This is a genomic window from Acidobacteriota bacterium (assembly GCA_028875725.1).
Classification (GTDB): Bacteria; Acidobacteriota; Thermoanaerobaculia; order Multivoradales; family Multivoraceae; genus Multivorans.
The window spans coordinates 1091669-1149339 of the sequence record JAPPCR010000006.1; the positions used below are offsets into that span (position 1 = coordinate 1091669).

Genomic DNA, 57671 nt, shown 5'->3' on the forward strand with positions numbered 1-57671 from the left:
GGAGATCGACTACTCCTACGTCAAGGGCTGCTCGAACGGCGGTCGTGCGGCGATGCTGGAGGCGACCCGCTTCCCGGCCGACTACGACGGCGTCCTGGCCGGGGCCCCGGCCTTCCGTTTCCAGGAGTTCGTGCCCTGGATGATCGGCGGGGCGCGTCTGCAGGCGAAGCATCCGCTGACCGCGGAGTCGTTCCAGTTGCTCGGCAAGGCCTCCCGCGAGGCGTGCGACGCGCTGGACGGAGTCGAGGACGGCGTGATCGACGATCCGATGAAGTGCGCCGCGGACGTCTTCGATCTGAACGCCCTGCAATGCCCGCCGGACTCGACGGAGAACTGCCTCACCGCCGGCCAGCTCCAGACCGCCCGCTACATGTACGGGGACGTCGTCGACGCGGACGGCAACGTCCTTTCGCCGGGGGTGCCGCCCGGCGCCGAGGGCGCGGGCGACTGGGCCGCCTGGATGCTGCCGACCGCCCGGCGCGGGGCTCCGGACCAGTCCCTGATCGACGGCATGGACGTGCTGCTCGAGGCCCTGATGCGCTTCGAGCCGGACTTCGACGTCGATGCGTTCGACCCGGTCGCCGACCGTGATCTGCTCGCAGCCGCCACCGCGCCCCTCGACGTGCTCACCGCGGACCTCTCTGCGTTCCGGGAACGCGGCGGCAAGCTGCTGATGTACCAGGGCTGGAACGACTACCCGCTGCGCCCGCAGCGCGCGATCGACTACCTGCACGCGGTGGAGAAGGAGAACGGCGGCGCGGAAGCGGCGGCGGATTTCTACCGTATGTTCATGGTCCCCGGCATGATCCACTGCGCCCGCGGTCCCGGCGCCTGGGTCGCCGACTACGTCGACCCGCTGGTGGCATGGACGGAGAAGGGCGTCGCCCCCGACCGCATCGAGGCGAGCCGCCCCGGGCCGGAGCCGGAGTTCACGCGGCCGCTCTGCGCGTATCCGAAGGCGGCGAAGTACAACGGCGAAGGCGACGTGAACGACGCGGCGAACTGGAGTTGCAGGTAGTCGGCGTCATCCGGCGGACTGAGGAGAGGAGTTCGACATGGAAACGCGACAGAGGACCATCTACGCATCGGCGGTCGCACCGGCCCTCGGGCTTGCCCTTGCCATGGCGGGTTGCGCTCCCGCCCCGGACGCGGCTGAAGAAACGCCCGCGCCGCCCAACGTGATCATCGTCCTGGCCGACGATCTCGGTTACGGCGACATCGGCGCCAACGGCTCGACCGTCATCTCGACGCCGCACATCGACGAGCTGGCGGCGAACGGGGTGCGGCTGACCGACGGCTACGTTTCGGCGGCGGTCTGCAGCCCCATGCGGGCGGGGCTCTTCGCCGGCCGCTACCAGAACCGGTTCGGCTACGAGTACAACCCGACCGCGAACTACGAGCGGAACGCCGATGCGGAGCTCGGACTGCCCGAGGACGAGACGACGCTCGGCGACATGATGCAGGAGGCCGGCTACGTCACCGGTCTGGTCGGGAAATGGCATCTCGGTTTCCGCGAGCAGTACCACCCGCTGAGGCGCGGTTTCGACGAGTTCTTCGGCCATCTGGGCGGCGGCACGAGCTACGTCGATCCCAGCGATCCGGATGCCCATCGCTGGCCGAACACCCAGCCCGCCGCGACCGAGCAGGACGCGACCGCGTGGACGCCGGTCGTCGGCGACCGCGGCGACGGCCCGCGTGCGATCCTGGACGGCTACGAGCTCGTGGAAGTCGACGAGTACCTGACCGACGTGTTCGCGGACCGCGCCGTCAGCTTCATCGAGCGCCACGCGGACGAACCGTTCTTCCTGATGCTGGCGCCGAACGCGCCTCACACGCCGATTCAGGCCACGAGCAAGTACGTTGACCGCTACGCGCACATCGAGGAACCAGGGGCCCGGATCTATGCGGCCATGGTGTCGTCGGTCGACGACATGGTGGGCCGCGTCACCGCGACGCTGCGCGAGCACGGGCTGGAGGAGAACACGCTCGTCGTCTTCATCTCCGACAACGGCTGCATCAACTACATGCCGGCGGTCATCTGCACGAACTCGCCGCTCTCCGGCGGCAAGCGCTATCACCTGGACGGCGGCATCCGGGTGCCGTACCTCGTCAAGTGGCCGGCGGGCCTGCCCCGAGGCGACGTCTACAGCCGGCCGGCGAGCGTCCTCGACCTGTACGCGACGATGGCCGCGGCAGCCGGGTCGGACGCGGGTACCGAGGACAGCGTGAACCTCCTGCCGTACCTGCGCGGCGAGATCGAGGAGCCGCCCCACGAGTACCTCTTCTGGCGGTCCCTGCCGAACGCAGCCGTTCGCTCGGGCAAGTGGAAGCTGTGGCGGGTCGACCTGACAGACCGGGACCCGGCTTCCGTGCTCGGTCTCGGCGGTCGCCTGCTGCCGGAGGAGGACTATCCGCCGGTGTCGGCGCACGGCCAGGTCACCGTGCTGCACGACCTCGAGGCGGACGTCGGCGAGCGGGTGAACGTGGCCGACCAGCACCCAGAGGTCGTCGAACGCCTCGAAGCGGCGCTCGCGGCCTGGGAGGCGGAACTGTCCGAACCGATGTGGGTCAGCAAGCGGTCGACGCTCGCCGAACTGCACGGCCAGGCGATCCAGCTCTATTTCTGAGGCTGCGTGGCGCCTTCCGGCCTAGACCGAAACGATGTCGTCCAGGCCGAGTCCAAGGGCATCAGCAAGCCGGCGAAGCGTGTGCACGGAGCCGGTTCGTCGACCTGCTTCGATGTCAACGATCTGGACACGGCTGGTGTTCGCGGCGCGAGCCAGAGCGGCCTGCGAGAGACCGCGGTACTCCCGCCAGACCCGCAGGGGCGACTCGCCGTCGATCAGGCGGCCGACCACCGTCTCGGGGACGAACTCCTCGGTTCCTGCATCGACTCTCGCTTCCACGGCCAGCCCGGCCTGAATGTCGGCCAAGTCCTCCTCGACGCCGCACAGGCGCTGATACTCGGCCTTCGGAATCGTCACGGTCTCGGTCATGGTCACTCCCTGTAGACACTGCCACGGCTGGCGATGTGAAGGATCTCAAGGCGATCACCGTCACGCATGATCGCCCGCCAATCGCCCACGCGGAGCCGGAGTAGTCCACCGGAGCCCCGAAGCCGGGAGACGTTGTTCTCCTGGGAAGCGGGACTCTCGACGAAAGCCCGGATCTTGCGGCGGATGCGGATGGCGTGGTTGCGGGGCATGCGAGTAAGGGTCCTCACGGCGCTCCGGCTGTAGACGACCTCCTTCACCGGGGGAATGTAGCGATAAGCGACAGTGTCGTCAAGAGCGACAGGGTCGTCTGTATCATCCGCGCCATCCCCAATCAGCTCTGCCAAGAGGACAGACCATGCACGACATCGCCATTCGCAACGGCCGCATCATCGACGGCACCGGCGCCCCGGAGTTCCAGGGCGACATCGCCATCGACGGCGCCGTGATCACCAGCGTCAACGGAGGCGTGGGCAAGGCGCGCCGCGAGATCGACGCCGAAGGCAAGCTGGTCGTCCCGGGCTGGATCGACATCCACACCCACTTCGACGCCCAGGTGTCCTGGGACCCCTACCTGACGCCTTCCTGCTGGAACGGCGTGACGACGATCGTCATGGGCAACTGCGGCGTCGGCTTCGCGCCGGTCAAGCCGAAGGATCGCGACTGGTTGCTCGACCTGATGGACGCGGTCGAGGACATCCCGGCGATCGCCATGTCGGCCGGCATGGAGTGGAAGTGGGAGACCTTCCCCGAGTACCTCGACGCGATCGACGACAAGCCGCGGATCATGGACGTGATCACGCAGGTTCCCCATTGCGCGCTCCGCACCTACGTGATGGGGGAGCGCGGCGCCGAGGACGTCCAGCCGACGGAGGACGAACTGGCCGAGATGGAGCGTCTCGTGCGGGAGAGCATCCGGGCGGGCGCCTTCGGTGTCTCCTCGAACCGGCTCCTGGCGCACCGCACGAAGGAGGGAGAGATGGTCCCGGGGACGTTCGCTCGCTATCCGGAGCTCGAGGCGATCGCGAACGGCATGAGCGAGGCCGGCGGCGGCGTGTTCCAGTTCGTCGGGCCGTTCGAGCGCGAGTGGTTGCTCGGCCTCGGCCGCAAGGACGGGATCACGGTGACCTATCTCTCAGGCGAAGCGGCGCAGGAAGGGTTGACCGCACTCGAGGCGCGTCGCTACAAGGGGATCCGGGTGTTTCCGCAGATCCGGGGCCGCGGCACGACGGTTCTGATGAACCTGGAGGGGTCGCTTCACCCGTACGTCCTGAACTACGCCTACCGCGAACTGGTCGGCCACCTGCCGATGCCGGAGCGGCTCGAGCGGATGCGCGATCCGGAGGTGCGGGCGAAGATCCTCGCCAGCGACTGGGACATGACGAACGACGCCCGGCGCAACAGTCCCGAGGACGTGGATCACCCGTTCCTGGTCGACGCGACGCCGGGCAGCCTGCTGCCGGGACTGCTGGAGCTCATGCACTCGCAGCCGGAGGCGGTCTACGTGCTTGGGGATCCTCCGAACTACGAGCCGGACCAGGAGGCGAGCGTAGCGACCTACGCGAAGCGGCACGGCCTCACCGGTCCCGAGGCGTTCTACGATCTTCTGACGGAAGGCGATGGCAGCACGCTGCTGCTCTTCTACCTGGACGGCTATTCGAAGCGGAACTTCGACTACATGGCGGGTCTGATGCGTCATCCGCTGACCTGCAACGGGTTGAGCGACGCCGGGGCCCATGTCGGCGCCGTCAGCGACGCGCACATGCCGACCTGGAACCTGTCGTTCTGGGGCCGCGACCGCAGCCGTGGCGACCGGATCGAGCTGGAGACGATCGTTCACAAGCAGACCGGCGCCAACGCCGCGCTCTACGGTCTGCCCGACCGTGGCGTCCTGGAGCCGGGAAAGCGCGCCGACATCAGCGTGATCGACTTCGACCGCCTGTCGTCCGAGGCCCCGTACCTCGTCTACGACCTGCCCGAGAACGCGAAGCGCTACATGCAGCGCCCGCAGGGCTACGACGCCACGATCTGCGCAGGCGAAGTCGTCCTGGAGTACGACGAAGTCACCGGCGCCCTGCCGGGGCGGCTCGTCCGCAGCCGGCCGGCGACGGCATAGCTGCGTCGGTGACACCCGCCAGCGACGTGGTCCGGAGGGGAGGGTCCCAGCGGCCGCTCGCGCTCTCTGGGTTCCGGGGAAGTCAGCGCTCGCTTCGGTCGGCTGCGTTTCGCGGCGGCGTTGGTTGACGGGAGGTCGGTGGGCGTCACTTGCCTCCAGCCCGCTGGGACCCTCCCCTCCGGACCACGCCGCTGGCTGGACGTCGTCGTTGGTTTCGGAACGCGGTTTCGGTGTCGGTGCGCCGGCCGTCTGGCCGGCCCTTACGGCTTCTGCGTGTACCTCTCGCCAGCCTCGACGGCGACAGGCAGGCGATTCCGCGGCGTAGCTAACGGACAGGTGGCGAACTCGGTGAAGACACAGGGTGGGTTGTAGGCCCTGTTGAAGTCGAGGACCGTCGTGCCGTCGGGGCCGGGCAGGGCGGCGGCCAGGTAGCGGCCGGCGGGGTAGGTCGTGTCGCCGGTTGTTGCATCGGCGAAGACGATCATGAACTCGTCGTTGGATCGATAGGCCTCCAGCGACAGTGACTGTCCCCCGGCCTCGAACTCGAGGGTGCCGGGGACGGTCGGCTCCCAGCCGAGGCCTTCGACCACGGTTGGCACCCGGATGGTTCGAGGTTCCGGGTAGGGCTCGAAACGGGCCTCGAGGCGCCAGCTCGGGTCGGCGGCGTAGGACTCGATGCCGGCGAAGGCGCTAATGGCCGGATGGTCGTAGTCCCGCAGCCGCACTCCGAGCCGATCCATCCGCCGGATCACGGTCCAGGCCAGGGAGCCGGATGTGAGAAGGGTGGCCTCCTTCTCCTGATCGTCGGCGAGGAGAAGCTCCGTGACGGGAGATCTGCCGTGCAGGATCTCGGTTCCCGTTGCAGCCCTGAAGGTCACCGTGCCGTTCCCGACCAGGAACTCGCCGAGCTTCGGCGGCGCCGAGCCTTCGGGCGTTACGAGGTCGTTGTCGGCTGAGGCGCCGAAGCTGTTGGGACCCTCTTCGAGCCAGTAGAGGCCCGCCAGGTTCAGCCAGCCGTCGGGGCCCTTGAGGGTCGCCACGCGCTGGCTGCGCCACTCCGTCAGCAGGTGCTCGTAGCTGCTCTGCGCCGAAACGTGGGTAGTGGCGGTCAGGGCGAGGATCGCTGCGATGGCGGAAGCTGATCGGACGATTCGATGCGGCTTCACGATCCACTCTCCGGTGAGCATCCTATGGCCAAGCCGGGGCGCGGGGCTTCCACCAACGCTGTTACACTGACGCGCGTCACGTCGCAGCAAGTTTGATCTTCAGCCCGGGAGTTGGAGATGCGTCAGCCACCACTGAGCCTCAGACGTCGCCAGCGGGCGATCCGGGTGGCCTCCGTGTGTGTGTGCTGGCTCCTGGTTGCCGTTGGTTCCGCCGCGGCCGGGCCGCCCGCGACGCCGGCGGCTGCCCCGGCCTACGATGCCGATGCGCCGCACCGCGTCCTCATCTCGCGCCACTGCCTGGGCTGTCACAACAACCGGCTCAAGACGGCTGGGCTCGAACTCGACGCCCTGGTCGAACAGCACGAGACCCTCGACCGTACGACCTGGGAGAAGGTGGCCCGCAAGCTGCGCGCGCGGCAGATGCCGCCGCCGGGCCGCCGTCGTCCGGATGAGAGCGCGTACCGGGAGGCGCTGTCCTCGCTCGAGGGCGAACTGGACCGGATCGCGGTGGAACAGCCCGACCCGGGCCGCACGGAGACCTTTCGCCGGCTGAACCGTACCGAGTACCACAACGCGGTGCGGGACCTGCTCGCGCTGGAGGTCGATGTCGCGTCACTGTTGCCGACGGACTCGGCGAGCTTCGGGTTCGACAACGTGACGGTCGGTGACCTCTCGCCGACGCTGCTGGAGCGCTACGTCGGCGCCGCGGAGAAGATCAGCCGGCTGGCGGTCGGCCGCTCGTATGCCGAACCGGTCGGCATCACGTTCCGCACGGAGCCCGATCAGACCCAGGAGAAACACGTCGAAGGCCTGCCGGTCGGCACCCGGGGAGGCCTGCTCGCGACCTGGAACTTCCCGGCAGATGGGGTCTACGAGTTTTCGATCCGGCTCGCGCGTGACCGCAACGAGCACGTCGAGGGTCTGCGCGAGCCGCACGACCTGGAGCTTCTGATCGATCGGGAGCACATCGAGTCCTTCACCGTCGCTCCGCCGGACCTGATGAGCGACGTGGCGCTGAACTACCAGCCGTCGCAGGACGACGTCGACGATCACCTGGTCGTGCGAGTGCCGGTCACCGCGGGACCGCACGACGTTGGCGTCACCTTCCCGGCCCGGCCATGGGTACTGCTCGAGACGGCGCGGCAGCCCTACGAGTCGCATTTCAACTATTACCGCCACCCGCGGGTGCAGCCGGCGATCTTTTCGGTCTCGATCGTCGGGCCGTACCTGCCGCTCGGCGCCGGCGATACGCCGAGCCGCCAGCGGATCTTCGTCTGCCAGCCGCAGAACGTCGCCGAGGAGGACCCCTGCGCGCGGGAGATCCTGGCCAACGTGATGCGCCGGGCCTATCGCCGGCCGGTGACCGGCGAGGACGTGCGCGGACCCTTCGCGCTCTACGAGCAGGCAAAGGTCGAGCACGGGTTCGAGGCGGGCGTCGAAATGGGCCTGGCGGCGGTCCTGGTCAGCCCGGAGTTCCTGTTCCGCATCGAACGGGATCCGGCCGGTGTGGAAGCCGGGGCGCCGTACCGCGTCAACGACGTGGAGCTCGCGTCGCGGCTCGCCTTCTTCCTGTGGAGCAGCATCCCCGACGACGAACTCCTGGAGTTCGCGTCGGCCGGCCGACTGGGCGAGCCGGACGTGCTCGAGCAGCAGGTCGAGCGCATGCTCGCCGACCCGCGAGCCGAGAACCTGGTCACGAACTTCGCCGCCCAGTGGCTCCATCTACGAAACCTGGACGGTGTCACGCCCGACAAACGCCTGTTCCCGGACTTCGACGACAACCTGCGGCAGGCCATGCGCCGGGAGACGGAACTGTTCGTCGGCAGCGTTCTGCGGGAGGACCGCAGCGCCCTCGATCTCGTGCAGGCGGACTACACGTTCCTCAACGAGCGGCTGGCCAAGCACTACGGCATTCCACATGTGTACGGCAGCCGTTTCCGGCGAGTGGAACTCGACGACGACAGCGTGCGCGGCGGGTTGCTGCGCCACGGCAGCATCCTGACCGTGACCTCCTTCGCCAACCGCACCTCACCGGTGGTGCGCGGCAACTGGGTGCTGGGCAACCTGCTCGGCGTGCCGCCGCCTCCGCCGCCGCCCGATGTGCCGGACCTGCCGGAAGCGAAGATCGTCGCCAAGGAGCTGCCGATGCGAGAACGCCTGTCGGCGCACCGCGACAACCCGGCCTGCTCCGGCTGCCACCGCCTGATGGACCCGGTCGGCTTCGCGCTCGAGAACTACGACGCGATCGGCCGCTGGCGGACGGTGGACGCGGGCTTCCCGATCGACGCTTCCGGCGAGCTGTGGGACGGTACCGCCCTGGGCGGTGTTGTGGAACTCGAGTCGGCGATGCTGGCGCGGCCCGAGCTGTTCCTGACCACCCTGACCGAGAAGCTGCTCGTGTTCGGCACCGGCCGCGGTGTCACCGCGAGCGACGCACCCGCGGTGCGGGCGATCCTGCGCCGCGCGGAGGCCGACGGCTACCGCCTGTCGTCCCTGATTCAGGCGGTAGTCGCCAGCGATCCGTTCTTGAAGAGAAGGGCCTCCCCCGTGCCGGGGAGCCCCTTGTGATGAGGAGAGCATCGTCATGATTCTGACCAAGAAGTCGCTCCCGCGGCGGACCTTCCTGCGCGGCATGGGGGCGGCGATCGCCCTGCCTCTGCTCGACGCGATGGTGCCGTCGATGACCGCCTGGGCGAAGACGGCGGCCAAACCGGTACGACGGCTGGGCTTCGTCTACATCCCGATGGGTTCCGACATCACCCGCTGGCGTCCGGCCGGCGGCAGCGGGGCCCTCGGTGAACTGTCGCCGTCGCTGAGTCCGCTGGAGGGCTTCAGGAAGCAGATCTCGGTGATCAGCAACCTGGAACTCAAGAACGCCTATCCCGGGACCCACGCGACCTCGAACGCGGCGTTTCTCTCCGCGGCGAAGGCGAAGTGGACCGAGAGCACGGACTACTACCTCGGCACGACGGTCGATCAGATCGCCGCTCAGCAGATGGGCCAGGAGACCCAGTTGCCGTCGCTCGAACTGGCGATGGACCTGATGGACATGGTCGGCCAGTGCGACAACGGCTACGCCTGCGTGTACCAGAACAACCTCTCCTGGTCGTCGCCGACGACGCCGCTTCCCGCCGAGGCGCATCCCCGGATCGTCTTCGAGCGGCTGTTCGGTGAGGGGGGCACGGCGGCCGAGCGGCGCGAGGGGCTGAAGCGCAAGGCCAGTCTGCTCGACTGGGTTCACGAGGACATCACCCGGCTCCAGGGCATGCTGGGCCCGGGCGACCGGGTCAAGGTCAGCGAGTACCTCGACTCGGTGCGCGAGGTCGAGCGGCGCATCCAGAAGGCGGAAGCCCAGTCCGACGAAGGCGCTCTGCCCGATGTCGACCGCCCTGCCGGCGTGCCCGCCGCGTACGCCGACCACGCCCGGCTGATGTTCGATCTCCAGGTGCTGGCGCTGCAGGCCGACGTGACCCGGGTCATCACCTTCCAGCTCGCCCGTGAGTCGAGCAACCGGACCTACCCCGAGATCGGCGTCCCGGATCCGCACCATCCGACCTCCCACCACGGCAACGATCCGGAGAAGGTGGCGAAGCTGGCGAAGATCAACCAGTTCCACGTCTCGTTGTTCTCCTACTTCCTAGAGAAGCTCGCGGCGGTGCCGGAGGGCGACGGCAACCTGCTCGACAACTCGCTCTACCTCTACGGCAGCGGCATGGGCAACCCGAACGTCCACGACCACGTGAACCTGCCGATCGTCGTCGCCGGCGGCGGCGGAGGCACCGTCCGCGGCGGCCAGCACGTCGTCTACGATCAGCCGACGCCGATGGCCAACCTGCACCTGACCCTGCTCGACAGCGTCGGCGTCCGGCTCGACTCCTTCGCGGACAGCACCGGCCGAATCGACACGTTGGCCGAACCGGTCCACCTGGCGGGCTGAGGGGAAGAGATTGCGTAGCTTCGCCCTAGCGTTCCTTCTTGCGGTGCCGGCCGCGGCCGCCACCACCAACGCCCCCCTCGCAGACGCGACCGAACACCTGGACACCGCCGCGATCGAGCGCCTCCTCGTGGCGTTCCCGGCTGCCGACGAGATCAACGCCGCCCAGGTCGACGGCATGACCGCGCTTCACTGGGCGGTCTACCACGATCGCGGCGACCTCGTCCGCCGCCTGCTCGACGCCGGCGCCGACGCCTCCGCCGTGAACCGCTACGGCGTCATCCCGCTGTCCCTGGCCTGCGCCAACGGCAGCTTCGAGATCGTCGAGGCGCTCCTGGCCGCGGGAGCCGATCCCAACGCGTTGCTGGCTGGCGGCGAGACGGTGTTCATGACCGCGGCGCGGACCGGCCGGATCGAGGTCGTCGAAGCGCTCTACGAGGCCGGCGCCGACGTCCACTTCCGCGAACCCCAGCGGGGCCAGACGGCGCTCATGTGGGCGGCCGCCGAGGGCAACCTGGAAGTCGTCGAACTGCTGCTCGAGGTCGGTGCGGACCCCAACGCGACTCTGGACTCCGGCTTCACGCCGCTTCTGTTCGCGGTCCGCGAAGGACGGATCGACGTGATGGAGGCCCTGCTCCGGGCGGGCGTCGACGTGAACGCGCCGACGCCGGGCAAGGCGGTGAAGCGGGACCGACCGCTGCCGGGCGGTCGCTCCGTCCGCCCCGGGTCCACGCCGCTGCTGGTCGCGGTGACGAACGGCCACTTCGAACTCGCGGCGCGGCTGCTCGACGCGGGCGCCGATCCGAACGCGGCCCACTCCGGGTACACGGCGCTCCACATGCTGGCCCGGGTGCGCAAGCCCGGGGCCGGCGACAACAACCCGCGGCCGGACGGTTCGGGATCCATGGACGGCCTGGACTTCGTTCGCGACATGGTCGGACACGGCGCTGATCTCGAAACCCGGATGAGGGTGAGGGCTCGCCTGAACAACACGAGCTACAACGAACTGGGGGCGACGCCGTTCGTGCTCGCGGCGCTCGTCGCTGACGCCGACCTGATGCGAACGTTTGCCGACCTCGGCGCCGATCCGCTGACCCGAACCGACGACGGCTCGACGGCATTGATGGCCGCCGCCGGTCTTGGCACCCGGTCGCCCGGTGAGGACGCCGGCACCGAGGAAGAGGTGCTCGAGGCCGTGCAACTCGCTCTCGATCTCGGTGCTGACGTCAACGCGGTCAACGCCAACGGCGAAACGCCGATGCACGGCGCGGCGTACAAGAACCTGCCGCGCGTCGTCCACCTGCTGGCCGACAGCGGCGCCGACATCGAGGTCTGGAACCAGCGGAACAAGTACGGCTGGACCCCGCTGACGATCGCGCGCGGCTACCGCTTCGGCAACTTCAAGCCGTCCCCGGTCACGGTCGCAGCCATCGAGACGATCATGCTTGGCGAAGGGGTGCGGCCGCCGACGGAAGAGGAAGAGGACGCCAAGGCGGTCGACATCTACGCCAAGCCGGCACCGAAGCCGCCGGAGCCGGAGGCGCCGGGGTCGACGCCGAAGAAGGACGAAGCGAAGAAACCTCCGGCGAACTGAGCGGTCTCCCATGCGACTGACCGCACTCTCGCTCGCCGGTGCCGCCACTCTCGTCTGCGCGGTCGCCCTCCCGGCCCAGGAGACTGCGCGGCCGGTACGCAACGACATCGCCCGCGCCGGCGAGGAGTTCCTCGTCCTTCGCCACCAGAAGCTCCAGAAGGGCGCCCACGAGCGCTTCTTCGAGTTGAGCCGCGATGGTGTCTGGCCGCTCTTCGAGAAGATCGGCAGTCGGGTCGTCGGACAGTGGCAGGTGGTTCACCCGGATGGCGGCGGCCGCGCCGACTTCGACGAGGGCTACCGCCTCGCCCGCTATCGCAGCTACAACCACTGGGCCGCCACCCGCGCGTCTGATCGGCTGGGCGGTAACGGCGAGGACTGGCAGGCCTTCCGCGAGGCGCTTGCCGCCAGACGCCAGCTGGAGCTGGGGTCGGACGGTCCGATCTACCTCGTCGGGGACATGGCGCCCGGCGGGCCGTACTACATGCCCGGTCTCGACGAGGAGTACGAGATTGCCGAGCCCGAAGGTGAGCCGGATGCCCGCGCCGAACTCCCGGTGAGGAGCGCCCGAGCCCGGCGGGGCGAGGAGATCATCACGCTGCGCTACTTCCGCATCCGCAAGGGGACCTTCGAGGAGTTCAGTCGGCTGAGCCGGGAAGGCATCTGGCCGTACTTCGAGAAGAACGGTGCGCGGATCGTGGGGCAATGGCGCCGGGTCTATCCGACGCCGGAGGGGCTCGATCGCAGTGGAACCGAAGTCGGTGCAACGGAGAGCCCCGACTTCGACGAGGTCTACATGATGGCGCGCTACGCCAGCTACGAGCACTGGCGGGCGACGAGACCCGCCGTCATGACGCGTCTGGGCGGCAACGGCCCGGACTACGAGGCATGCGTCGAAGCGCTGGAACGCCGGCGCAACCTCACGCTCGACACGTCGGTGCGGTTCCTGCGCGGGCACTTCTACGGCAGCCCGCCGGTCTACCTTCCGCCGCTTGACGAAACGTACCGCCGCGTCCGCTAGCGAGGGAATTCGAGTCAAGAGCAAGAATCGAGGTGCAATGCTGCGCCGGTCATACGAGGATTCTCTGCGCGGCACGTAGCTGCGGCCGCTACTCGGTGACGGAGTATCGGAGGGAGGATGGGTATGGCCGAATCAGTAGAGAACCGAACCTCGATGACGGGCGGCCGCCGTTCCCGGCCGAACGAACGGCCTCTCGCTGAACGGCATGCGGAGGTCGTGGCAGCGGCCTGCCGTTCGATCGAGGCGGCGGTGGAGCCCCCGGACCTCGACGCGCTGGCGCAGGCGGCCGGCATGAGCCGGTTCCATTTCCACCGGGTCTTCAAGAAAGTCACGGGCGTCACGCCGCGGGCATACGTCGCCGGCCATCGCGGGGGTCGGGTCCGCGAGGCGCTGCGCACCTCCCGAACCGTGACCGACGCGATCTACGATGCCGGCTTCAACTCGAGCGGCCGGTTCTACGCGGCGTCGTCCGAGCTGCTCGGCATGGCGCCCTCGACGTTCCGGCGCGGCGGAAGCGGAGAGACGATCCGGTTCGCCGTGGGCGAGTGCTCCCTGGGCTCGATTCTCGTGGCGGCGACGGGGAAGGGGATCTGCACCATCCTGCTCGGCGACCAGCCTGGCAGCCTGGTACGGGAGTTGGAGGACCGTTTCCCGAAGGCGGAACTAGCCGGGGGCGAGCCGGAGTTCGAGTCGTTGGTGGCGCGGGTCGTCGGCCTGGTCGAAGCGCCGGCCCTCGGCCACGACCTGCCGCTCGACATCCGCGGGACGGCGTTCCAGCAGCGGGTCTGGCAGGCGCTCCGGGAGCTTCCGGCGGGCGAGACCGCCAGCTACGGCCGGGTCGCCGCCGCGATCGGATCGCCGAAGGCTTCCCGGGCAGTCGCGAGCGCATGCGCCGCCAACCCGCTCGCCGTGGCGATTCCCTGTCACCGGGTGGTTCGCAGCGACGGCGCGCTCGGCGGCTACCGCTGGGGAGTGGAGCGGAAGCAGACCCTCCTAGCCCGTGAGGCCTCCCGCGCTGTAGTTGAATGAACCGGCGGTGGCCTGACAAAGAGCGACGCCTCGAGCATTCTTTCCGATGATCAAAATGAACACCGATCCGAACGGTTCGCTGTTTCCCGACCATGATTCCCTGACGGCAGCAGACCACAGGCTCACCGAGCGCCTTGGCGCGGCGCGACGTCTCATGCCGTCGCGCGACGTAGTTCCCGGCGGCCCGTCCGGCGTGTGGCTCCGGGAACTGCGAAGCATGGAATTCGACCAGCCCAAGGAGCTGGCGGGATTAGTGGAATGGGTGATCGAGGGGCTTGAAACCGGCACGGTACAGGTGACGCATCCGGGCTATCTTGGCCTGTTCAACCCTGCGCCGACGTTCGCCGCCGAGTGCGCCGACCGCATTGTCTCTGTATTCAACCCCCAAATCTGCGTCCATTCGCATGCGCCGGCGGCGGTCGAGATCGAACTGCACGTGATCCGGGAAGTAGCACGCAGGGCCGGCATGCCGGATGGCTCGGGCGGACACTTCACAAGCGGTGGATCGGAAGCGAACTTCACGGGAATGCTCTGCGCTCTGCAAGCAGGATCCCCGGCGTACGGTGATGATGGCTTGTGTGCATTCGCCCGTCCGCCGTGCGTTTTCGTGTCGGAGGAGAGCCATTTGGCATGGTTGAAGATCGCTCACGCCGCGGGCGTCGGGCGCAACGCGGTCCGGCTGATTCAGACCGATGGGCGCGGACGCATGGACCCAAAGGCGTTGACCGAAACGATCGAAACTGACGTCCGCAGTGGCAACATGCCTGTTATGATAGCGGCGACGGCTGGCACGACCAACGCGGGGATGGTCGATCCGTTGACCCGCTGCGGCGAAATAGCCAGAAAACACGGCATGTGGTTCCACGTCGACGCGGCATGGGGTGGTGCGCTGATTGCCAGAGATACCGGCGCTCTCAAGGGCATCGAACAAGCGGACTCGATCACGATTGACGCCCACAAGTGGTTCGCAACGACCATGGGGGCCGGCATGTTCCTGACCTCCAGACCGGATCTCGCCGCTCAGGTCTTCCGCATAGATGCGAGCTACATGCCCAGGAGCGACACGGCCAAGGACTTCTATGTCAATTCCAACCAGTGGTCGCGACGGTTCGTCGGACTGCGGATGTTTCTTGCACTCGGAACAGCGGGATGGATGGGATACGCGGACCATGTAGAGCGCGCCATTCGATTGGCGGACAGACTCGCATGGCTGTTGCAGCACGAAGGTTGGTCGCTCGTGAACCACTCTCCCATGGCCGTTGCATGCCTCGTGCCACCCGAAGGCCATGAAGCCGTTCGAAACTACGTCGATGCCGTTCGCAGCGACGGCCGGTTCTGGGTGTCAACTGCAATCTTCGAAGGCAAGCCGGTGCTGCGAGCCTGCATAACCAACGGGCGAACGAGCGAACGCGATATCGATGCACTCGTCGAAGTCCTGGCCTCCGTCCGGGTTTGATCACGACACCAGCGCCCCGTTTCGATAGAGCCCGCAGAGTCTTAGAGTCCGAGAACTCCCAGGCTAGGAGGAGAAGCTCGTGAACGTCAATGAACGTCTTGCCGAAGACCGCTGGTCAGGCGGGCTCGCAATCACTATCGAGTCCCGAGAACCGGACTTGGTGGTGGCAACAATGACTGTCACCGATGCGGCGAGGAACGCGTTCGGAACGGTTCACGCCGGAGCATTGATCTGGTTAGGCGATATCGCAGCGACGCTTTGTGCGGTCGGCGATCCGGACAGTGTGCGGGAAAACGGTGAAGGCTTCCCCTTGGCCGTGGACCTGCACACAGTCTTGCTCGGCAATGAACGCGACGGCAAGCTGACCGCCCGGTCGACGGCAATCAAGCGTGGAAGGAAGCTCATTGTTGTGCGGACCCTCGTAACGGGTCCAACAGACCGACTGCTGATTGACATGACGACGACGCACCTGCGAGCAGATTGAGGTCACTCTATGTGCCGGAGCCCGAAGAGAACGGTTCTCGTCGGCCTGACGATTCTGCTCGTCGGGACGGCGGGCGCTGCTGCCGGCGCGGACAGGCCGAGCGTGATCTTCATCCTGGCGGACGACCTGGGATACGGAGACCTCGGTTCGTATGGACAGCAGGTCATCCGGACGCCCAGCCTGGATCGCATGGCGGCTGAGGGGATCCGTTTCACGCACTTCTACGCGGGAGCGACGGTTTGCGCGCCGTCGCGCAGCGTGCTGATGACCGGGCAGCATTCGGGCCACACCCATGTCCGCGGCAACGGCAGGGGAACCGCTCAGTCGCTTCGCGACGAGGACGTCACGGTCGCGGAGGTCCTGAAGTCAGCCGGCTATGCGACCGGCCTGTTCGGCAAGTGGGGCCTCGGCGAAGTCGGCATGGAGGGCCATCCGCTGAGTCAGGGCTTCGACGCGTTCTTCGGCTACCTCAACCAGGTTCACGCCCACAACTACTATCCGGAGTTCCTGTGGCGGGATCTGGAGAGGGTCCCGCTCGGGAACAAGGTCGAGAGGACGCCGCGTCCTTATGGCGGTTTCGAAGGCGGCTGGGCGACGGAGCGCAACGAGTACTCGCACGATCTGATCATGCGCGAGGCGCTGGCATGGGTCGAGGAGCAGAAGGATGCACCCTTCTTCCTCTACCTCGCCCTGACGATTCCGCACGCCAACAACGAAGCCACGCGCGCCATCGGCGACGGGGCAGAGGTGCCGGAGTACGGCGTCTACGAGGCGGAGGCCTGGCCGGACCCGGACAAGGGTCAGGCGGCCATGATCACCCGCATGGACCGGGATGTGGGCACGCTGCTCAGGCGGCTCGCGGAACTGGGGATCGCTGAGAAGACGCTCGTCATGTTCTCGTCGGACAACGGACCGCACAACGAGTCGAACCATGACCTGCTCCGGTTCAACCCGTCCGGAAACCTGCGCGGCATCAAGCGGGATCTCTACGACGGCGGCATCCGCGTGCCCTTCCTGGCGTGGTGGCCGGGGACGATTCAGCCGGGCCAGGTCTCTGGGCACATCGGCTACTTCGGCGACCTGATGGCCACCGTCGCCGACCTCCTGGACGTCGACAGGCCACCGGGCACCGACTCGATCAGCTTCGCCCCGACGTTGCGGGGACGCCCCGGCGAGCAGAGGACGCACGACTACCTCTACTGGGAGTTCTACGAAGCGGGCTCGGCGCAGGCGGTGCGACTGCGGCAGTGGAAGGGCGTTCGCAAGCCGATGCTGACCGGCCGCCTCGAGCTCTACGACGTCGTGCGGGACGAGGGCGAACGGTACGACGTGGCCCGGAACTACCCGGAGTTGGTGAGGGAGATCGAGGGGATCATGGAAGAGGCGCACGTGCCTCATCCGAACTGGAAACCGCCGGCGAACCGTTAGGCAACGCCGTCCGGCGGTGGCCGGAAGCGGCGATGCAGGTGCTAGTTTCCGTGGACCGATGAAGTGCACCCGAATCGCCGCCGCCTGCCTCGCGCTGGCGGCGCCAGTCGCGCTGGACGCTCAGGAGAGGAAACCCGTGGACGTCTCGACACTCGGACCGCAAGTGGGGGAGCGGGTCCCCGACTTCGCCCTTCCCGACCAGCACGGGCGGATCCGGACGCTCGACTCGATCATGGGCGAGAAAGGGGCGATGATCCTCTTCCACCGCTCGGCCGATTGGTGACCGTACTGCAAGGCGCAGCTCGTGGAGCTGCAGGAACGGTTCGAGGAGTTACAGGCGGAAGGGCTGGGCACCGCCGCGATCAGCTACGACTCGGAGGAAGTGCTGGCCGCCTTCGCGAAGCGCCACGGCATCACGGACGTGCCGCTGCTGTCCGATGACGATTCCGCGGCGATTCGGGCCTTCGGCATCTACAACCACGTCGCGGAAGAAGGCGTCGGCCCAAACGCTGAAGACCCGGGTGTGAAGGCCGACGTGCTGCGGTACGTAGCCGTCTTCGGGGCCCTCCCAATAGCCGTCGGCACACCGTTTCCCGGGACGTTCGTCGTCGACCGGCAGGGGCGGGTGACGGCGCGCTTCTTCGAGGAGTTTTACCGCGAGCGGAACACGGCCGCGAACATCATGCTGAAGCTCGGCACACCGATCTCCGGCATCGCCGGCTCCAGCGGCGAGACGGCGCATCTCGAGATCAGCGCCACGCAGAGCGATCCAGCCATCACGGTCGGCAGCCGCTTCCACCTGGCGCTCGACATCACGCCTAAACCCGGCATGCATGTCTACGCGCCGGGGGCCGGCGATGCCGGGTACTGGGTCATCGGCTTGACGCTCGATGTACCGAGCTTCCTGCGGCTTCTGCCGACCGACTATCCAGGGTCGGAGATCTACTACTTCCAGCCGCTCGACGAGCGCGTGCCCGTTTACCAGGAGCCGTTCCGGCTGGTGCAGGAAGTCGTGGTCGAGGGCGACCGCGAGTCCTCGGCGAAACTCGCCGAGATCGACGCGTTGACGCTCACCGGTCGACTCGACTACCAGGCCTGCGACGACAGGATTTGCTACGACCCCGCATCGGTGCCGCTGACCTGGACGCTGACCGTCTCGCCGCTCGACAGGCAGCGGGCGGTGGCGGCGGGCGAGTAGGGTGCCGGTGGAGCTATGTTGTTAGAGTGGTTGGCCTTACAGACGGGAGACTTGACTGGGAGGTCGACCCTGGTGCCCGAGCCGCCGGTGCGCGTCATTCCGAAGAGCAACGCTGGTCCATGTCCATGATCTTGAAGCCGGATCGACCTCCGCTGAGTCCAAACGATGAACTGCCGCCCTTCCCCGAGGGCTGGTACTTCGTAGCCACGCGCGACGCGATTCAGCGCGAGAAGCTGATCGAGAAGACCTGGATGGGGGAGGAGATCGTCGCCTGGTGCGACGATGAAGGTCGCCTCTGCGTGGCCGACGCGTTCTGCCCGCATCTGGGGTCGCACTTGGGACCGACGGTGGGTGGCGTCGTGCGCGACGGTTGTCTCGTCTGTCCGTTCCACGGGTTCACCTTCGATTCCACCGGTCAGTGCGTCGCCACTCCGAATGCCCCGGCACCGAAAGCCGCCAAGCTGAAGGTCTACGAAACGAGAGAGGTCCTGGGGATGGTCTTCGCCTGGTGGGGATACGAGGGCCGGCCGGCGCACTGGCACTTGCCCGAAGACCCGCCCGCCGGACCGAAGTGGAGCGAGCTCCGGTCGTGCGTTCTGCGTTTTCGAGGTCACCCTCAGGAAACGACGGAGAACTCCGTGGACGTCGAACACCTGGCCTACACGCACGGCTACAGCGATGTGCGCCCTGTCGGTTCGACGTTGGTTCAGGGCGCCTACCTGAAGAGTTGCTTCGACTTCAGGCACACGCAGAGGGTCGCGGGCCTCGTGGATCTCGTGTTCGATGTCTCGGCCGTCACCCACGTCCACGGCCTGGGGTACTCGTTCGTGGAGTTCGTAGAGAAGACGATCGGCATGGAGTCGAGATTGTGGGTGCTCGCAACGCCAGTCGACGGCACGCTGGTGGATGTGGTGCTGGTCAGTCAGGTACGAGAGATCCGCAAGCCGGGCCGGTTCTTCGCGGGCTTCGGGTTCCTGCCGGTGAGCCTGCGCCACAAGTTGATGAACCGCATTGCCCTGAGCCAGGAGAAGCGGTTCGTTCTGCAGGACGTCGTGATCTGGGAGAGGAAGCGGTATCAGGCTCCGCCCCGGCTAAGCCGGGCGGACGGTCCCGTCGGCAAGTACCGCCAGTACAGCCGGCAGTTCTATCCGGAATTCGAGTCGGAGCGGAGGCGTACGCTACGAGCGATCTGAAGGGGCGGGGCGCCCCGGAGGATCGCCGGAACCAGGACAGATCATGAGATTCGCCGAACAGCTACTGCTGCTCTTGCACAGCCAGGACACCGGGTACTTCGTGCCTATTCCGGAGTGGAGGATGTCCTGCGCCCTGGCCGGCGCGGTGCTCATGGACCTCGCAATGGAGAACCGGATCGACTCCGACCTGGAAACGCTGACCGTCGTCGATACGACGCCCACTGGTGACAGCCTGCTGGATCCCTCGCTTGAGGATCTTGCCTGCGAGGAGAAGGTCCATCCACCGCAGTACTGGGTGGAGCGGCTTGCCCGGCGGGGCGACCAGATCAGCGACGACGCGATCGAGAGGCTGGTCCGGAAAGGCATCTTCGAATCCGACGACGGCGGTTTCTGGACCCTGTCGAAGAAAGTGACCCGCACTGGCCGCTATCCGCTCGTCGACGGCTGGGCGGGCGAGGAGATCAAGGGACGCATCTTCCGCACCCTGCTGGACAAGGAGTTCCCGGACCCCAGAGACATCGTGATCATCGGCCTCGTGCACTACTGCGACGGCTTCAAGGCCATGATGGAGCCGGAGGAGTACGAGGCCGCCGAAGAACTCATCGAGCTCTACAGCAAGATGGATCTGATCGGCAGGGCGATCGGCCCTGCCGTGCGCAGCTCCTATCGCCCGCCGGCCAGCATGCGGGCGTCGCGGCGGCGGCGGGCCATGCCGACCGTGGGGCTCCGCGACGCGCTCACCTCGAAGTCGTTCCGTGCCTGGAACCTGCCCAGGTTCTTCGCGGAGACGGCCCAGGAGTTGGGCCCGGTCTTCGAGATGAGGTTCCCGGGCAGGCGACTGGTCGTGCTTGCCGGTGTGGAGATCAACAGGTGGATGGCCAAGAAGGGCCGCCTTCATCTCCGGACGCGCGACTATCTCGAGGACTTCCAGCAGGAGTGGGGAACGGCGCGCTCGATCGCCAGCATGGACGGGGCGGACCACTTCCGCATGCGCAGGGTGGTGCGGGCGGGCAATTCCCGAAGTGTCGTCGAGGACCGGCTCGACGAGCTGCTTGCGCTTTGCCGGGGCTCGTTCAGGAGTTGGGGAGTGGGCAAGGTGCTCCCCGGCGAGATGACCTGCCAGCGTCTGGCCGGCGCGCAGATCGCGCGGCTCAGCGTGAGCTTCGATCCCCCGCTCGACCTTCTCGACGATCTACTGCACTTCGAGTATCGGGCGCTGCTGGTTCACGGGCACGGCCTGCTACCAAGGTTCACGCTACGCACGCCGTACATGAAGCGTTGCAAGCGGCGGGTGCTGGAACTGTACGCCATGATCCACGCTACCCACACCGAGGCGCAGCGGGCCGGCAAGCGACGAGACCTCGTCGACGACCTGATGGAGCTGCACCACGCGGACCCGCAGTTCCTGCCGGAGACCGACCTGGGGTTCGCATTCATCGCTCCGATCATCGCCGGTCACTACACGGGAAGCGCGGTTGCTTTCTCCATCTACGAACTGCTGCGCCATCCCGAGTACCGGGAGCAAATCGTCGCCGAAGCCGACGCGATGTTCGCGGGCGGAGACCCGACCGCGGCGGACGTGACTCCGGAAGCGACCGATGCGGCGCGCCGCTTTGTCATGGAGGTACTGCGGCTCCACGAGGTCGTTCCGGTCCATATGCGAACGGCCATGAATTCCTTCGAGATCGTGGGCATCGAAGTGCCGGCCTACAGCACGGTGTTGGTGTCATTCTCCGCGCCGCACCACATGAAGAACCACTACGCCGAGCCCGAGAAGTTCGACATCGATCGGTATCTGGAGCCGCGCAGCGAACATCGCCAGGCCGGGGTCTACGCACCGTTCGGCGTGGGGACGCATACTTGTGGTGGAGCGAGTTGGACGCGGCTGCAGATGGTGATGAACGTCTTGATGCTCGTCCACTACCTGGACCTGGAGATGGTCCCCCGGGACTACCGGTTGAAGCGGAACCCGCTACCCAAGAACAGCGTCAACCGGAAGTTCAGGTTCCGGGTCACCGGACATCGGCATCCGCTCGAACGAGGCCAGTAGTTCGCGCAGGATCCGCGACGAGTGATGAAGGCAGGGACACGTCCGCGCAAGGTCGCCATCATTGGCGGAGGCGTTTCGGGCCTCGGGGCCGCCTGGGCGTTTCATCACAGCTCGGACCGTTTCGATTTTCGGCTGTTCGAAGCCCAGGCCCAGCTCGGCGGCAATGCGGTCACCGCCGACATGCCGCAGGATGACGGTAGCTCGATCCCCTTCGACATCTCCGTCACGGCCTGCATTCCCTCGGTGTACCACCACATTCTGCTGTTGCTGAAGGACTTCGGCATCGAACTGCTCGACACGAGATTCAGCTACAGCGTGAAGTACCGGGGCCAGGTCTACGCTCACGACTTCGATTCCGACATCCGGGAGGAACTCCAGCCCGAGATCGAGAAGTTCCAACGGCTCCTGAAGCGTCTTCACTGGTTCGGTCGGTTGACCCACGCCCGGTCGAGGTTTCTGAACGCCCTGAACCCGTACAACTACATCAGCATGGGGACGGTGCTGAACTGGGGCGGCTTCTCCGGCGATTTCCGGTACAAGGTCCTGAAGCCGATGTTCGTCAACTTTCTGATGGCGACGAACGTGTTCGACATGCCGGCGTCGCTCTTCTCGAGGTACCTCGAGTTCTTCGACATCGAGCGCGCCACGCCCATGCAGACGTGGGACCAGGGGACACGCCGCATCTATGAGAACCTGTCAGCCGGCTTCCGGGAGAAGATCTACCTCAACCGTCCGGTCCGCAAGGTGTACCGCCGCCCGTCAGGTGTCGTGGTGAAGGACGAGGAGGGCGTTGAGGAGACGTTCGACGAGGTCATCTTTGCGTGCAATGCGAACCAGACCCTGATGATCCTGGACAGGCCGAGCTTCCTTGAGCGCTACATCCTCTCGTCGATCCGCTACGAGAGCGAACTCCACAACCACACGATCGTGCACTCGGATGCCTCGGTGCTGCCGGAGAGCGACGTGAAGGCCCTGGAAGCGCGTAGCAACCACATCGAACAGTACGGCTCAAGACCGGACAACTACGAAATCACCTACATCATGCACAACCAGCAGCCGTGGGCCCATCGTTCCGACAAGCCCTGTCTGGTGACCTACAACCCCATCAGCCAGATCGACGAGGAGAAGGTCGTCAAGCGGTGGTGGTTCCAGCACGTCGTGCATGACGTGCGTCATGTCGCGTTGCTCGTGCCCCTGTTCCGGTTCATTCAGGGCAGGAAGGGCGCCTGGCACTGCGGCGCCCACACGCTGATCAACAGCCAGGAGACGTGCTTCGTCACTGGCCTTGCCGCGGCGAGACAGATCGGCGCGGACTATCCCTTCGACGACCGCGAGGCGCGGCGGTCGTTCAACCACTACGGCGGCGTCATGTACGGCTGGCGACTGCGGAAGGCGAAGGGCTGACGAGGGCGTCAGGCGGCTACTTCGCGAAGCTGTTCGACGATCCGGAACTTCAGCTTCGCGCGAGGCTTCATGTTCGGGATCGGATTGAATTGAAGCCGGTAGTCCTTGGGAACGAGTTCGAATCTGAAGTGGCGGGCGATCATCAGGACGTTGATCGCCAGTTGCAGTTCCGTCTGCCGAAAGCCGAGACACCTGTGGGTGCCCAGGCCGTAGGGCGCGTAACCGGGATTGCGGTGCTCCGCTCGATCCGGCAGGTAGCGGTCGATGTCGAAGGAGTGGGGATCCGGGAAGACCTCCTCCATGTAGTGCGGTGCTGTCGAAGCGATGAAGAGCCTTGAACCGACCGGGATCTCGTAGTCCTCGATCACGCAGGCGTTCATCACGTTCCGGATGGCCATGGGGACGACCGGGTACATCCGGAGGGTCTCCATGAGGAAACGGTGTGTGACGTCGATCGTGGAGGGGTTGATGGCCTGACCGTCCGGGTCGCCGTTCTCGAAGAGGGCGTCGGCTTCGGCACGGATCTGCTCCCGCAGTTCCGGCTGCGTCGTCATGGCGTAGAGCGCGAAGCTGATGGCGTCGCCCACGTAGACGCTGGCGACCAGCGCCGCGGAGAGCTGGAAGCGCAGCGTGGTTTCCGGCACGAACTGCGGGTCGCTCGCGTGGAGCCCGAGCCAGTCGTCCGCCAGATCGCGCGGCTGGTCGATCCGCTGGGCCGGAGTATGTGAGCTCTGGATGCGTTCCAGGAGCTTGTCGACGGTCCTGGCCTTGCGCTTCATGCCGGGCGTGTTCATCATCATCTTCGGCAGGGCCCGCATGATGTGAACGGCCAGGGCGCGCTCCTTGTAGGCGACCAGTTCCCCGATGAGGTCCTGCGAGTCCACTCCGATGGTGAGTGGAGAGAGTTGCGCGTTGACCAGGAGACGGCAGGACCGGGCCGGGATGGCGTCGCCCACCTTCCAGTCCGCGAGGTACGTTCGAAGATAGGCGTAGAGGCGATCGAGCTGTCCGGCGAGCCTGCCGCGCGAGTATCCGGGCGACATGGCCTTGCGGAGTCGAAAGTGATCGGCGCCGTCAAGGGAAGGCATGACGCCGGACGCGCCGTAGACCTTCTCGAAGTCGTTGAAGTAGTCCTTCGTTCTCAGGTGCGTGCGCCCGCGCTTGTTGACCCACTGATTCACTTCGGTTCCTGCAAGGCAGATCATGCGCTCGCCGATCGGTGGGCGGAGCTCGAAGACGGGCCCGAACTCCTCAGCAAGACCGGCGAAGAGGGCGGGAAGGTTGCCGTCGCGGGCGTACTGGTTGCGCAGCAACTTCCGAAAGGGAATGCCCGGCATCTTCTTCGTCAGCGCCGAGTGTCGGCGGATCGGTTCCGCGATGTTCTGGGCAACCGCTTCGGCGATGGACCGGCCGATCAGGTCCATCCTGCAGACCAGCTCGATCCGTTCCTCGACGTCTTCGTCGATCTGGAAGATGAAGCGTAGAACGTCGCAGGCGTTGACGATGGAGAGAACGATGATGTCCCGCGGATCGGGAATCTCGTCGTTGAAGATGACGTCGGCGATGCGGTCCCGAATGAACTGGGTCGCCGTGCCTTCTTCGGATTGGCCGTGCGCGTCCGCCTGCCAGCCGGTTCGCGGAAGGGTCCAGAAGTCGCCGTCGTGGTGCTGGAGGATCTTCCGCTCCACCAGACGGTCGAGGGTGAGGTCGATGACGTCCTCGGCCTGTGGCGCGAGCCGTTCGATCCAGTAGCGGGCCGTTCGCTGGTCCGACGCCTGGGCCAGTTCCCCGAGAATCGGATCGAGAGCCGGGTCTCCGGTCTCCGTCGCGTCGACGAGATAGAGAGCATCCGGGTCCGTATCGATGCGCGACTGCAGGGAGAGCTCGGCGAGGACCGCGCCGGCAACGGCGCAGTGCAGGTGCCAGCCGGGGACCTGATGGAAGTAGCCGTTCTCCTCGTTGAGGAGCATCAGAATCAACTCGTCCGTGAGAGTCAGCCCCTGGCTCGGGGGAGCTGCGGAGGTGGGAGTTATGTGTGGTGGCCTTGTCGTCGGCGGGCTTATGCGGCCTCAAGGGCAGGGCCGGACACCCGGCGCCGAGAGGTCAGTCTAAGGTGAATCGTGTACAGGGCCGGTACGAGCAGCATCAGAAGAGAGGTCGTGATCGCGATGCCGCAGCCGAGCGAGGCGGCAAAGGGAACGAGGAACTGTGCCTGGATCGACGGTTCGAGAATCAGGGGCGTGAAACCGAGGAAGGTGGTCAGGGAAGTCAGCATGATGGGACGGAAGCGGCCCTTGGCACCTTCAACAATCGCGTCCTTTGCGGAGAGTCCTTCCCTCAGTTCCTGATCGATGAAGTCGATCATCACGAGAGAGTCGTTGACGACGACACCCGCGAGGCCGAAGAATCCCATGAAGGAGACCGCGCTCAGGGGGATCCCGAGGAACAGGTGACCGAGGATCACGCCGATGAACCCGAACGGGATCACCGCCATGACCAGGAACGGCTTGGTGTAGGAGCGCAGCGGAATCGCCAGCAGGGCGAAGATCATCAGCAGCGCGATGGCAAACCCTCGATAGAGCGCGCCCAGGGAATCGAGCTGCTGCTGCTGCTCGCCTCCGAAGCTGTAGGTCAGGTCCGGATCGGCGGCCGTCAGTTCCGCGAGAATGACGTTCTCCAGGATGTCGTTCGCCTCCCCGCCGGAGATCGCGGTCGGGTCGACGTCCGCGGTGACCGTGACGACACGCTGGCCGTCCTTGCGCCTTGCGGCGGGCGGCGACGTGCCTGAACTCAGCGAAGCGACCCGACTCAGAGGGACTTCGCCTCCGCCGGGCGTGCGGAGCAGGTAACTCTCGACGTCGGTGATCGCGTTGCGGTCAGCCTCGGGCAGGCGCACATAGACCCGGACCTCTTCCCGGCCTCGCTGAACCCGCAGGGCCTCTTCACCGAAGAACGCGGCTCGCGTCTGCCAGGCCAGGTCGTCGAGAGTGAGACCGAGGGTTCGCGCCTCCGGCAGCAGCTCGAGCTGGAGTTCCGGGACGCCCGGTGTGTGATCCGAGCGGATGTCGAAGATTCCTCCCACCGCGCGGAGTTCATTGACGACGGAATCGGCGATCTGGGCCAGGCGCTCGGGATCGGGGTGGGAGAGGACCGCTTCCACGGGGTTGCCCAGGTCGATGATCTCGCCGCTGAAGGTGACGCCGCGAACGTGGGGCAGGACTCCCACCTCTTCGCGCCATGCCTGAACGACGTCTCCGCTGGTGATCTGCCGTTGCCGGGCGCCCAGGAGTTTGAAGTCAATCGTGGCGATGTTGGCTTCGGGGTTCAGGGTCGGCTCCGGGTTGAGTCCCCCGCCCTCGATTCGCGGCCGCTGCCCCACGGTCACGGTGACTCCGGAGAGCAGGGGAGGCGCATCGTCCGGCCGATCCTCGGAGAGTCGGTCGATCGCGCGGTGGCCGGCCGCCTCCAACTCTCGCGCCACCTCGTACGTTCGCTGCGCGGTCGTTCCGTCGGGCATCTCCAGGCTGGCCGTGGCGAAGTCGCCCTCGACGTTCTCCGCGAAGGTGGCCGGCACGATGCCGGCCGGTACCAGGGCAACGCAGACCACGAGCAATCCGACGCCTGCCGCGATCGTCACCCCGGGGTGAGCCGTCGCGAAACGGAGGCCATGGTCGAGCGGGCCCTGCAGGAATCGGTTCAGCGCGCGATCCACACCGCCCTGGATCCGTGCCGCGACCCGATCGACGGGGCCGGTCGGCTTCCACTCCGGACCGTGCAGGTGAGACAGGTGGCGGGGCAGCACCAGCGTCGATTCGACCAGGGAAAACAGCAGCATGGCGATGACGATGATCGGCAGCGCTCCCCAGACCTCGCCGATTCCGCCGGGGATGAAGAGCAGGGGGATGAACGCCACGACCGAAGTGAGTACGGCGAAGGTCAACGGCACCAGGATGCGTCGAGTGCCGCGAATCGCGGCCGTGAGTCCCGGCGTGCCCCGCATGCGTTCGTAGTGGATGTACTCGGCGACGACGATCGCGTCGTCGACGACGATGCCGATGGCGAGGACGAACGAGAAGAGGGAGATGGCGTTGATTGCCAGGTCGAGCGCCAGCATGACGGCGAGCGCGCCGATGCCCGAAACGGCAAGGCCGACGGCGACCCAGAAGGCGATTCGGAGCTCGAGAAACAGGCCCAGCGCGATGAGGACCAGCAGGAGGCCCAGCGCGCCGTTCTTGAGGAGGATGCTCGCGCGCTCCGTGTAGGCATCGGACTCGTCATTCCAGACGGTCACTCCCAGGCCGTCCGGAAGCGAGGGAGTCAACACGTTGTCCACGTACTCCAGAACGGCGTTGGCGACGCCCATCGCGTGCTCGTCTTCGGCTCGAAAGACCTCGATGAAGGCGGCGGGTTCGTCCTGGTGCCGGACGATCAGGTCGGCATTCTGAAAGCCGTCATGCACCTCCGCGACATCCCCGAGGCGGACCGCCGTGCCGTCGCTCCTGCTGAGGAGGATGATGTCTTCGAAGTCCTGTTGCTCGTAGCGCTGGCCGAGGGTCCGTACGCGGACCTGTGATTCCCGCGTATCGATGCTGCCCGCGGACAGTTCGAGGGAACTGCGGCGAATCGCCCCGGCCACGTCACTGAGTGTGAGTCCGAGGGCTCTCAACCGCCGTAGCGGTACTTCAACCGAGACCTCGTAGTTCCGCACGCCGCTGACGTCGACCTGGGAAACGCCGGGAAGCGAAGTGAGCTGATCCTCGACCTGGTAGGCGAGTTCCTTCAGCGAGCGCTCGGAGATATCGCCGTAGAGGACGAGTCGGATCATGCTCTGGCGGTTCGTCATCTCCCGGAACAGGGGACGTTCGGCGCCGCCCGGAAACGACTGGATCCGGCCGACGGCGGACTCGATGTCGTCCTGCGCTTTGGCCATGTCCGTACCCGACTTCATCTCGACCCTGACGGATGCCATGCCGGGGGCCGCCACCGACTTGACCGCCTTCACGTCTTCCAGACCGCTGACCTCGTCCTCGATCTTGACGACGATGGATTCCTCCACCTCCTCCGGGGTCGCCCCGGGGTAGGCCATCGTGACTTCGATGTGGTTGAAGGGTACGGTGGGCCACGCCTCCCGCTCGAGACCCGTCAGCGCCACGAGCCCCGCGGCGATGATGGCCCACATCAACAGGTTGGCGGCAACACCGTTGCTCGCCATGTAGGCGATCGGCCCGGGCCGTTCGCCCTGGCTGCTGCCGTCGTTGGAAGTCACTTGTGTTCCATGAGTTTACCGCGACGGCGGCGCTTCGGCCGGCGCTAGCCGAGCGCGGCGGTCCAGAAGGCCATCATGTCCTCGTGGAACGCCCGAGCCTGGTCGCCGGCGGTGCCGATCCGTGCGCCCCTGCGTCCGTACGGCGACTTGACCTGGTAGATCATCGCGTCGCGCTCTGTGAAGCCCGGATCGGCCTCTCCACTCACGGGGTGGACGAGGGCGCCGTCGTCGCGGATGTAGATCGTCGGAGCCCCCGGGCTTGTGGATGCGTCCGGGACCAGTTCCACCGGCGTGTCACGGTCGAAGCTGTGGTGCGTGTCCGGGAAGAGCCGGAAGCTGGCGTCGCATCCGCAGAGGGTCATCGCGTGCATGTGGGCCTGGACCTGGAGCGGCAGGCACCACTCGTCCAGATCGCCGATGACGGAGCGCACGACGGTGCGGCCGACGTCCGGCCTCAGGAACTGGAAGCCCGACCACGGATAGGCGGCGTACACGGCGGCGAGTCCGGAAGCCCGTTCAGGGTCGACCAGGGGCGCCAGGCAGGCCGCGGACAGCACCGCCGACCCGCCGCGGCTGTGGCCCTGGGCGCCGATGCGCGCCGCGTCGATGTCCGCGCGCCGGGTCAGCACTGCGGCGGTCGCGAGCACGTCCCAGGCGCTGGCGGCGAACGAGTACTGCGCCTGGTTGGCGACGGTGGAGGTCACGCCGCGCGTGCCGAAGGGGTCGATCACACAGGAGGCGATCCCGGCCTCCGTGAGCAGGTCCGCCTTGGCGAGGTGAGACGGCGCGACGCCCAGGCTCCCAGGCACGACGATCACGACGGGCCATGGACCCTTTCCGCGCGGCAGGAACAGGCTGCCGAGGATCTCCGTGGCCGGCATGGCGCTAGGTTCGGAGATCGCCTGGTGGAAACCCGTTGGATCGGCGGTGGGGATAGGGAGCGTCTCTCCGCCGATGCCGTTCCCGAGAACCACCGGCCCCTCGGTCAGGCTGACCGTTGCGCTGCTGCTGCTCGTTGGCACTTGACCGCCTCCTTCGTCGCCCTGGCTGCTGAGGCCAGCGAGCTTACGTTGTCGGTTGGAGGCGAGGCGTGTCGGCGTCTTCCTGCAACGGCGTTGTAAGATCGCGCCACCCAATAGGGAGACAGCTACGCACCAGGTAGGACCAGCGCTGATCGCGTCGGTGGCGCTGCTGATCTCGGGCTTCGTCCCGGGCGGCGCCGGCGCCGGTGCGTTCGAGGCGGAAGTCGAGCCGCTGTTCGAGGCGTCGTGTCTGACGTGTCATGTCGGGACGGAGATGACGCCGCTCGACCTGACCCTGCTCGGTCGCGACCTGGCCGACCGGGAGACCTTCCGCCTTTGGGAGCGCATCTTCGATCGGGTCAGCGGAGGGGAGATGCCGCCGCCTGGTGCTCGCAGGCCGGCTCAGCGCATCGTCGACTCGGCGCTTGACTCCCTGAGAGGCGCCCTGCTCGAAGCGAACCGGGTCGAGCGCGCCGGGCAGCGCACGCCGCTCCGCCGCCTCACCAGGCTGGAGTACGAGTACACGATCCAGGACCTGCTGGGGATCGATCCCGACGTGGCCGCGAGCCTGGCCAACGACCTGCCAGAGGAGACGGACACCGGCGGTTTCGACGTGGTGGCCGAGAATCAGGGCATCTCGCCTCTCCACGTCCGCAGCTACCTGACCGCGGCGGCCGGCGCGCTCGACGAGGCGCTCAGGACCGGCCCGCAGCCCGAGACGCGAACCGTCGAGATCGACTACAAGAAGTCGCCCTATCTCAACCGGAACTCGGTCGGCGAGTACCTCGGCGCCGGCATCGTCAAGATTGTCGACGACGCAGCGGTCATGTTCTTCGAGGGCGGCTCGACCTACACCTTCCACAGCATGACCGAGGGTTTCCTCGTCGACATGCCGGGCCGCTACCGGGTGACGATCGACGCGTACCCCTACCAGGCGACGTCGCCGATCACGCTGACCCTCTTCCACGGCAATCAGCAGGGAGTCGCGACCGCGGCGCTGAACAGCCTGATCGGCTCGTTCGACCTGGTGGAGCCCGAAGGCCGGGTCGTCGAAGTCACTCCCTACCTCCGGCCGCGCGATCTGGTCGCTCCTTCGCTGGCCGACGCCTACCGGCCGCCGGACGACAAGGTGTCGTACTTCGCGGCGGAGCGAAACGTCCAGGACTACCCGTGGGAGGGCATCGCGTTCCGGACGATGACGATCGAGGGGCCGCTCTTCGAGGACTGGCCGCCGCGCAGCGCGAGGGAACTGCTCTCCGGGATCGAGTTCGACGACGCGGGCGAACCGGTGCTCACCAAGGCGCCGCAGGAGCACGTCGTCGACGTCGTCACGCGCTTCGGGCCGCGCGCCTTCCGGCGGCCGCTCACGGAGGGCGAGCTGGAAACCTACGCCGCGCTGGCGAAGCCCGCCCTCGAAGAGGGACTGCCGTTCATCGAGGCGGTCCGTGAGCCGTTGCGCGCCATGCTGATCGCTCCGGCGTTCGTCTACCACGTCGGGAGCCGGGGAGAGCTGGACGACTTCCAGGTCGCGACGCGGCTCTCCTACCTGCTCTGGCGTTCGATGCCGGACCGGGAACTCTTCGATCTGGCGGCCGCCGGCAGGCTGTCTGACGACGACGTGCTGGCGAGCCAGGTCGACCGGATGCTCGACGATCCGAAGAGCCAGCGGTTCATCGAGGACTTCGCCGGCCAGGCGTTCCGGCTTTACGAGATGAACGCGACGACGCCCGACAAGGCGCTCTATCCCGAGTACGACAGCCGGCTGGGACAGGCGATGACCCGCGAGACGCAGCTCTTCCTGGCCGAGCTCCTCGCGGAGGACCTGAGCGTCGGCAACCTGATCGACTCCGACTTCACCTTCCTCAATCGCCGCCTCGCCGAGCACTACGGCTTCGAGGGCGTCACCGGCCAGCAGATGCGGAAGGTGGCGATTCCCGAGGACAGTCCCCGCGGCGGCCTGCTGACCCAGGCGAGCATTCACAAGATCACCGCCAACGGCACGACGACGTCGCCGGTGCCGCGCGGCAACTTCGTGCTCGCGAATCTGCTCGGTCAGCCGGCGCCCCCGCCCCCCGCGGGCATTGAGGGCCTGGAGCCGGACACCCGGGGCGCGACGACGATCCGCGAGCAACTCGACAAGCACCGCACGGACACGGTCTGCAACAGTTGCCACCGCAACATCGACCCGCCGGGCTTCGCGCTCGAGTCCTTCGACCCGATCGGCGGCTTCCGCGAGGCGTACCGCATTCCGGGCGAGGAGGGCGCCGGCGGCTATCGCAAGGGGCTTGCGGTGGACGTCACCGGCGTCACCCCGCAGGGACAGGTCTTCGTCGGCATCGAGGAGTACAAGAAGCTGCTCTACGGCAACGAGCTCGACCAGGTGGCGCGCCACATCGCGTCCCAGTTGATCGCCTTCGCCACGGGCGCTCCGGTCGAGTTCGCGGACCGTGAAGCGGTGGAGGACATCCTCAGCGAGCTCGCCGAGGACGGCTATCCCCTGCGCAGCATGATCCGGGAGGTCGTGAAGAGCGATCTCTTCGACAACCTGTAGGTATCCGACATGTACAGAACCATCGACAGACGCACCTTCCTGCGCGCTTCAGGCGTCGCGCTTGCCCTGCCGCTGCTCGAGACGATGCAACCTTCACTCGTTCGTGCCGCTACCGGCGAGGCGCCGAGGCGGATGGTCAACATCTGCAACACCTTGGGGATCTACCCGGAAGCGTGGTTGCCGAAACAGACCGGCGCTGCTTACGAGACGACCGAGTACCTGCGGATCATCGACAGGCACCGTGAGCACTACTCGCTTTTCTCGAACTTCTCTCACGAGGACCAGACCGGCCGCCAGCCCCACAACTCCGAGGTCACGTTCCTCACGGCGGCCCGCGGCCCCGGGCGGGACGGCTTCAAGAACACGATCTCGATCGACCAGGCGGCGGCCAACCACCTCGGCTACGTGACGCGTTTCCCGTCGGTCACGCTTGGGACGGCGAGCGGGCAGAGCCAGTCCTACACGGCGAACGGCGTGATGATCCCGGCGGAGATCAGCCCGGCCAGGCTGTTCAGGAAGATGTTCCTCGCAGGCGAGCCGGAGGAGGTCGAGCGCGAGTCGCGCAATCTGGCGAGCGGCGGCAGCATTCTCGATCGCGTCAAGGCCGAGGCCTCGGCACTACGCCGGCGCGTGAGTTCAGCCGACCAGGTGCGGCTCGACGCCTACTACGCCGCGGTGCGCACGGCCGAGCAGGAACTGAACGAGGCCGGCGCCTGGCTGAAGCGGCCGAAACCGGTGGTCGCCCTTGACCAGCCCACGGACATCCCGGACAAGGCGGACCTGATCGGCCGCATCCGGTTGCTCTTCAACATGGTTCCCCTCATCCTCGAGACGGACTCGTCCCGCGTGATCAGCATCATGATCCAGGATCACGGCGTCGTGCCCCAGGTCCAGGGCGTGAACGGTTCCCATCACAACCTGTCCCACCACGGCCAGGACGAGGCGAAGATCGACCAACTCAAGATGATCGAGGCCCGGATCATCGGTCAGTTGGACGGTCTGCTGATGGAGCTCCGGGAGCGCGGCGACAGCCACGGCCCGCTGCTCGACTCGACCACCGTCCTGTTCGGTTCCAACCTCGGCAACGCGAACTCCCACGAGCCGAAGCACCTGCCGATCCTGGTCGCCGGCGGTGGCCTCAGTCACGGCAAGCACCACCGGCACGAGGGCGAACACGACGCGCCGCTCAGCAATCTGTTCGTGACCCTGCTGCAGGCGATGGGCGTGGAGACGGACCGGTTCGGCCAGAGCACCGGCTCGTTGACCTGGTCCTAGTCGCTCCGGACCCTGCTGGACGGTCGTTTGGAGCAGCGCCCGCCGCTTCACGGCGTCCGCGTTCTTGAACTGGCCGACGGCGTCGCCGCGGCTTACTGTGCGCGGCAGTTCGCGCTCTGGGGCGCCGACGTCGTCGTGCTGGAGCGTGAAGGCGGCTCGCGGCTGCGACGGATGGGACCGCATGGCGGGGAAGGTGCCGCCAGGGAATCGCTTCTCTGGCAGTTCGTCGCCGCGAACAAGCGGGCGATGTCGCTGTCCTCCGCGTGTCCCGACGCGGACGCGCTGCTCGAAGTGCTGCGGCGAGCCGATGTTCTCGTAACCGACTGGGCCGACGCCGATCTGGAGCGCTGGGGCCTTACGCTGGATGGTCTCCGAGAACGGCTCCCGGGACTGGTTCTCGTATCGGTCTCGCCGTTCGGCCTGGACGGGCCGTACGCCGGCCTCGTCGGGTCGGAGCTGGTGGTTCAGGCGCTGTCGGGTTATGCCGGACTGAACGGCGAGAAGCGCCGAGCTCCGCTCAAGGCGCCCGGCCAAATCCTCGGCTACACCTGCGGGGTCTGCGCCTTCGTCGCGGCTGCCGCGGCCCTGATAGCGCGCCTTGGCAGCGGGAGAGGCAGCTTTGTCGAGGTGTCCGAGATGGAGACGCTGACCGCCATCCTGCCGCTGCTCCGGATCGAGTACACGGGCGTGCATCCCGAGCGCGACAGCGGACCCTCGACCGGCGTGCGGGCCCATCGCTGCCGCGACGGATGGGTGACGTTCGTCCCGCCGCCCGCTAACCAGCTCGGCGACTACGGCGCGGCGCTGGGTGTCGACGACGGGGAGTGGCCGCGGTCTGTGGACGGCGAGGACCCAGTCGCGCGTGTCCGGCGGTTGCTTCCGTTCCTGGCGGGCCGCGTCCGCGAGAAGACGATGGACGAGGTGTTCCACGGTCTCCTGGAGCGGAAGATCGTCTGCGGCAAAGTGGTGAAGCCGGTCGACCTGCTTGCCGAGGAGCATCTCGCTGCTCGCGGTTTCTTCCAGACCCTTCACCATCCGCGGCTTGGAGAGCTGCCATTCGCCGGCCCGGGGGCCAGGCTCGGTCTGACGGACGCGGTGCCGCCGGCGCAGGCGCCGGTGGTCCGTGAACAGATGGAGCCGTCGTCCCTCGATTGGCAGCCGGTCGAGCCGCCGGCCGGGCCAGGGGAGAAAGGCGAGTCGTTGCCGCTGGCCGACGTCGAGATCGTCGACCTGACCCAGGCCTGGATCGGCCCCTTCGCCACCATGCTCCTGGCCGACCTCGGCGCCGGCGTGATCAAGATCGAGTCGCACCAGCGCCCGGACGTCTGGCGGCGATGGCTGGCGAGTCCGGTACCGATGGCGAACGCGCCTCCGGGCCTTGTGAACTCGAGCCCGAACTACAACAGCGTCAACCGGAACAAGCGGTCCCTCTGCCTGGACCTCAAGACCGAAGAGGGCAAGGATCTGCTCCGACGGCTGGCCGCCGGCGCCGACATGGTGATGGAGAACTTCACGCCGCGCGTCATGGAGCGTTTCGGACTCGAGTGGCCGGAGCTCTCGGCGGAGAATCCGGGGCTGGTCATGACCCACTGGTCCGGCTTCGGCAAGACCGGACCGCTGAGTGACTACAAGGCGAACGGAACCTCGATCGAGGCGCTCGCCGGCTGGGACTGGCTCCACCGCTATGCCGGCGGCGATCCGATGGTCATGGGCTTCTACCAGGCCGACGCGATCACCGGCATGCAGATGGCGGCGACCACGCTGGTCGCGCTCTTCCACAGCCGGCGCACGGGCGAGGGGCAGTCGATCGACGGCAGCATGATCGAGGCGGCGGTCGGCTACCTCGGCGAAGTGCTCCTCGATGCCGCGCTGGGCGGCGAGCAGACGCCGCCGGGCAACGGTGACCTGGATCTCGCGCCGCACGGCGTCTACCCGTGCGCCGGGGACGACCGCTGGATCGCCGTGGCGGTCGAGTCCGATGAGATGTGGTGTCGGCTCGTGGCGATTTCGGGTTCCGGGACCCTTGCGGATCCGGCATTCGACCGGCACGCGGACCGCATTGCCAACGCGGAGAAGCTCGACGAGGCGATCGCCGAGTGGACGCGCACCCGGCAGGCGGAGCACCTGATGGAACGCCTGCAAGCCGCCGGCATAGCCGCCGGCGTCGTGCGCACGACCGCCGAACTCATGGAGTGCTCTCATCTGAGAGAGCGGCGCTGGTTCCGCAGAATCGAGCACGCGGACGTCGGCGAGCACCGCTACGCCGGCCATCCCTGGCGGATCGACGGCCTGCTGGAACGCTCCGACGTGCCGCCGCCCCGGCTCGGCGAGCACAGCCGCGAGTTGTTGCGGGAGCGCCTCGGTCTCTCGGAGACCGAGATCGACGACCTCTTCGACCGCGGTGTTACCGGAGCCGTGCTGAGCTAGCGCTCGGTGTGTCGGTGCGCCGGCCCTCTGGCCGGCATCCGTCGCGAAGCACGGTGCGAACTCGCCACGGGGAGATCGTGCGGGGATCTCGAAAAGGTCACACAACCGTCACACAAATCCGTTAGCTTGCCGCGATATGAAGCGGATAGACCTTCTCGCATTCCTTCTGCTGGTCGCGTTGCCGGCGATTCAGGTCGCTGCGCAACCCGCCGGATTTGCCGGCCCGCCGCCTGGCGTCGAGCGTCCCTACGCCGTCCCATCGTTCCTCGACGAGCCGTCCGGCGAGTTACAGGCGGTCACCGTCGGAGGACTCCCTCCGCTGCCGGACTGGTGTGAAGGAACCTGCGTCATCGACATCGCCTTCTTCTACGCCCCCGAGGCGATCGGGCAGACCGATGCCGACGTGCAGGGTCCTGACGCCAGGAACCCTGGCGACCCCTACGGTCCGCAGACCGTTGGCGAACTCCGTGCCGATGTCCTAGGTGCCGTCGTCAGGACGAACATTCTGTTTCGTCACGCCGGACTGGACGCGGAACTCCGGTTTGTTGGCCTGGAGCGCGACCCGGCGCTGGCCGGCCTGGGTACCGGGGCCGCGCTCGACCATGTCCGCCGCGAGCGCCTCCCTCACGCGCGATCCCGGTACGGTGCCGATCTCGTGTCCGCCATCACGGCGGATTCTGAGGCGAGCTGTACCGCCTACGCCCGCGCCGCGGGGGTGAGCCTGGAGTGGGCACGGTCCCACGCGGCCAGCGTGCTCAAGACCTCGTGTTTGGGAGACTACGTTCTCGCCCATCAGGTGGGCTACAACCTGGGTCTGCTTCGCCAGCCGGGGCAAGCAGGGAACCACGGACATGCTCCCTTCGTGCCCTTCGGCCATGGCTACGAGGGGCAAGCCAAGTTCGGATTGAAGATGTACGGGTCGGTCATGGCTGTCAACGTCCGCGAGGTTGACAGGTTCTCGACTGTCGAGCCCGTGTACGGCCGCGTCCTGGGGGATGCAGACGTGAGCGATGCCGTCAGGGCTCTGCGGTACACGATTCCCGACGCGGCCCGCTATTCGCCGACCGTCGTCCCCGAACGGGTCGAAGACCCTCACGGCTACGGTTGCCGGCCGTCGCCGAGCCGGGCCTGCCTCAATGAGCGGCGTTTCGACGTCTCTGCGCGCTACTCCACGCAGACCGTCTCGCGGGCACCTGCGAAGCGGCTCGACGTCTACGGCATCGGCGACTCGGGGTCGCTGTTCTACTTCTTCGAGCCCGACAACCCCGAGATGCTGTTCAAGGTGGTCGACGGCTGCTGGTTGAACGACCATTGGTGGGTGTTCGGCTCCGCCGCCACCGATCTGGCGTACGAGGTCGCCGTCGAAGACCTTGCGGACGGAGGCGGGACGGTCGAGTACCGGCACAACGGCGGCGGCGTGATCGTCGCCGACAACGGGTACTCGACCTCTGCGGGCGTGATCACCGACACGTCGGCGTTCCCTTGTGGGCAATCCGCGGCGAAAGCCGGCGAGCGCCGGGGCGGGCCGGCTGTCCACGCTGCGCCCTCATATGAACAGCCCACGGCTTCCGGGATCGTCGCCGCACGGGATGCCGCCGGCACGCGCGACTACGGCTGTTCTGGTGGCGCTGGCGACTGTCTGAACAACTGGCGTTTCAGTGTAGATGCCAGTTGGTACCGTGGCAGTGGTCTCTGGGGTCCCGTGCGTCTCGTGCCGGTCCACGGCCTTGGCAACGGGGCGGCGCTGCTCTACTTCTTCGAGCCGGACAATCCGGAGATGCTGCTCAAGGTAGTCGATGGCTGCGAGATCAATGGACACTGGTGGGTGTTCGGGTCGGCGGCAACGGACCGGCCCTACCAACTTAGGGTCGACGACTGGGCGACTGCCAAGCGTGTCTCCGGGGGTGTGGGCTTCCGGCGCTGGAACCTGTACGAGCACCACGGCGAAGGGCGAATCACGCGTTTCATCGCCGACCTTGGCCGGATCATTCCTCCCCACGACGGCGGTTACTCGACCCAGGCGGGCGTGATCAATGACACGACTGCGTTCCCGTGTGACGAGTGACGGCCTCGCGGCGCTCTCGAGGGTTGCGCCGGTCGTTGGCTCGAACAGGGAATGGGGACGGTTGAAGCGACTTGTCGTCATCGCGCTTCTGTCTCTCGGTTGCGTCCGGGAGGCAGATTCTGACTGGCCACAATGGCGTGGACCGGAGGGACTTGGCGTCTCAACCGCAACCAGTCTTCCAGTGGAGTGGTCGGATGGGGAGACGAACACTCGCTGGACCGTCGCACTTCAAGGACTGGGGAATTCGTCTCCGATCGTCGCTCTCGACACCGTCTACCTCACGGAGGCGCGGCGAGAGAATCCGGGGGAGGAGCCCAGACGTTTCTCCAGATGGCTGCTAGCCATTGACGGCGAGAACGGCGGCCTGAGGTGGGAGAAACGAATCTCAACCGCGGATGCAGAACCAAAGCACCGGGAGAACACGTTCTCCAGTCCGACTCCGGCTGCCGACGGACAGGGTGTGTACGTCTACTTCGGCGCTCACCTGGCTCGCGTGCTCCACGCAGGAGAGGTTGACTGGCTGGTAGAGGTGGCCCCGGATTACGCTGCCACTTCGCGCTACGGCGCGGCGAGTTCTCCCGTGCTCGCTGCGGATGTCGTTGTGGTCATGCAAGACCGCGAATGGGGCTACCGGCGCCGACCTTCACACACGGGGTGGATCGCCGGCTTCGACCGCGATAGCGGCGCGCTTCGGTGGAAGCACGAGTGGGCCGGCGAAGAGGGTCCGTGCTGTACCTACACTACGCCCCTCATCCTGAGGAGCGGGTCGAGAGAGCGGTTGATCGTCGCCTACTCCTGGATCATGCGCGAGTACGATCCGCAGACAGGCGAGATTCTCTGGTCATACGAGTACACGGACGGCGGCTGGGCGATCAACCAGTTGGCGTCCAGTCCCGTTTTCGAGAACGATCTTCTGGTCGTTTCGGGCGGCGCTCACGGTGTCAAGTCAACTCAGGCATTCAGCTTCGCGGCGTCGGACTCGGGCAGCATCCCGACGTTGCTCTGGGGCAATGAGCAGGCGGTTCCCGAAACCAGTTCCCCACTGCTCATGGACGGCGTTCTCTACACCGTCACGGACAACAGGACGATGAGTGCCTACGATGGGCACACGGGCCATCTTTACTGGAGGCAGAGGCTCCCTCCGAACGGCAAGTACCAGGCCTCGCTCCTGGGTGGGGCCGGTCGGATCTATGCGGCCGCAACCGACGGGGTCGCGGTCATCGAGGCCGGCAGGGAGTTCAAGCTGCTGGCGAACAATGTCTCGGATGGCGGCCTCACTAACGCATCGCTCGCCGTCGGGGCTGACTGTTTGCTGCTGCGAACGCTAACCGCGCTTCGTTGCATTGAAGGCTCAGAGTCGACGGTCAGGTCAGAGCAGTCGGGTCCGGCCGAGCCTGAGGCGTACTGATGATCCGCTTCGCTTCGCTGCTTGCTGGCCGCCGGCGCTCCCTGCTGTGCACGTTGGTGGCGCTGTTGTTGGCGTTCTCTTCTGCGGCTCAGGCGCAGCGGCTGCTGACTCTGATGCCGGGCGCCGGACAAGCGGCATCCGCAGCGCGCCTGGGCCCTTCGATCGGGCCGGTGCCGACGGCCGCAAGGGTCGACCTGGAACTGCTACGTAGCGCACCGTTGCGACTGGAAGTGCCGACGCCCGACGGCAGCGTCCTGTCGGCGGAACGGAGCGTGTTCGAGGACCGGGGCGGCGGCGACCTGATGTGGTCCGGCGGCCAGCCTGAGGCGGGGTACGACACGGTGGTGTTGACGGTGGAGGGTGGCCGCTTGGTTGGCCGGTTCGGGGCGGCGGGCGGCGGCGTGTACCAGATCCACGCGGAGCGGGACGGCCGTGGCGGCATGGCGCCGATCGTTGGGCCGGACGGTTCCGAGCCGTGGTGCGCGGTGGAGACAGATGCGGACGGTGGCCACGACGTTCATGCCCATGGCCTGGCAGACGTCTATGCAGCGGATCCACCCGAGCCCGTGAGCAACCCGCAGAACCACGAGAGGCTGGACATCCTGGTGCTGTACACGGCGACAGCCGCCGAGAATTGGGCTGACCGCGGTGGCGCCCTGGCTTCGATTCGCCATGCCGGCGACTACCTGAAGATGGTGTTTCGGAACAACGACCTCCCGGTCGAGCCGCACATCGTGCACGTCGCGCAGGCGTCGGCCGCTTTGGATCGGGTGGGAAGAGACCTGGGTCGGCACGAGTGGCAACCCTTCGGGGAAAGCGAGTTGCTGAGCCTCCACATGGGGGATCGGGACGGGGTCTTGCCGCGTCTGCGACTCGAGCACCGGGCCGACATGGTCTACCTCTTCCATGGAGAGAGCCGTCATCTGCACGGCGGCGTCTGCGGCAGGTACAGGCTCTTGGAGAAGAACGATGAAGCACGCTGGGTCGTTCCGAGCGGCTGGTCATCCAATGACCCGACGTGCGGCGACTACGCCGCGGTCTTCGTTCACGAACTCGGCCATGGTCTGGGGGCCCACCACGAACCCGCGAATCTCGTGGGTTTGTTGGGTTTGGGAAGGGACCCTTGGCTCAGGCTCTTCGCACCGTACGCTCTTGGCCATGTGAACTACGACGTCATGCCGGGCCTCGGCACGGCGATGAGCTATCAGGGCCAAATCGAGCCGTTCTTCTCCACCACCCGAATCAAACCCTACGGTGGTGCGACCATCGGTGTCGCGGACCAGCAGGACAACGCCCGGACCCTGCGCGAGACCGTTCCCATGATTGCCCAAGTCAGCGACTACTTGAGGTCGATCGAGGGCCTTCCAGCGCAGCCGAGCAACCTCCGAGGTCGGCTTGAGGGCGCGTTCGCGAGCCTCTCCTGGCAGGACAACGCGCCGGATGCAGACGGATACTACGTGGATCACTACGTCTCTTGGGGAGAGGACTCTCTGCACGATATTGTTCGGGTCGAAGGCCGGACCGAGGCGGTTCTCCCTCTGAAGATCACAGTGCCGGGAGCGCGACACCAATTCGCCGTACTCGCGGGGAAGAAGGGCGACGTCTACTCTCTCGCCAGCAATCGCATTGCCCTCATCTTCCCGGGCGACCCGATCGAAGCGCCGTCGGACGTCTCGGTGGCAGTCGATCCTCAGCTTGGGGCCGTCGAAGTCCGTTGGGCCGACAACTCCGACAATGAAACCGGATTCGACGTGCAACTTCTGCGGGCCGGGGACCCGATCCGGCGGCAGCGGTTGCCAGCAGGCAGTACGAAGACGAGCTTCTACGCCTCGAACGTGTTGCCCCGGCAGCGCGCCGAGTACGAAGTGCGAGTCTTCGCCTTTAGCTCGTCGGGCCAATCCGGGAGCAGCGGAACAGTGGCTTTCCGGTGGGATCACCCGCTCGCGGTCGGGCCGGTTGCCAATCTCTCGGCGACGGCCATTGAGCCGACCAAAGTGCGCGTCACGTGGACGGTCGATCCGGAGGTTGGGGGGTATCGTGTCGACGCCGAACTTCCAGGTTGGCAGGCTTCCCGCAACTGGTTCCCGCCACTCGACGGTGCTGTCGACACTGGGTGGATTGACTTTGAGGGTCTGGCGCGTGGCGGCCGCTACACGTTTGAAGTGACCCCGAGTCGGCCCCGCGGTTTGCCATCCAGGGTCTACCTTGCTTTGGGGGAGCGCGACGCGGGTCCAAGGGCGCCGTCGGACCCTTCCCTGACCGACGACGGAGAACTACGCCTGAGCTGGACGGACAACTCCACCGACGAAACGGGCTTCGAGATCCAGGTTGGTGTCGTAGAGCCTGGGTCTGGCGGGTTTGGACACCGACAGAGTTGGTGGCGAGCGGCAACCGCCCCTCTGGACACGGAATCGGCCTTCGTCAGTACGCCGGTGAATCTCGGTGACGAGCTCCGTGTCCGGGTGTTTGCCTACAACGAGCGAGGGTTTTCCTTCGGCAGTCCTCGCGTGCCCGAGCGGCCGGCGGGGCCCGCCGGTTCCTGCCAGGCCGACGCTGAAACGCTTTGCCTCCAGAACTCGCGCTTCCAGGTGAAGGTTGGCTGGTGGAACGCCGATGGCGAGTCAGGGGTCGGACAGGTCGTCGAGGACCGCACCGACGACTCGGGCATGTTCGAGTTCTTCGGTCCCGAGAACTGGGAGATCCTGATCAAGGTGCTGGACGGCTGCCGGCCCAGCGGGCGGATGTGGGTGCTGGGCGCTGCAACGACGGATCTGGGCTACCGGATCGTGGTCACCGACACGGTCACCGGTGAATCGCGGTCGTACGAGAACGAGCCGGGCCAGCGGGCGCCGGCGATCGTTGACACTGACGCCTTCTCAAGGTCCTGCGGCGGCGGGGAAGGGCCTTGAAGGTGTGGCGCCCGTGAGATCAGGTCGTTACGGCCGATAGCTGGGCCCCGTCGCCGGCCCGAGCAGCTCCGCCACCACCACCCGCCGCGCGTCGCGCAGGAAGTCCACCAGCAGGGGCCGCGTGTCACGGGGATCAATGATCTCCTCGACGCCGAAGGCGTGGGCATTGCGGAAGGGCGAAGAGATGGCAAACAGACGCGCTTCGATCTCGGCCCGCTTCGCCTCCGGATCCTCGGCTGCCTCGATCTCGCGCTTGTAGGCGATCGCGGTGCCGCCCTGGATGTGCATCGAGCCGCCGTGGGCCGAGGGCCAGGCGTAGCGGCGGTAGAAGCCCTGGCCGCGCCAGTGGAGTCCTCCGGCGACGCCGTAGAGCTGGCGGACCACGAAGCAGATGTACGGCGTCCGGCTCGAGTTGAGCGCTGATACGACGCGGGCGCCAGCCCTCACGATGCCCAGGCGCTCCTGCGCGGGCCCGACGGAGAATCCGGGCTCGTCGGCGAAGTAGACGAGCGGCAGGTGGAAGGTCTCGCAGAGTTCCAGCAGCCGGAGCATCTTCTCGCCGGCCGCGATGTCCATCGAACCGCCGTTGAAGCGCGGATCGTTGCTCATGACCCCGCAGGGGATGCCGTCGACGCGGGCGAGGCCGGTGACGCGGGCCTGGCCGTAGAGCGGCCCGATCTCGAAGAAACTGCCTTCGTCTACGACGGCCTCGATGATCTCGTGCGGATCGTAGGTCCGGCGCCGGTCCCTCGGCACGACGGACAGCAGCGACTCTGCGCGCCGGTCCGGATCGTCGTCCGGCGTCCGCTCCGGCGGCGCTTCCCAGACGCTCGTCGGCAGGTACGAGAGAAACCGGCGCACCTGGGCGATCGCGTCGGCCTCGTCCTCGGCGAGGTTCATGACGACGCCGTTCCTGATCTGGGTGCGTTCGTCGCCCAGTTCTTCCTTGGTGATGCGCTGCCCGGTCGCCTGCTCGACCACCTTCGGACCGCCGACGAACACTTGGCTCGTGCCCTTGACCATGACGCTGAAGTGACACAGGCACGCCTGCACGGCCGGCAGACCGGCGACCGAGCCCAGGACGGCCGAGACCACCGGAACGGCCTGCAGGAGATGGGTCGACACGTCGGTTCCGGCGCCGCCGGGCAGGTAGGTCCTGCCGATCTGCTCGAAGGTCTTCACGCTGCCGCCGGTCGCATCGAGTAGCCGGACGAAGGGGAGCCGGCTGCGCAGCGCGAACTGCTCGGCGAACCGGCTCTTGTTGCCGATGTTCGCGTCCGAGGCGCCGCCGCGGATCGTGAAGTCGCCGCCGGAGAAGGCGACCTTGCGGCCGTCGACGCGCACCGTCCCGACGACCATGTTGGACGGCTTGAGCGCCGCGACCGTACCGTCTTCCCAGGTCGCCGTACCGGCCAGCGCGCCGATCTCGTGGAATGTCCCGGGATCCGCCAGCAGATCGACGCGTTCGCGCACCGTCAGCTTGCCGCGGCCGTGCTGGAACGCGACGCTGTCGGCGCCGCCCATCTGTTCGGCCATGCGGCGCTGCCGTTCGATCTCCTTGACGTCTTCGTTCCAGCTCATCGGTTTCTCGGGACGCAGTAGTCGGGATTCTCTCATTCCGTGGTGCCTGTCTGTGCGTGTTGAATTTTCAGCACTCGTCGGCTATGGTGTCGGGAATCGAGTGGAGATGCCGCAGCCACGGATCGCACGCGAGGCCAAGGTGAACGAACTGCCCCTACTCAGCAGACGAGAGCGCGAGGTCATGGACATCGTCCATGAGGCGGGAGCCGCGACGGCCGCGCAGATCCGGGAACGTATGGCCGAGCCGCCCACGTACTCCGCTGTGCGATCGGTGCTCCGGATCCTTGTCAACAAGGGACATCTCGCCAGTGAGCAGGAGGGCGCTCGCTATCTGTATGCACCCACAGTGCCCGCTTCGCGCGCGCGACGTTCCGCCATGCGACACGTTCTCAGGACGTTCTTCGGCGGCTCGGTGGAGGGCGCGGTAGCCACGCTCCTGGAGCTTGATGAGACGACACTCGCTCCGGAAGAGCGAGCGCGCATTCAGGCGCTCATCGACGAGGCGTCGAGGGAGGGCCGGTGACCGAGTTCGTCGTGACAATGGGAGTATCGAGCTTGGCGAATCTCTTCGTCCGGGCAACGATCGTGTTGCTGGTGGCGCTGGCTCTTCAGTGGTTGACCCATAGGGGGCCGGCACTGACGCGTCACAACTTGTGGACGCTCACATTCGCGATCCTGCTTGTGCTGCCTGTCGTTAGGCTGTTCGGTCCGACCTGGGATGTGCCGGTGCTTCCCGAGGCCGGCGGACCGGCCGACGAAGTGCGGCTTGAGACTTCGGCGCTGGCTGTAGAGGCTTACGCGACTGCTGCTGCCACAGAACCTGCGCCTCCTGCCCGGGTCGCTTCCGCGTCCGGCGAGGCCTTGGAGTCGCCTCCTCTCTGGGGCTTGGCCCGGCTGGCCTTCCTCGTGTGGGCGACCGGCTGCGGAGTAGCACTCGCATCCGTTGGTGTTGGAGCCCTGCGGTTCCACAAGCTGGCTCGCAACGCGTTGTACGTGGAGAATGAAGCCTGGCTCCGGCGGTTGGAAGAGCTACGAAAGGACCTGGCCATCCGGACCGAAGTGCGGCTCCTTCAGGGGAAGGGAGTCCTGACTCCGATGACGGGAGGCATACGGAAGCCGGCCATCCTGCTCCCAGTTTCGGCGGTGGACTGGTCTGATGCGCGGTGTCGCATCGTCCTTGCCCACGAACTGGTCCATGTCCGCAGGCGTGACGCTCTCCGCCAACTCGTGGGCCGTGCGGTGCTCGCGCTCTACTGGTTTCATCCGCTGAGTTGGGTGGCGTCGTGCATGGCTGGCGCGAGACGTGAGGAAGCCTGCGACCAGGATGTTCTGCTAGTCGGTGTCCGACCGTCGGAGTACGCAGAGCACCTTCTCTCGCTCGCTGAGGCGAGTGCCCCAGCTCGAGCGGTCCTGTCGCTGCCGATGGCACATCAGTCACGGTTGGAGAGCAGAATCAGGGCTGTCCTCAGACCCAGTCGGGCGCGTCCCGGCAGTGTTCTGGTTGCTGCAGTTGCCGCCTTGACCACCGTCGTCCTCGCCGGAATCTCCGTATCGGTCGTCGACCCGGTCCGCCAGGAAACCGACCGGTACATCGGGGCGAAGGTCGCCAACGCATCGGACCGAGAGGCCCGAAGGGACGGCCGGCTCTTCGTTGCCCCCGTGCTCGAGAGCGACCTCGACCAGGAACTCGCGAAACTGAAGATCGCGTGGAGCGTCGGTCGTCACGACCCGCTCGATCGTTGATCTCGTAGATTCGTGTCTGCCTCACCGCCAGCCCTTGCCGAGGTCCTCCTGGATCAGCGACAGGTGGGTCTCGTCAGCCTCGACAGTAGCGGCGCGATCGTCGGGACGAATGCACGCGGGCGCGAGATCCTCCGGCAGGAGCTGGGCCTTTGCGAGCGCGATGGGAAGCTGCGAGCTCAGCGAGCGCAGGATGCCGAAGCTCTGGAAGGCCTTGTGGCGCCGGCTGTCGGCGATGAGCACGAGTCAGGGGCCGGCGGGTTTGCTGCTGTCCGTGGCTGGCCGAATCGGCGTCCGTTGACCGTGTACGTAAGCAGGGCGAACGGCAGTCACACGGGCGTCGCTGCCCTTGTGGTGATGTTGGACCCTTGGCGCCCGATGCGGCTGAAACCTGAGCAAGTGGCGAAGTCACTCGGATTGACGCCTGCCGAGAGTCGCGTCGCAGTCTCCCTTGCTGAGGGACTGACGATTCGCGAGATCGCGGAAAGCACGAACCGGCGGGTGGTCTCGATTCGGTCGCTGGTTCAGCAGGCTCTGGCCCGGACCTGGAGTTCGAGGCAGGCGGACCTGGTCAGACTGGTGTTATCCAGTTCTCACTTGCCGGTCGCGCAGTCGGACCACGTCAGGCACTGACCTCCACTTCGGTCACGCGTCCGCGTTCGACGCTCACGACTCGTGAGCGATTGCCCCAGCGCACGGTGTAGTTCCCAACCGGGAGGTTCGAGATGGTCTCGCCGACCTGAAAGGTGCGTGCTCCACCGAACCAGAGACGGAGAGCACCCAGGTTCCAACCGCCGGGACCGGTGATCTCTATCGGTTCTCCCGGCGCGACGCCGGTGAGGACGAGCATGGCCGTCGATTCGGTGGGATCCAACGCCACTCCTTCCTCGAGCGCCTGCCGGAGCTCCTGCCAATCGCCCAGGACCCAATGCCCGCCTGTCCGGCAGGCGACCTGCAATCGGTCCGAGAGCGGCGGCGAGAGTTTCTGCCTTGCCTCGCCGCCGGTGATCCGCGCAACGTGAGATACGCCCGTGTCGGCCTTGACGAAACAGAAGCCGGCGCCGCCTCCTTCAACGTAGATCGCGATCTCGTCGCGCGGCGGCTCGTCGACAAGGACGAGGTCCACCACTTCGCGGCGGCCAGTCCGCAACTCGACGTCGACGAGTCGGGAGCGCAGATCCCGCAGCCGTGCACGTAACTGGTAGGTACCCGGAACCAGGCCCGTGATCTGGAAGCGCCCGGCTTCGTCCGCGACCACGGCTCGTCGGCCGGGAAAGACATCCACGGTCGCGTGCGTGGCCGGCGCGCCGTCGGCTGACGTTGCGATTCCGACCACGGAAACGCCACCGTAGTCGAGATTCAGCACCACGTCGCCTTCCGGGCCATCCGGGACTTCGACCTGTCTGACATCCTGTTGTCCACCGGACAGAGGCATCCAGATCACTTCCCAGTCGCCGGGGAGCACGGCCTCGATCCGGTAGCGGCCCTCGTTGTTCAGCATGGCCTGCCGTTCCTGCGGCCGGTTCGACACCGCCTGCGTCCTCGGCAACGGGCCTCCACGGGTGATGAGACCGCCTTCAGGAAGAGCCGCCCGCCCCTTCTGTTGCCAGAGCAACACGCCGTCTCCCGGCTGTTCGTCGATGGTCACTCGGCCCGTGACGGCAATCGTGCTTCGGTCGCAACGAATCGAAACGCCGCCAGTCTCGTCCTGCTCGTCCCTTTCGCACACTGGCACTCCGTCCTCGAGGACTTGCAGGAGGAAGGCACCGTCCGGTACCCCTTCGATCAAGGCCTCGCCATCGACGAGAGCGGCTCGAATGAACTGCCACGGATTCCCCACGAGCCCCGTGTCGACGATGACCTCGCCCCGGTCTACGTCGGATCGAACGCGGACGCCGCGTCCTCGTGAGAGCTCCACGATCCCCGCGTCGACCCATTCAAACGCTTGCGCCTCTACTTCGAACTCCATGGGCGCGAATCCTTCTGCCTCCACCCGGAGTGTAGAGACGCCGCCGTCCAGACCGAACAGTTCGAAGTAGCCCTCAGCGTTGGTGGTCACGCGGTCGACGTTGCCAAGCGCCCACGCCATCAGCGGTCCCATCTCGGACGAACGTACGCGGAACACCGATGCGTCTGCCGCAGGTGCGTACTCCGGAGTCAGGACATGGCCCGAAACCCAGGCCGAAGCCGAGGCTACGACGATTCCCAGATCCCGAACCTCTCCTGACAGTCCGCTGACACCGAGGCGCCGCGATCCGGCGTTGCCGGCAGAGAACTCCAGCGAGTACGCGCCGGCGGGAAGATCGATCGAGAACGAACCGTCCGCGGCGAGTGGCCGGTGCCGGCTCATGTTGTCGGTTTCGCGCCGAGCTACGAACCGGCCATCGGCCGCGGGAGTGAGCCCGTTGGCCGCGACATAGGTGCCCTCCACGGTGAACGCCGGTTCAAGTTCAACGACGAAGGGCTCCGCGACCGTTCGTCCCGTCCCCTCGGGCAACTCGACGCTGGCCAAGAGGTAGCCTTTGGCGTTGACCAGCAGGCTCCGCCCGAGGACCAGGCTCACCCGGGCCGTGCCATCTTCGCCGGCGGCGGCCCACTCGCCTCCCGCCGGCTGGACGGTGGCGCCGCGGACGGGCAACCTGCTGTCCCGGTTGACGATCGTCAGCCATACATTCTCGGGCGAAGCGAGCACAACCGAGCCGAGGTCGACCGAGTCCTGAAGGTCCAACTGCCGGGAGTAGGCCAGACTTCCGCCTTCGGTGCGGAGGAGCGCGGTTCCCGGCGAGAACCCCGCGAGGCGGAAGCGGCCGTCGGCTCCGGTCTCTCCCGTGTGGCGCTGCATCAGACCGCCGCCGTTCGGAATCCAGGAGAGGCCCAGCAACCTCGCTCCCGCGACGGGGTCACGCGTGGCGTTCACGGCCACACCGGTCACTGCGTAGCCGGGGTCCAGTTCGATGACGGGCGGCACGTCCGTGTAGCTCTGAAAGGCCTGCGCCGCGCGTGCGGGACTGCTGACGACCACTAGCGGACGTTCGGCTTTCGTCATCGCCAGGTTGCCTTTGCCCGTGCTGTTCGTGACCTCGAAGCCCAGGAGCTCGGGCGCCCGCCTGTCGGCGAATCGGCCGGGCCGCACCAGGGAGAGACGCGCGCCGGCAAGGGGCGCGCGGTCCGCTGTGACCTGGACGGAAACTCCGCCCGCAAGCATCAGCGCCAGTTCGACCGCTTCCTCTTCCGGCGACACGTCACGCAAGCGGGAGAGTCTGCCTTCGGCGCGAGCCTGCAATCTCCACGGCTCTGCGCCGCGGGGCAGGCTGAGCACGCCGGAGTCGCTGGCCCAGGTCGGTAGCAGGGCGATCGGCGCGTCCCGCCACATCTCCGCCGGCGCCGCGATGATCTCGATCCCGTCAGGCAGCCCGGTGCCGCCATCGGACGGACCGTTGCCTACCTCCGGAGACAACACCCGAATCGACAGCCGGGCGGTGCCAGACGGGTTCGTCCTGCATGCACCGGCGGGATCCTCACCGGGAACAACCCGATGAGGAGGGCACGTGTCATTCCACGCCCAGCAATGCGTGGGGTCACGATCTCCGGCAAGCAGGTTCGGGCCGCTCCAGATCTCGGTCGATCGGCTGGTCGTGATCGGTGCCAAGGGCTGCGCGCGGCGATCCTCGTCGATGCAGAGAAGCTGCATCTGGCCATCGCTCATTGCCGACCCGTCCTGAGCGGACATCGGTCCCATGCTTGCAACGACCGCCAGGATCAGGGCCGTTATGCGCATACGCATGGGCTCAGCTCTCTGGAGGCCGGATCAGAGCCTTGAACAGCTCTGCCGGCCGCGCCAGGGCGCCAGGAAACCCCGTCAGCAGGATGACGGCTCTCTCTCCGCGCAGATCGGCCCGTAGCCGGGTATCGGCGAACTCCGATTCGATCGCACACGGAAGCGTGCTTGTTGCGGTCAACTCTTCGGCACGAGTCTGGACGAGATCCCAGCACACACGGCCGAGCGGAGGATTCGTGGCTCTGTAGGCTGAGTCGGGGCCGGACTCCGGGGGTTCCATAATGATGCTCCCCGGCCCGCCGGGTACGTGGCGAACAAAGAAGTAGATGTTCCCCGACCCGTCAGCCAGAGCCTCGTCGATCACTCTCCGGCGTGCCAGCCACCCAACCGTGAACGCAGCGTCCCCGAGCATGAACCCCTTTTCCGGCTCCAGGCCACAGCCTGCGTCGGCTGTGAAGGTATCCGTGGCCAGGCTCTCAACGAGTTCGCCCGACCGGTCGTAGACGAACACGCCCGGTTCGAGTCCGGGCACGACGAGGATCCGCTCGTCCGAGATGAAGCGGATCACGGACACCTCAGCGTGCCAGCAATACCCCATGGTTTCCCCGCCGTCGCGCGTGGGCAGGAGGTTCCGCGGCTCCGGCTTGCCATCCTCGAACAGCCAGGAGATGTGGTCCCCCCAACCGCCGTCTTCGTTCCGGCTGAGGCCAACTACGGCCGTCCGGCCACCTCGTCGGTCCACATCGCCGACGATCTCGATGGCCTTCAGCGTGTCGAAACGGTCGCCACTCTTGAGATAGACGCCGAAGACGCCGCCGGCGAAGGCCACGCTTCCTGAACTGCTACCACCAATACGGGAGTAGCTTTCAAAGCCACGGTGATAGCCGTCGTTGCCCGCCAGCGAGGCTTCGAGGACGGCCTCGTCGACCCCGATGCGCCACGAGTAGACCCCGCCTTCCTCAACTCCAAGACGCAGTTGATCTTCGTCCAGCCAACGAAGGTCCGCGGTGAGCGCCAGGGTCTCGGGCAGACCGATTGGCTCCAGGCGCTCCAGCGTTGGGCTCTGACCTCCCAGCACCGCGGGGAAGCACGCGGCGAGCGTCACGGCACACCACAAAGCAACGGTCTCCAGCGGCCAACTCCGGCGGAGACGGCACGCCTCGTGATGCCCCAGCGTCACGGAGCGGGAACTGGTTGCAGCGCAGAAACTGCAGAGCGAGGCACGTGACGATGCGCCGGTCGTGGCCGCGGGTCGAGGGCATCGAACATGCCCTGATCTTCCGAACAGGCGCGCCTCACTCGGACGAACTCACCCACAGGGCTCAGGGGACCACTCGCCTCGCTGCGAGCCAACCTACCGTCTCCAGCGTAAGGCGCTGGCAAGAGCGCGGCGAACTCAGTTCCCAGCGGGGGCGCTGGGCCGCCACCGTCCTGGCCCTTGTACACCACGACGGCTCCGACGCAGATCGAACACCCGCCGCCCCTCCCGGCGCAGGTCATGAATCGGTCCGACCAACTGGAGTCCGCGTAGTCGAAGCAATCGTCAATCGCATCCCCGGCGGCGGGCGCCACCGCGAGAACACATGAAAAGAGGAACGCGCTCACCGCGACACGCAACCACCCTGCCTTTGCCATCCCAGAACCTCCTCTTGTCTGGTTCCCTCCGGTGCGTCGGGAACGCACTGTCCATGATTTGGCAGAATAGATGTAGCTTCGACGGACTGGCAACCTTCATTTGCAGGGGGCCATTTGCTCGTTGCGATTCCTTGCCCGAGGAGTGATATTGGTCGTCCCTCTCCGGCTGTCAACACTCATGACAGACAGGGAGAGGGATGGAGGCTCAATTCACAAGGGAGATGCGAGATGTCCGAGAAGACCCAGCCGCTACCTAAGAACACAGGGTGCATCCATGAAGGCTACTTCTTCATCTTCAAGTCCGGCGAAAAGTACCGTTGGCGGTACATGTTCGAAGGAAAGCGGGTCGTAACGAACGAGAAAGGGCGCGAGTCAAAGGAGGAGTGTCTGGCCGAGATAAAGACGATGCGCGGTTGTGCAGGCGCCCCCGTCTACGAAGACGAGTAAGCCCGGACGGCTCGGAGCCATTCACGACGAGAAGGTCGAAGGAGACCCATGCCCCCGCCGCCGATAAGCGAAGCAGCCTTGAAACGAAGGATGCTGAGGGCATTGCTGGAGCGTCCAGGACAGCGGATGTCCTCTTGGCCTTTCCAGGACGAGGAGGTGCCCGACGCATTTCAGTACAAAGCGATTCGCGACCTGATCGCTGATGCGCCGCGTGACGTCCAGGCCTTCGACGGCAGCCCGAAGGCCGAAACAGACTCCGAGGAGAACGACAGCTACAAACCGAACGATGTGCGGCTGACCCGGTCAGGCATTGAGTGGGCGCGCGAGCACCTGTCGCAGGAATTGGCCGGGAGCTGGCAAGAACGGAGCAGCGACTACCTTGAAGCACTTCGGTCCATGGACAGTGATGACCGTAGGCGGTCGGTCGTGCCGGGTGCTTTCGACAACGGAATGGCCGCAGTCAGCCGGCTTGTGCAGATGCCAGCAGTTCGGCACCTACTCAGTGTGTTCTCTTTCCTGGCTGGTGTGACGGAGGGCCTGACCCGGTCGACATCGAGGAACTTCTGGTTCGCCTATGTGTGGCGTGCCGTGAAGATCGCGGTGGCGATCAAGCTGGCGTTGGCGGCGAGTTCTCTGTTGCCGTTTGGCGGGGAGCTACTGCGAGACGCAGCGCTTGGAATGATCGAGATTCTGGAAGAACTGACCGGGGGAGCTCCGGATACTGACTAGGTCCCTCCCCAAAGGAAGGCCTGGTTCGGAGACGCGGTCGTTAGGACCGAAGCGCCGTCACACCAGCCCCCACAAGACGGGGATGTAGCGTCCTGTCAGGCTGGAGGCAGGTCAACTTCGCTTCGTGACTGGGTGTAAGCCGGCTGGTAGCCTGCCCGCATCCATGCCAAGACACGCTGCTGTTTCACTTCTCGGCCTCCTGACCGTCGCCTTCCTTGCGGCCTGCGGCGCTGACTCCGAGCCGGTAGAGCCGGCCGACCTCGCGATTGTCGGCGCCCGGCTCATCGACGGCACGGGCACCGAGCCCGTCGCCGATGCGGTCATCCTGATCGACGACGGCCGCGTCCGGGCGGTCGGCCCGAGCGACGCCGTCGAGGTGCCGGAGGGCACGGAAGTCGTCGACGCGGCCGGCAAGACGGTCATCCCCGGCTTCGTCGACCTGCACGCCCACTACGGCGGCCCGGTGGAAGCCACCGAGCAGGCGCTGCGGTCGCAGCTCTACTACGGCGTCACCACGACCCGCAGTATTGGCTCGGACACCCCCGAGAAGGTGGCCCTGATGCTGGAGGCGCACGCCGGACGGCCGGATCTACCGCGCGCGTTCACTGCCGGCCTGGGCTTCTCCTACCCGGGCGGCTTCAACTCGGGCTTCACGAACACGCCGACGACGGAAGAAGAAGCGCGCGCGATGGTCCGCGAGCAGGCGGCCCTCGGTGTCCACTTCAGCAAGATGTGGATCAACGAGGTCGCGGAACCCGGTTTGAAGATCCCGCCCGAGATCCGGGCCGCGATCGTCGACGAGTCGCACAAGAACGGGCTCATCCCGGTTGCCCACATCAACGAGGAAGCCGACGGCATGCAGCTCCTCGAAGTCGGCCTGAACGAGTTCATGCACACCACTGTGCGTACGTTCGGACCCGGCGGCGGCGTGCCGATGGAGGACCCGGTGCCCAGCCAGGCGCTCCACGACCACGGCATCGAGGTGGCGCTCGGCACCGACAGCGGCACGCCGAACGTGCCGATGGGATGGGGCACGCACCACGAGCTCGCGCTCTACGTCGAGGCCGGCCTGACGCCGATGGAGACTCTCGTTGCAGCCACGGCGACCGGCGCCGGCCGGGTGCCGCCGGTGGGCGAAGCGGACTTCGGAACGCTCACCGCAGGCATGAGCGCCGACCTGATCGTACTGAACGCCGATCCGCTGGCCGACATCCGGAACACGCTGCAGATAGACCGCGTCATGCTGCGCGGCGAGTGGGTGGATCGCGACGCGCTGTTGCCGTCAGAGTAGGGCGACGCTGCTCTGCGGCTCGCTGGCATTCGGCGCCTCGTTCTCGTCCGGCGTCGCCGTAGGTCAGGACGAGTCGACCCGGCCGACCCGAACGGCGGTCGTCACGGCGGTGTCGGAGCCGATCCTCCTCGACGGTGTCCTGGACGAACCGGCGTGGCAATCCTCGCCGCGGATCGGCAACCTGGTGCAACGCATCCCGACGGAGGGCGCCGAGCCGAGCGAGCGCACTGAGGTCACCCTGCTGCGCGACGCGGACCACCTCTACGTCGGCGTCATGTGCCACGACTCCGAGCCGGACCGGATCCTCGCGTCCCAGATGGCCCGCGACGCCTCGCTCAGGCCGGACGACTACGTCGAGCTCCTGCTCGATACCTTTCGCGATCAGAGCAACGCCTACTACTTCTCGACGAACCCGAACGGTGCTCTGGTCGACGGCCTCGTGTTCGCGAACGGCGAGACGAACGAAGATTGGGACGCCATCTGGAACGTCGCGACGAAGCGCTCGGACCAGGGCTGGAGCGCGGAGTTCGCCATCCCCTTCAAGAGCCTGAACTTCCCACCTGACGGCACGGTCTGGGGGTTCAACTTCAGCCGGAACATCCAGCGGAAGTTCGAGGAGGCCCGCTGGGCGGGCGCCCGTTTCGACGCGCAGTTCTACCAGGTCTCGGAGGCGGGGGAGATCACGGGTCTTGGAGGACTCGAACAGGGCCTCAGCCTGGACATCCGGCCGTTCGTCGCGGGGCGCTGGGACCACAGCGCCGCCGGCGACGACAGCCTGCGCGGCAAGCCGGGCCTCGATCTGTTCTACAACGTGACGCCCAATCTGAAGCTGACGGCCACCTTCAACACCGACTTTGGCGAAACGGAAGTCGACGCGCGCCAGATCAATTTGACTCGTTTCTCGATCTTCTTCCCCGAGAAGCGGTCCTTCTTCCTGCAGGATGCCGGCGTCTTCAACTTCGCGACCACCGGGGTCAGCCAGCCGGGAGGCATCCCCAGTACGGGAGCGGAGATCTTCCCCTTCTTCAGCCGCCGGATCGGACTGCTGAGAGGCCGGGAGGTGCCGCTCGACTACGGGCTCAAGCTGACGGGCAGGGTGGGACGGACGGAAGTCGGCGTGCTCAACGTAGGCAGCCGCGACACCTCGTTAGCCGCTGACCAGAGCATGTTCGTCGGACGGGTCCGGCAGAACTTCTGGCAGCAGTCCTACGTCGGCGCGCTCGTCACGAGCGGCAACCAGGCCCTCTCGAACGACGCCACCACGATGGGCGTGGATCTCCGCCTGGCCACCTCCGACATCCTGGGCAGCGGCCGGAACTTCGTCTTCAACGCCTGGGGACTCGAGAGCGACAACGAGGGCACTTCTGGAGAAGGCACCGCGGACAACGATGCGTCGTTCGGCTTCGCGGCCGCGTTCCCGAACGACCGTTACGACGCCCAGGTGCAGTGGCGCGAGATCCAGGAGAACTTCGATCCCGCGCTCGGATTCGTCCAGCGCCGCAACGTGCGCATGCTGCGGCTCGGCGCCAGCTTCAACCCGCGGCCGAAGAACCAGTGGCTGGGCATCCAGCAGATGTTCCACGACGTCTTCTACACGGAGTTCAAGCGGCTCGACAACGGCCTGGTCGAGAGCAGGGACTTCTACTTCACGCTCGTCGACTGGCACTTCCAGTCGGGCGACTCGCTGCACAGCCTGTTCGACGTGAACCCGACCTACGAGCGGCTGTTCGAGCCCTTCGAGATCTCCCCCGGCGTGGTTCTCCCGCCGGGCGAGTACGACTTCACCCCGCTCCGGATCTTCTTCATGTCGGCCCAGAAACGCAGGCTTCAGGGCAGTTTGGGGATCAACTTCGGCAGCTTCTGGTCGGGAGACGCCGAGACGGTCAGCGTGAGCCTCCGGTACTCCGCGCCGCCACGCCTGACGATCAGCGTGAACACGAGCCAGACGTTCGCGCGGCTGCCGCAGGGCGACTTCGTCGCCAGGATTCACCGGGCGGAGTTCAACTACGCCGTCTCGCCCAGGCTGTCCTTCGCGAACGTACTGCAGTTCGACAACCGCTCGGGGAACCTCGGCTTCCAGGGACGGGTGCGCTGGACCCTCGAGCCGGGCAACGACCTGTTCTTCATCTTCGGCCAGGGCTGGGTGCAGGAGGTGGGCGAGCGGGGAACCGACTTCAGGCAACAGGACTCGAAGCTGGCGGTGAAGGCGCAGTACACATTCCGCCTGTGACAGCATGCCGTCATGAGCATTCTGACGATCATCATTCTGGCGGGCCTGGTCCTCCTCGCCATCATCTTCGGTGCGTCGCTGATAGGGACCTTCAACAAGCTCGTCACGCTGAAGAACCGCTACCAGAACGCGTTCGCGCAGATCGAGGTCCAGCTCAAGCGGCGCTACGACCTGATCCCGAACATGGTCGAGGTGGCGAAGGGCTACATGAGTCACGAGCGGGAAACGCTCGAGGCGGTGATCCAGGCCAGGAATATGGCGGCCGGCGGACTGGAGCAGGCCGCCGCGAATCCGGGCGATGCCGCCGCGATCCAGGGCCTGGCGTCGGCAGAGGGCGTCCTCACCGGCACGCTCGGCCGCCTGTTCGCGTTGGCTGAGGCCTACCCGGATCTGAAGGCGAACCAGAACATGATGCAGGTCAGCGAGGAACTGCGCTCGACCGAGAACAAGGTCGCGTTCGCGCGCCAGGCCTTCAACGATTCGGTGACCACGTACAACACGTTCAAGCAGAGGTTCCCGGCCGTCATGGTCGCCGGGATGTTCGGTCACGGTCAGGACGCGACGCTGCTCGAGTTCGACAGCAAGGCGATCGCCGAAGCGCCGCAGGTCTCGTTCGAGTAGCGGTCCGGTTTCGCCGGTTCGGGCGACTGCGCGATGGCCACCGACTTCTTTCAGCAGCAGGACGTAGCCCGGCGGGGAACCGCCCGCCTCGTCGTGCTGTTTTCGCTGGCGGTGCTCGCGATCGTGGTTTCGGTCGAGGTGCTGCTGGCCGCCACGATGGGGTACTTCGGCCGCGATCCCGACACGGGCGCGATCGACTGGACGGCCGTCGGCGATCCGCGGTTGCTGATTCTGGCGACGCTTGGCACCCTGTTGTTGGTCGGCGGGGGGAGCCTCTACAAGATCGCCCAGTTGCGTGGCGGCGGTCGCGTGATCGCCGAGGAACTGGGCGGCCGGCTCGTGGATGGGAGCACGTCGGACCCGGTCGAGCGGAGACTGCTCAACGTCGTCGAAGAGATGGCGATCGCCTCGGGAACGTCGGCGCCGCCGGTCTACATCATGGACGGCGAAGCGGGCATCAACGCGTTCGCCGCCGGCTTCGCTCCGCAGGACGCGGTCATCGGCGTCACGCGGGGAGCGGCGACGACCCTCGACCGTGACGAACTGCAGGGCGTGATCGCCCACGAGTTCAGCCACATCCTGAACGGCGACATGCGGCTGAACATCCGCCTGATCGGCCTGCTCCACGGCATCTTCCTCATCGGGATGATTGGCTACTTCATCCTGCGGATGTCGTTCTACACCGGGGGCGGACGATCGAGGGACAACAAGGGGGCTTTGCCGATCCTGGCGCTCGGCGCCGGCCTCGCGATCGTCGGCTTCGCGGGCACTTTCTTCGGCAACATGATCAAGGCCGCAGTCAGCCGGCAGCGCGAGTTCCTGGCCGACTCCTCGGCCGTGCAGTTCACCCGCCACCCCGGGGGAATCGCCGGTGCGCTCAAGAAGATCGGCGGCTTCGCGACCGGCTCCAAGGTGGAGAACCCGAACGCGCCGCAGGCCAGTCACATGTTCTTCGGCCGGGCGACCTCCGGTTTCAGCGCGATGTTCTCGACGCACCCGCCGCTCGGGGAGCGGATCAGGCGGATCGACCCGTCATGGGACGGCGAGTTTCCGGAGCTGCCCGAGGCCGGCGACGGTGCCCCGGGCACGGTTGCTCCTCCAGGTGCCGCGGGCTTTGCGGGCGCCGAGGCCGGAGGGACCGGCAGTCCGAACCTCGCGAACGCAGTCAGCCAGGTCGGCCAGCCGACACCGGCGCACGTCGAGTACGCGGCGTCGTTGATCGACCGCCTGCCGGAGCCGGTCGTCGCGGCTGCACACGAGCCCTACGGCGCCCGCGCTCTCGTCTACGCGCTTCTGCTCGACCGTGATCCTGAACCGCGACGACTGCAGCTCGCTCACCTGGAGGCGGCGGCGGACGACGGCGTCTACGAAGAGACCGTGCGGCTGGCTCCGGTCGTCGAGCGCCTCGATCCGAGAGTGCGCTTACCCGTGCTCGAGATCGCTTTGCCCGCGCTCCGCAGCCTCACGTCGCGGCAGGTCGAGCGGTTCCAGGAGAACGTCGTGGCGCTTGTCGAGGCGGACGAGGTCATCGACCTGTTCGAGTGGTCGCTCCAGCGCATCCTGTTGCGAGACATGCAGGCGTCCTTCGGGAGATCGGGGCCGACGCGGGTACGGCATCGTTCGGCCGGCGCGG

The 57671-nt window shown here is 66.6% G+C and carries 40 protein-coding genes and 1 pseudogene (2 of these 41 running past the window's edge); 31 read left to right on the top strand and 10 right to left on the bottom strand.

Annotated elements, in window-relative coordinates:
• On the top strand, positions 1-1018 hold the 3' portion of the coding sequence (locus tag OXI49_06485) for a tannase/feruloyl esterase family alpha/beta hydrolase (protein MDE2690147.1). 458 nt of this gene lie to the left of the window's left edge; only the last 1018 of its 1476 coding nucleotides appear in the window; the start codon falls outside the window, past its left edge; its stop codon occupies positions 1016-1018.
• Positions 1019-1055: 37 nt separating this feature from the next.
• Positions 1056-2627, top strand: a complete 1572-nt coding sequence (locus tag OXI49_06490) for a sulfatase-like hydrolase/transferase (protein MDE2690148.1) — start codon at positions 1056-1058, stop codon at positions 2625-2627.
• A 21-nt stretch (positions 2628-2648) separates the two neighbouring features.
• Here the strand turns inward: OXI49_06490 and OXI49_06495 are convergent, their stop codons facing one another.
• Positions 2649-2996, bottom strand: coding sequence for a helix-turn-helix transcriptional regulator (locus OXI49_06495; GenBank protein MDE2690149.1), 348 nt, complete (start codon positions 2994-2996; stop codon positions 2649-2651).
• 2 nt (positions 2997-2998) lie between these two features.
• Positions 2999-3253 (bottom strand): type II toxin-antitoxin system RelE/ParE family toxin, encoded by a 255-nt coding sequence (locus tag OXI49_06500; GenBank protein ID MDE2690150.1) that lies wholly within the window; start codon positions 3251-3253, stop codon positions 2999-3001.
• A gap of 98 nt (positions 3254-3351) precedes the next feature.
• Between OXI49_06500 and OXI49_06505 the strand changes: the two genes are divergently transcribed.
• Positions 3352-5109: an amidohydrolase family protein gene (locus OXI49_06505; GenBank protein ID MDE2690151.1), complete on the top strand. Its 1758-nt coding sequence runs from the start codon at positions 3352-3354 to the stop codon at positions 5107-5109.
• Positions 5110-5369: 260 nt separating this feature from the next.
• Here OXI49_06505 and OXI49_06510 read toward each other — a convergent pair whose 3' ends face one another.
• Positions 5370-6275 (bottom strand): DUF1684 domain-containing protein, encoded by a 906-nt coding sequence (locus OXI49_06510; GenBank protein ID MDE2690152.1) that lies wholly within the window; start codon positions 6273-6275, stop codon positions 5370-5372.
• Positions 6276-6392: 117 nt separating this feature from the next.
• Here OXI49_06510 and OXI49_06515 point away from each other — a divergent pair, with 117 nt between their 5' ends.
• The 14 genes and pseudogenes from OXI49_06515 (at position 6393) to OXI49_06580 (ending at position 23063) form a co-directional block, all read left to right on the top strand.
• The gene (locus OXI49_06515; protein MDE2690153.1) at positions 6393-8843 is read left to right on the top strand and encodes a DUF1592 domain-containing protein; all 2451 of its coding nucleotides are present in this window, start codon (positions 6393-6395) and stop codon (positions 8841-8843) included.
• A gap of 16 nt (positions 8844-8859) precedes the next feature.
• On the top strand, positions 8860-10212 hold the full coding sequence (locus OXI49_06520) for a DUF1552 domain-containing protein (GenBank protein ID MDE2690154.1): 1353 nt from the start codon (positions 8860-8862) through the stop codon (positions 10210-10212).
• 10 nt (positions 10213-10222) lie between these two features.
• Positions 10223-11803, top strand: coding sequence for an ankyrin repeat domain-containing protein (locus OXI49_06525; GenBank protein ID MDE2690155.1), 1581 nt, complete (start codon positions 10223-10225; stop codon positions 11801-11803).
• 10 nt (positions 11804-11813) lie between these two features.
• Positions 11814-12821 (top strand): hypothetical protein, encoded by a 1008-nt coding sequence (locus OXI49_06530; protein MDE2690156.1) that lies wholly within the window; start codon positions 11814-11816, stop codon positions 12819-12821.
• 123 nt (positions 12822-12944) lie between these two features.
• On the top strand, positions 12945-13850 hold the full coding sequence (locus tag OXI49_06535) for a methylated-DNA--[protein]-cysteine S-methyltransferase (protein ID MDE2690157.1): 906 nt from the start codon (positions 12945-12947) through the stop codon (positions 13848-13850).
• 46 nt (positions 13851-13896) lie between these two features.
• Entirely contained in the window at positions 13897-15306 is a 1410-nt protein-coding gene (locus tag OXI49_06540; protein ID MDE2690158.1) for an aminotransferase class V-fold PLP-dependent enzyme, read from the top strand.
• A 79-nt stretch (positions 15307-15385) separates the two neighbouring features.
• Positions 15386-15790 carry a PaaI family thioesterase gene (locus OXI49_06545; GenBank protein ID MDE2690159.1) on the top strand — a complete coding sequence of 135 codons (405 nt, stop codon included), beginning with the start codon at positions 15386-15388 and terminating at the stop codon, positions 15788-15790.
• A gap of 9 nt (positions 15791-15799) precedes the next feature.
• Positions 15800-17218, top strand: a complete 1419-nt coding sequence (locus tag OXI49_06550; GenBank protein ID MDE2690160.1) for an arylsulfatase — start codon at positions 15800-15802, stop codon at positions 17216-17218.
• Positions 17219-17276: 58 nt separating this feature from the next.
• A complete protein-coding gene (locus OXI49_06555) occupies positions 17277-17501 on the top strand; it encodes a hypothetical protein (GenBank protein MDE2690161.1) in 225 nt (74 codons plus the stop codon).
• Between the two features lie 15 nt (positions 17502-17516).
• A pseudogene (locus OXI49_06560) lies at positions 17517-17840 on the top strand (redoxin domain-containing protein).
• A gap of 60 nt (positions 17841-17900) precedes the next feature.
• Entirely contained in the window at positions 17901-18416 is a 516-nt protein-coding gene (locus OXI49_06565; protein ID MDE2690162.1) for a protein-disulfide reductase DsbD family protein, read from the top strand.
• Between the two features lie 119 nt (positions 18417-18535).
• Complete coding sequence (locus OXI49_06570) at positions 18536-19609, top strand: Rieske 2Fe-2S domain-containing protein (protein ID MDE2690163.1); 1074 nt, start codon at positions 18536-18538, stop codon at positions 19607-19609.
• Between the two features lie 43 nt (positions 19610-19652).
• On the top strand, positions 19653-21659 hold the full coding sequence (locus OXI49_06575) for a cytochrome P450 (GenBank protein ID MDE2690164.1): 2007 nt from the start codon (positions 19653-19655) through the stop codon (positions 21657-21659).
• A 24-nt stretch (positions 21660-21683) separates the two neighbouring features.
• Complete coding sequence (locus tag OXI49_06580; GenBank protein MDE2690165.1) at positions 21684-23063, top strand: FAD-dependent oxidoreductase; 1380 nt, start codon at positions 21684-21686, stop codon at positions 23061-23063.
• 8 nt (positions 23064-23071) lie between these two features.
• On the opposite strand, the gene OXI49_06585 is transcribed toward OXI49_06580, so the two are convergent.
• The 3 genes from OXI49_06585 to OXI49_06595 all read right to left on the bottom strand — a co-directional run bounded on the left by OXI49_06585 (position 23072) and on the right by OXI49_06595 (position 29351).
• Positions 23072-25042, bottom strand: coding sequence for a cytochrome P450 (locus tag OXI49_06585; GenBank protein ID MDE2690166.1), 1971 nt, complete (start codon positions 25040-25042; stop codon positions 23072-23074).
• Between the two features lie 80 nt (positions 25043-25122).
• Complete coding sequence (locus OXI49_06590; GenBank protein ID MDE2690167.1) at positions 25123-28329, bottom strand: efflux RND transporter permease subunit; 3207 nt, start codon at positions 28327-28329, stop codon at positions 25123-25125.
• 44 nt (positions 28330-28373) lie between these two features.
• On the bottom strand, positions 28374-29351 hold the full coding sequence (locus tag OXI49_06595) for a dienelactone hydrolase family protein (protein MDE2690168.1): 978 nt from the start codon (positions 29349-29351) through the stop codon (positions 28374-28376).
• Between the two features lie 160 nt (positions 29352-29511).
• On the opposite strand from OXI49_06595, the gene OXI49_06600 reads away from it, so the two are divergent.
• The 6 genes from OXI49_06600 to OXI49_06625 all read left to right on the top strand — a co-directional run bounded on the left by OXI49_06600 (position 29512) and on the right by OXI49_06625 (position 41986).
• The gene (locus OXI49_06600) at positions 29512-31902 is read left to right on the top strand and encodes a DUF1592 domain-containing protein (protein MDE2690169.1); all 2391 of its coding nucleotides are present in this window, start codon (positions 29512-29514) and stop codon (positions 31900-31902) included.
• 9 nt (positions 31903-31911) lie between these two features.
• Entirely contained in the window at positions 31912-33177 is a 1266-nt protein-coding gene (locus tag OXI49_06605; GenBank protein MDE2690170.1) for a DUF1552 domain-containing protein, read from the top strand.
• A gap of 27 nt (positions 33178-33204) precedes the next feature.
• Complete coding sequence (locus OXI49_06610; GenBank protein ID MDE2690171.1) at positions 33205-35604, top strand: CoA transferase; 2400 nt, start codon at positions 33205-33207, stop codon at positions 35602-35604.
• A 136-nt stretch (positions 35605-35740) separates the two neighbouring features.
• The gene (locus tag OXI49_06615; GenBank protein ID MDE2690172.1) at positions 35741-37669 is read left to right on the top strand and encodes a hypothetical protein; all 1929 of its coding nucleotides are present in this window, start codon (positions 35741-35743) and stop codon (positions 37667-37669) included.
• Entirely contained in the window at positions 37659-39077 is a 1419-nt protein-coding gene (locus OXI49_06620) for a PQQ-binding-like beta-propeller repeat protein (protein MDE2690173.1), read from the top strand. Before OXI49_06615 ends, OXI49_06620 begins: the two co-directional genes overlap by 11 nt.
• The gene (locus OXI49_06625; GenBank protein ID MDE2690174.1) at positions 39077-41986 is read left to right on the top strand and encodes a hypothetical protein; all 2910 of its coding nucleotides are present in this window, start codon (positions 39077-39079) and stop codon (positions 41984-41986) included. Before OXI49_06620 ends, OXI49_06625 begins: the two co-directional genes overlap by 1 nt.
• A gap of 27 nt (positions 41987-42013) precedes the next feature.
• On the opposite strand, the gene OXI49_06630 is transcribed toward OXI49_06625, so the two are convergent.
• Complete coding sequence (locus tag OXI49_06630) at positions 42014-43567, bottom strand: hypothetical protein (protein ID MDE2690175.1); 1554 nt, start codon at positions 43565-43567, stop codon at positions 42014-42016.
• A gap of 106 nt (positions 43568-43673) precedes the next feature.
• Between OXI49_06630 and OXI49_06635 the strand changes: the two genes are divergently transcribed.
• Complete coding sequence (locus OXI49_06635; protein ID MDE2690176.1) at positions 43674-44090, top strand: BlaI/MecI/CopY family transcriptional regulator; 417 nt, start codon at positions 43674-43676, stop codon at positions 44088-44090.
• Positions 44087-45310 carry a M56 family metallopeptidase gene (locus tag OXI49_06640; protein MDE2690177.1) on the top strand — a complete coding sequence of 408 codons (1224 nt, stop codon included), beginning with the start codon at positions 44087-44089 and terminating at the stop codon, positions 45308-45310. The genes OXI49_06635 and OXI49_06640 overlap by 4 nt, the downstream gene beginning before the upstream one ends.
• A 21-nt stretch (positions 45311-45331) precedes the next feature.
• On the opposite strand, the gene OXI49_06645 is transcribed toward OXI49_06640, so the two are convergent.
• From OXI49_06645 to OXI49_06655, 3 genes are all read right to left on the bottom strand, one after another.
• The gene (locus OXI49_06645) at positions 45332-45550 is read right to left on the bottom strand and encodes a hypothetical protein (protein ID MDE2690178.1); all 219 of its coding nucleotides are present in this window, start codon (positions 45548-45550) and stop codon (positions 45332-45334) included.
• Between the two features lie 379 nt (positions 45551-45929).
• Positions 45930-49091 (bottom strand): carboxypeptidase-like regulatory domain-containing protein, encoded by a 3162-nt coding sequence (locus OXI49_06650; GenBank protein MDE2690179.1) that lies wholly within the window; start codon positions 49089-49091, stop codon positions 45930-45932.
• A 4-nt stretch (positions 49092-49095) separates the two neighbouring features.
• Entirely contained in the window at positions 49096-50190 is a 1095-nt protein-coding gene (locus OXI49_06655) for a hypothetical protein (GenBank protein ID MDE2690180.1), read from the bottom strand.
• 758 nt (positions 50191-50948) lie between these two features.
• Between OXI49_06655 and OXI49_06660 the strand changes: the two genes are divergently transcribed.
• The 6 genes from OXI49_06660 to OXI49_06685 all read left to right on the top strand — a co-directional run.
• A complete protein-coding gene (locus OXI49_06660; GenBank protein ID MDE2690181.1) occupies positions 50949-51167 on the top strand; it encodes a hypothetical protein in 219 nt (72 codons plus the stop codon).
• A 78-nt stretch (positions 51168-51245) separates the two neighbouring features.
• Positions 51246-51896 (top strand): hypothetical protein, encoded by a 651-nt coding sequence (locus tag OXI49_06665; GenBank protein MDE2690182.1) that lies wholly within the window; start codon positions 51246-51248, stop codon positions 51894-51896.
• A gap of 163 nt (positions 51897-52059) precedes the next feature.
• On the top strand, positions 52060-53187 hold the full coding sequence (locus OXI49_06670) for an amidohydrolase family protein (protein ID MDE2690183.1): 1128 nt from the start codon (positions 52060-52062) through the stop codon (positions 53185-53187).
• 109 nt (positions 53188-53296) lie between these two features.
• Positions 53297-55417 (top strand): DUF5916 domain-containing protein, encoded by a 2121-nt coding sequence (locus OXI49_06675; protein MDE2690184.1) that lies wholly within the window; start codon positions 53297-53299, stop codon positions 55415-55417.
• A 12-nt stretch (positions 55418-55429) separates the two neighbouring features.
• Positions 55430-56038, top strand: a complete 609-nt coding sequence (locus OXI49_06680) for a LemA family protein (GenBank protein ID MDE2690185.1) — start codon at positions 55430-55432, stop codon at positions 56036-56038.
• Positions 56039-56071: 33 nt separating this feature from the next.
• Positions 56072-57671 carry the 5' portion of a M48 family metallopeptidase gene (locus tag OXI49_06685; GenBank protein MDE2690186.1) on the top strand. It continues 326 nt past the right edge of the window, so 1600 of the gene's 1926 nt are visible here — the first part of the coding sequence; it begins with the start codon at positions 56072-56074; its stop codon lies off the right edge, out of view.

What these genes read in the sequence shown, in the direction of transcription:
- OXI49_06580 (MDE2690165.1), top strand. Translation starts at nt 21,684, where the DNA reads ATGAAGGCAGGGACACGTCCGCGCAAGGTCGCCATCATTGGCGGAGGC.
- OXI49_06550 (MDE2690160.1), top strand. Translation starts at nt 15,800, where the DNA reads ATGTGCCGGAGCCCGAAGAGAACGGTTCTCGTCGGCCTGACGATTCTG.
- OXI49_06605 (MDE2690170.1), top strand. Translation starts at nt 31,912, where the DNA reads ATGTACAGAACCATCGACAGACGCACCTTCCTGCGCGCTTCAGGCGTC.
- OXI49_06570 (MDE2690163.1), top strand. Translation starts at nt 18,536, where the DNA reads ATGTCCATGATCTTGAAGCCGGATCGACCTCCGCTGAGTCCAAACGAT.
- OXI49_06650 (MDE2690179.1), bottom strand. Translation starts at nt 49,091, where the DNA reads ATGCGTATGCGCATAACGGCCCTGATCCTGGCGGTCGTTGCAAGCATG.
- OXI49_06670 (MDE2690183.1), top strand. Translation starts at nt 52,060, where the DNA reads ATGCCAAGACACGCTGCTGTTTCACTTCTCGGCCTCCTGACCGTCGCC.
- OXI49_06615 (MDE2690172.1), top strand. Translation starts at nt 35,741, where the DNA reads ATGAAGCGGATAGACCTTCTCGCATTCCTTCTGCTGGTCGCGTTGCCG.
- OXI49_06630 (MDE2690175.1), bottom strand. Translation starts at nt 43,567, where the DNA reads ATGAGCTGGAACGAAGACGTCAAGGAGATCGAACGGCAGCGCCGCATG.
- OXI49_06565 (MDE2690162.1), top strand. Translation starts at nt 17,901, where the DNA reads ATGCTGAAGCTCGGCACACCGATCTCCGGCATCGCCGGCTCCAGCGGC.
- OXI49_06635 (MDE2690176.1), top strand. Translation starts at nt 43,674, where the DNA reads ATGCCGCAGCCACGGATCGCACGCGAGGCCAAGGTGAACGAACTGCCC.
- OXI49_06575 (MDE2690164.1), top strand. Translation starts at nt 19,653, where the DNA reads ATGAGATTCGCCGAACAGCTACTGCTGCTCTTGCACAGCCAGGACACC.
- OXI49_06515 (MDE2690153.1), top strand. Translation starts at nt 6,393, where the DNA reads ATGCGTCAGCCACCACTGAGCCTCAGACGTCGCCAGCGGGCGATCCGG.
- OXI49_06505 (MDE2690151.1), top strand. Translation starts at nt 3,352, where the DNA reads ATGCACGACATCGCCATTCGCAACGGCCGCATCATCGACGGCACCGGC.
- OXI49_06535 (MDE2690157.1), top strand. Translation starts at nt 12,945, where the DNA reads ATGGCCGAATCAGTAGAGAACCGAACCTCGATGACGGGCGGCCGCCGT.
- OXI49_06680 (MDE2690185.1), top strand. Translation starts at nt 55,430, where the DNA reads ATGAGCATTCTGACGATCATCATTCTGGCGGGCCTGGTCCTCCTCGCC.
- OXI49_06490 (MDE2690148.1), top strand. Translation starts at nt 1,056, where the DNA reads ATGGAAACGCGACAGAGGACCATCTACGCATCGGCGGTCGCACCGGCC.
- OXI49_06540 (MDE2690158.1), top strand. Translation starts at nt 13,897, where the DNA reads ATGATCAAAATGAACACCGATCCGAACGGTTCGCTGTTTCCCGACCAT.
- OXI49_06495 (MDE2690149.1), bottom strand. Translation starts at nt 2,996, where the DNA reads ATGACCGAGACCGTGACGATTCCGAAGGCCGAGTATCAGCGCCTGTGC.
- OXI49_06660 (MDE2690181.1), top strand. Translation starts at nt 50,949, where the DNA reads ATGTCCGAGAAGACCCAGCCGCTACCTAAGAACACAGGGTGCATCCAT.
- OXI49_06520 (MDE2690154.1), top strand. Translation starts at nt 8,860, where the DNA reads ATGATTCTGACCAAGAAGTCGCTCCCGCGGCGGACCTTCCTGCGCGGC.
- OXI49_06555 (MDE2690161.1), top strand. Translation starts at nt 17,277, where the DNA reads ATGAAGTGCACCCGAATCGCCGCCGCCTGCCTCGCGCTGGCGGCGCCA.
- OXI49_06625 (MDE2690174.1), top strand. Translation starts at nt 39,077, where the DNA reads ATGATCCGCTTCGCTTCGCTGCTTGCTGGCCGCCGGCGCTCCCTGCTG.
- OXI49_06530 (MDE2690156.1), top strand. Translation starts at nt 11,814, where the DNA reads ATGCGACTGACCGCACTCTCGCTCGCCGGTGCCGCCACTCTCGTCTGC.